Source organism: Aeromicrobium sp. A1-2, assembly GCF_003443875.1.
GTDB lineage: Bacteria > Actinomycetota > Actinomycetes > Propionibacteriales > Nocardioidaceae > Aeromicrobium.
The window spans coordinates 1,079,322-1,135,114 of sequence record NZ_CP027482.1; the positions used below are offsets into that span (position 1 = coordinate 1,079,322).

Sequence of the window (55,793 nt, forward strand, 5' to 3'; positions counted from 1 at the left end):
CGCCGGCCCATTTGTCGCCCAGGCCCTGGGATTGCTGCGCGACGGTGGCCGGTGGGTGGTCGCGGGGGCGCTCGGCGGGCACCTGCTCGAGCTCGACGTGCGCCGCCTCTACCTGGCCAGCGTCGCCCTGGTCGGCTCGACCATGCACACGCCCGCCCACTTCGAGACCCTGGTCGACCTGGCCCGGCGCGGCGATCTGCGCCCCGTGGTGGCTCGTACCTACGACCTCGCCGATCTGGCCGCCGCGCACGCCGACCTGGAGGGGCGAGGCCTCGTCGGCAAGCTGGTCGTCACACCCTGACCTCGGTCTCGCGCTGGGCGGCGCTCGTGCGCCGCACGAGTCGGCACTCGTACCTGGCCCTCATCACCAGAGGCGTTCGAGTTGGCTGACGGTTTGGTGCCTCAGGCTGCGCCGTCGTAGTCGAGGTCATGCCAGCGCGTTTCGTCGGCGGACAACTTCAGTGCGGTATCGATACCGATGTTGGCCGTTAGTTCTTCTGGGGAGTGAACGGAGAGGCCCATACCTATGAGGTGCGCGAGCCCTCGCCGAGCAGTTGAAGTGCTTTAGGGGTGCACTGGGTACGCAGGCAACGGAAAACGGCGACTGACAACGGAAGGCATCGAAAGACGTTTCCGCAGGTCAGTCGCCGTTTTCGACAACTACTGGCAGAGGGTGAAAACCCTCGGATCAGATGTCGTAATACAGCCGGAGTTCCAACGCAACGGCAGGTCGCTACAACGTTTCTGCAGGTCAGAGAGCTGCGAGGATGAGACGAGCTTAGCCGCTGGGCGTCAGATAGGTGTGGTTTAGGCCCCCCGCTGGGGGAAAACTGGGGGAACGGGCGCATGGCCAAGTCTCTGCTCAGTCGGGCAAAAATGTCCAGAGCCAACGCGCCGCAGTCGCTGATCGAGATGGTGTCGTACTCCCATCTCGTTCGACTATAAGCGTTGCGAGGTCCTAGAGGCCCGAGCGGCTGAGGCACCGCCGAGGAACGTGGGCACCGGAGTCTCCCTCTCGATCTATTCGAGACAGAGGCGTGTCCGTTCGACCCGCGAGGGTGAGAACGGACGCCGAGGTCGCTATCTCGACACCGACCGGGCGAGGAGGCCGATGGAGCAGTCGTCGTCCGTCGCCTCCCGAATCTGGTGGTCCATGATTCGTTTGAGCTTCTTCTTGTATGCAGGGTTGGCTACCGCATAGGTGGGCGCGTCAGCCACGAGCCGAAACAGTGTCTTGCACGCCCGGGCCAGCGTCTGGCGCTCGTAGTTGAACAGGCTGTCGGCAGTGCCGTCCGACATCAACACGAAGCCTGAATAGCCTTCGAGGTTGCCGCGAACAACTTGCATGGATGCTGCGGCGTCCCTCGATGTCACAAACGTGGTCACGTTGGCGAACTCGCCATTGTCAGGCGACGTGACGACTTCAAGTTCTCCGACACGTTCCGCTCCTATGACGCCATCGCCAATGTGGGCAGCAAAGAATGATTCGTCCGACAAAGCCACACATAGGAATGTCGAAGCTAGATCCTTCAGCTCGCAATCAAGTCGGGCGGCAACAACCCTCAACTGGTCGATGAGGTGTTCCAGGAGAGTGCTGCCATCGAGGATGTCAACCATCGTCTGGCCCGGACTGAGAAAGTCGAGAACGAAATTGCACCCCGCCGAAACCACTGTCTGAGCGCCATGTTCCGAGTATCGTGCTGAGCCCGCACCGTCGGCCAGGCAGAGGACCTGGACGCCGTGGCGGGCGTCGTAATTGAACCGATCCTGGCCCGGTTTGCCGTCGAGCACATGGCTCTTGCCACGCACCTGATAAGCAAACTCGCGCCACCTACTCATCATCAGTCTCAGCCTTGGAACATCTCTTTGTAGTTCTTGTACTTGTCGAGCTTGCTGGGGGTGACGTCCTGCTTGAGGGTCTCAACAGGCACCAACTCCTCGATGTCCTCTGGCTCGATCTCAGGGCCAGCCTCAGACCCCTCGGACGCCGACCGGGACATCGAATCCGAGAGAACCTTGAAGAACTCCTTGAACGACGAGAGGCCCTCCAGTTGCAGCGGAGGAATCTCAGGGCTGAAGTCGACGAGCGTCTCCCAGTCGAGCTCCCCGTCGACACCGTCACCGATTGCAATCGTGATGACGGTCAACTTCTTCTGGTCAGCCATCTCCTGAACTTGCTGGATGACTCGAGGCTCGTCCTTGACCCCGACGTTGGAGCCCCCGTCGGTCATCAGAACGAGTGTCGGGCGCGCAGCGCGCCGCCCGCCGGCGGCCGCCTTGTAGTAATTGCGCCTCTTTGCAAGCAACTCAAGAGCAGCATTTACTGCCCCGCTGATGTTCGTCCCGTCTCCCTTCAAATCCAGCTGGAAGTTCCGGTCGACCGAATCGATGCTGGCGAATGGTTGAACCACCTCGGCTGTGCCGCTGAACGCAATCAAGCACAAATCAGCGCCGTACCGAGTACGTGGGTCGGCTTCAATGTCGTCGTAGAACCTCTTGAGAGCTGCTTCAAGGTCGGGCTTCTTCGTGCCTTCGCTCATGGACCCGCTGCGGTCTACGCAGATGGCGATGGGGATGAGTTTCGACCGATTGTTCGCCATGTCCTCATCGAGGATTTTGGTGCGCGCCATCGGCTTTCCCTTCTCTAGTGACGATGTTTGTGCCCGGTCACGGGTTTCTAAACCATCTTGTGATCCTCTGGCCGAGGGACTCCGTCTGTGACGCTGAGGGGCGTCCTATGTCGGCCGGCTTCTTCGGCATTGAGGTTGTGCCTGACCTGGGCAGGGTTGCAGGCCGTGAGCTGCCAGGCGAGGAGACGCACCTAGGGTCGGAATGCTTATGTACCGGGCGGATAGCAATCCCGCGTTCATTGAGCCAATCGATCTCACCCAGAGTGATGTATGGCTTCCCACACCGCTCGCACAGTCGGGTGAGATCCAGTGAGTGCCGCCGAGCGCGCTCTGCGTCCTTGGCGGATTGCTCCGCCACCCGCCTGACTCGGTCTGCCTCCCGCTGGGCCCGATCGGCCGCTCGCTTGGCGCGATCGGCCTCTTCTACGTCGGCTCGGCGACAAGGCCAGCAGATTCCAGCTTCAAGTGTTTCGGGCTCCCGGGGTTCTCCACAGGTTTGGCAGTTCGGAAGACATTTATTGCAAGCCGACGGAGTTCTGAACTCCTTCGCCGGGCCCTCGCCAATGCTGTACTGCGCAATGAGCTTCGCTCCTGCACACTGGGGGCAATCCAGCAGTTCTGCACCGAGTTCAGCTTTTCGACGGATGGGGAAGATCTTTAGTGACTCTGGATCGACGCTACGGTCGCTGAGCGTAGTCTTGAACTTCTCAAACGCTTCGATCCATTCATCGACAGTTTTCCGGTGTCCGTTGCTATACCGATCGCCATCGCGGTGGAACGAGTGCCAGAAGTTCCCCTTCAGTTCCCGGGACAGGTGGCTCCAGACGTAGAGCCAACGCAAGGGCGGTTGAAGATCCCGTTCGGATTTGCCGTCGAATCCGTATGGGAACAACCCGGACTTGATGTTCTGGGTCGTGTCGTCCGAGCCGCTATTCTCGTAAGGGAAAGTACCGGTCATCATGATCATGAAAAGTAAGACCGCAATGGCGAAGTACTCGTGCTCTATCGACCGCAGTCCTTGAACGCCGCCTAGGATCTCTGGTGCAGTGAACTCGTCCCATCCCACGGGGCACGGGTAGCCCTCTACTTGGACCGAGTCGATGTCGATTATCCATGCGTCTTTCTGTTTTCCCAGCATGACGTTGTTCGGATTGATGTCGCCGATGAGAATGTTGAGATCGTGCAGCGCCTTGACCCGCTTGAGGAAGGACAGGCAGACGTCAACAAGGTCGCGGCGTGTCCAATCCGGATACAGACGATCAAGTTCTTGGGGGATGAAGATGGTGTCGTTGAGCACGTTGGCACCTTGGGCGCGGCGCATTGTAAAACCGACGAACTCGCCCTCGTAACTGACGGTCGACTCGGGAAAGCAGATGCCAGGTAGCCACACTTTGTGTTGAACCATGAGCTCAACCTTCTGCTTGCGGTGTGTGGTCAACTTGCCCTTCTTGAAGATCTTTGCGACAAGATGAGGCTCCCCGTCGACTTCGTAGACGCTTCCTTCCTTGCCCCTAGAGATACGTTCTCCGAGCACTAGGTTGCCGTTCGACCCGGGTCGTTGGAAACTTGCCTCATCGCCTTCGCCGGGGAAACTCTCTACTTGTATTGCCTGGTCAGGCGGCTTGATCGCGGCAGATGGCGCGAAGGGGTTTGCGGGCGGTTGACGCCTGCGATTCTGTGCCTTCTTCGCCGGAGTTGTCTGTTTGGATTGCGGACGCAGATCAAAGGCATCGGGCCACTCCTTGAGCGTAGAAGACAGCCGATCGTATTCATCGGCCTTGCCCGGCTTGTCGGCAAGAGTCCTTTTCTTGTTCATGCCCTTGCTAAACATGAACGCAGGATTCTCGACCTCTACGAGCCCATCGGCGGTTGCGACGCCGGCCAGGTGTGTCGTGTTCTCTTTCTGGCCGAGGAGCCGAACCTCAAGCTTCACGGTGATGTCGGCAGACAAGAACAGGACTTCCCAGTCCATCTCGGTTGCGATTTTGGCGATGGTGCTGAATTCGGGGTCAGCTCCAAAGTCTTTGATGCCTCCGAAGTCTGTCGTTGCGAGACCATCGCAGACGAGATCCTGAACTAAGTCCTTCGCGAGCTTCGCGCGTTTTGCCAACTCGGGGTCCCGCAGTGCGCGCCGATCGGACGTTTGGTTCGTCAACTCGTTGAGGACTGCCCTTGGGATGACCAATGGATTGCTCTCGAGCGCCTCCGCACAGTTCACGACCATCTGCGGCATGCCGCCTGCGTAACCCTCTCTATTTTCTAAGAGCGCCGAGGTGTCAACGACGATCCTGCGATTGCCTCGCAGGTACTCCGTTGGGTCGATAAGTGACACCGCGTACTCATCGCTGTCCTCTGTCATTCGATGCACGCTCAGTGCGAGTTTCCAGGCAATGGGGTAGCCCACGGCGCGTCTAGGACGTTCCCTCCTGCCGAGTCGTACTTGGGCGTATCGGATTTTGCATCAACGAGCGGCGTGGAGACTGGGGGTGCCTGCGGTTTTGGCGTCTTCATCGACTGGCGCGGCTTGTGGGACCCCAGCCCGCTCGCTTGCTCAGGTTGGTCTAATGGATCGCCACCGACCGCTTGGACCGCAGCCTTGATTTGGTCAATCAGGTCCTTCTTTTTGCTGTCGATGGCAACGCCCGTGTCTTCGCCGAGGATGTAGTCGCGGTATTCCTTGATGAGACTGCGAATGACGAGATGCTTGAAGTTCTCTTCGTCCTTGCGGTATAGGAAGTCGTTGAAGAAGGAGATGCTCACCGACAGATACTCATGGAACCTGTCGTCGTGCTCGAGGAGTGAGTTACGGATGGCGTTGTTCGCTTCCGTGGCGATTCGCGTCAAGTAGTCCCGAAGGCGTCCTAGTTGATGCTCGTAGTTTCCAACCACTCCAAGGACTTCGCGGATGTTCTCCACCCCGTGCTTGGGTGATCCCGGCTTCAGCTCAAAGTCCTCGCTCGGGTTAGCAAGTTCCTTGAGGTGATTAGAAATCTGCAAGAACACGTTGTTACGGAAGCTGAATTTCACGTCGCTCAGCAGTTCAAGGGCTGAATCCAAGTCATCGTCCTGAACCGTGCCGCCGAACTCAACCGCAATGCTGTGGATCACGACGTCAGGGTTTTCATCGGGGTTGACGTGGAGCTTTCTATGGAGCTCGCCTGTGTTGTCGAAGAAAATGCGAATAACGTCGTTCTTGAATTGCGTGACTTGATCGTCGTAGAACACGTCGAGCCCGCTGTATTGGGCGATGATCTCCCGGCGAAGCCGTTGAGTCTCGTTTCGATACCAGTTGTAGTAGTCCTTTTGTCCGCGTGCTCCGGCCTCCCACTGGTCGCGACCCATAAAGAATCCGTCCTGAATCCAGCCATCTGACCGCGAATGAATTCGTTCGACGTCCGCATCGAAGGCTGCGTACCAATCACTGTGCTCGTCGGCCTGGTCGTCCAGCTTCTTCTGGAAGGCGTTGTACTCATGGATGAGATCGCGGGCGATGCGGCTAATCTGCCGGAGGAGGAGAGCCTCCGGAATCGGGATCAGGCGGAGAAGTTCGGTTAGTGTGCGGTTCAACCCCTCCAGCGTCCCTGTTACGTCGGCTTCCCCGGCTTCGCTGGCCAGAGCGTAGGCGAAAACCTCTTGGTCCATCGTGGGCAACCGGTCGCTGACTCGTTGCAGGAGCGTGTCGAATAGTTCTGCCACTGATGTGTCGTCGATGGCCGTGTACTCGAGAACGTCGATGGGGTCGTAGCTAGCGCTATTGATTTTGCGCTCAAAATCATCCCTAAGAGTTTCTACAGTCTCGCTAAGACCTTCGGTGACGTTGATGCCGGCCGTGATCAAGTCGCCTCGACGTTTGATGCCAGGTTGAATGCGTCGGAGGTGATCGATGTTGCTAGCAATACCTTGCTTTGCGTATCCCTCTGCGTCGGTGGGTCGCATGATCGGGAAGATCTGGTCGACGCCGTCGTTGAGACCGTGCAGATGCATGTCGGCGACGGAAGCGCCGATCTCGCCCAATCCAGGCAGGTCAACGAGGCCAACCTTGACTCCCTCAAGCCCAGGGAAGGGGCAAAAGATCTTCACAGATTTGACCGCGATGTAGGAGCGGTTCGCTGGTGCTCCCGTGGCTTCCTCGGCGTCGAGGTCATCCTTGGTCGGGTAGGCGACGTAGCTGCGGAGGTCACCCAGGGGTACTTGTCTTACGGTGCCAGTGAGGAGCGACTCGTACGTGCTGAGGCTCTTCTGCGCGTCGAGGAGTCTGCCAAGGCTGTCAGTGCTGACAGAGTCGACGTTTGCCCCAAGAGTTTCGGGGAAGTCAGCCGAGCGCAGTCCGGCCAAGGTGTCTATCGATAAGGGAATGTCAACGTGTTTGTTGACAATCGCAAGAAGCGGCTGGACGTACTCAGTAATGAACGTCTTCTGGTCGCGGAAGTTCACCTCAGCGCTCTCGTCTGAACTGTTGAAGATTTCCGAACGCACCGCCGTCACCGGGAGGCCCTTGCCGGTGGGTATTTGCGTGTCGGTCAGGCCAGAGAACTTCTGTAGTGTTGAGGACTTGCCCACACGGGCTTCGCCGGAGACTCCGATGTTGACGGTCTCTCGGCTGAAGCGAACCCGAAGTGCATCCAACGTGCCCTCGCGAGCAGCGAACGAGACGAGTAGTCGGTTCAGGTCGTCGATTGCGCCGTCGATCCGGTGGAGGGCGTCCTGGTCCTTCTCGATCTCCTTGAGTTCAGCGAGCAGAGAAAGCAAGCGTTCGACGTCGCTCTTGCGGCGCGCTGCATCGTCGACCTCGCGCTGCACGGCGGGGAGAAGACTGCGGCGAGTGGCCAAGATGCCATCGACACGATCAACGAGCCCGCGCAACTGCTCGCTGTTGATACTCAAGATGCCTCCCGCTCAGAATGTGGAGGCAAGTCTGTCAGCGAGGTCCGACACCTTCTGGATCGAACCGGGACCAAGACGCCAAACCGCTGCACGCTCAAGGGCAAGAAATCGCGGCCGTCACGCGAGCAGCCGTTCGGTGCCATTTGATCGTCCTTCACTACCTGGGCCAGTCGGTCGGCGGATGGCATAGGAGTACGGCCCAACCGCGTCCCGAGTCTATCGATTTCGCGTGCGTATGGGAGGAGACTCGGAAAGATGGGAAGGTGCTCAGTTCCACGTACGTACGCATCGGAATTTTCGCCTGTCGCCTGCTCGGCGAGGGCGGCGTCGCGTCGGGCCCGCACCTCGTCGCGCAGCGCGTAGCCGGTGAAGGAAGTTCGCGCGATCGGCACGACGCGGCGCTTCTTGCCCTTGGGAAGGGTGAGGCGGGACGCCCGGCTGCCGGCGTTCGCGCCTGCGTCGACCTGGTAATCGATGTGGACATGGCAGAAGCTGTGGTCGGCACACCCGTCCAGATGGATGTCGTGAACGTCGAGCTGAAACTGCTCACCCCAGCGGGCGCCGACGTTTGCGGCGAACTCGACCGATAGGCGGCCCCAGGCGGGGAAGCATCGGTGCAGCCGGTTTCCCAGCCCGACGGCGAGATCGGCGCTGGGTGCGTCCTCGTTGCTGATGTAGTCCAGGCCGTCGCCGCTGCGGTGAACGCTGGTCTCCCTCAGCGGGCGAATGCGAGAAGGTTTGCTGGGTGCCGGCCGCACTCCGGCACGGGGCAATAGTTCGGCTTGCTCGGGGGAGAAGTACCGCTTTGGACTCTGGTAGCCCCAGTAGAGGAGGCCGCGGAGAGCAGTCGTGTTCGCCCGGACCATGTTGTCGGTGCCTCCCCGTGCTCGCATGCGGTCCAGGACCGAACGGGTGATGTCCATGGCTTGCAGGTGCTCGTCACCGGCGATGCTTCTGGCGAGGCTGCGACGGATTTGGTTCTTCTGTGCCTTCTGCCAGGTCCGCCGCTTCCTGTAGGGGCTTCGGCCCTCGGTGAGGAACTCCTCGACGATGTCCTGCAGCGTCACGACCGCGAACGGGCTCGCGGCCCGCGACAGGCGGACTGCCAGCTCTGTGGCCTTGGCGCGCGCCTCTTCGATCGATCGGCCAGCCGTGGTGTCTCCGCGGGAGCCGTCGGGCTCAATCCACTTGAGACGGTAATAGCCCTTCGCGCTCGGAGCGTAGATGGCGACGAGGCCGACAGTCTGGATCGGCGCGTTGCGCGAGCTCACGCTGTCACCGCCCTCTTCGTGCGGGGCTTGTAGGTGCTGGCTTTCACCTTCGTGTCGGCGGCGCGGATGGGCGACGGCGTGGGGCGCGCCGTCGGGTTCTTGCGACGACTCGGACGGCTGCGGTCGGCGACGGGTAGCGCGCTGAACCAGGCGAGGACCTCGTCCCGGAGCCAGAGGTTGCTCGAGAAGCCAGCCTTGGGCTTCGGGAAGGTGGTGCCGTAGGTGTGTTCGCGGGCGCGGTCGACGCTCAAGAGGAGGACGGTGGCGACGTGGTCGATGGTCCAGATGGGGGAGTTCAGGTCGATGTTCATGGACCGGACGGTGTGGATCAGCGCGGAGACGCCAATCGTGCACAACGAAACAGCCCCTGCTGGGGGATTCCCGGGGGAACCACCAACAGGGGCTGTGCGTCTGCGCAGGTCAGGGCAGGTTTCTGCCCCTTTGATCAGATGTCGTAATAGAGCTCGAACTCGTGCGGGTGCGGCCGCAGCTGCACGGGCAGGATCTCCTCGGTGCGCTTGTACTCGATCCAGGTCTCGATCAGGTCGGGCGTGAATACGTCACCGGCCGTCAGGAACTCGTGATCGGCCTCGAGCGCGTCGAGCACGTCGTTGAGGGAGGTCGGCACCATGTCGATGGCTTCGTACTCCTCGGGCGGCAGCTCGTAGATGTTCTTGTCGATCGGGGCAGGCGGCTCGATCTTGTTCTTGATGCCGTCGATGCCGGCCAGCAGCAACGCCGAGAAGGCGAGGTACGGGTTGGCCGACGGGTCGGGGCAACGGAACTCGATGCGCTTGGCCTTGGGGTTCGAGCCGGTGATCGGGATGCGGACGCAGGCCGAGCGGTTGCGGGCCGAGTACACGAGCGCGATGGGGGCCTCGAAGCCCGGCACCAGGCGGCGGTACGAGTTGACCGACGGGTTGGTGAAGGCCAGCAGCGACGGCGCGTGCTTGAGGATGCCACCGATGTAGTGACGCGCCATGTCGGACAGTCCACCGTAGCCGGTCTCGTCGTAGAACAGCGGCTTGCCGTCGTTCCAGATCGACTGGTGCACGTGCATGCCCGAACCGTTGTCACCGAAGATCGGCTTCGGCATGAACGTGACGGTCTTGTCGTTGGCCCACGCCGTGTTGCGCACGATGTACTTGAACTTCATGACGTCGTCCGCAGCCTTGAGCAGCGTGTCGAAGCGGTAGTTGATCTCGGCCTGACCGCCGGTGCCGACCTCGTGGTGTCCGCGCTCGAGCGTGAGCCCCGCGTCGGTGAGGTTGCTCATCATGTCGTTGCGGAGGTCCGCGGTGCGGTCCGTCGGTGCAACCGGGAAGTAGCCGCCCTTGTAGCGGACCTGGTAGCCACGGTTCTCGTCGACCGCGTCGCCGGTGGACCATGCGGCTTCGCTCGACTGGATCTCGTAGAACGACTTGTTGGCGGCGGTCCCGTAGTTGACCCGGTCGAAGATGTAGAACTCCGCCTCGGGCGCGAAGAAGGCAGTGTCACCGATGCCGGTGGTCGCGAGGTAGGCCTCGGCCTTGCGGGCGATGTTGCGCGGATCGCGGGAGTACGCCTCGCCGGTGATCGGGTCGTGCACGAAGAAGTCCATCGCGATGGTCTTGCGCGCCTTGAACGGATCGATGTACGCGGTCTTGACGTCCGGGAAGAGCACCATGTCGGACTGGTCAATGGTCTGGAATCCGCGGATCGAGGAGCCGTCGAAAGCCACTCCGCTCTCGACCATGGCGGCGTCGAACGTCGATGCCGGCAGGGTGACCTGCTGCTGGATGCCGGGCAAGTCGGTGAAACGGACGTCGAGGTACTCGACACCTTCGTCCTTGATGAACTTGAACAGCTCGTCGGCATTGCCGAACATGTGGCCTCCTCGGCCGCTCTGCGGCCTTAAGTTGTCGATGGCAGGTGAGTGCGTCGCTGCACCGTACGGCTGACGTTACGGTCGGGCAGTTTCCCGACCGTCACTGGTTTGTTTCAAGCATGTTACAAGTCTGCGTGTCGGGTCCGTGGGGCGCGTCGGTAGGCTCACCGCGTGCAGACCGTCTCCCTGGGCCGCCGATTCGGCGCGCTGTTCATTGACTGGATCATTGCGGTGCTCACCGCGGCCGCCATCACCGGCACGTCGTACGCCGGTTCCGGTGCGTCGGGCTCGTTCGTCCCGCTCGCGGCATTCTTCGTCGAGACGACCCTGTTGGTCGGCTTGCTGGGTACCACGATCGGCAAGCGGATCTTCGGCATGCGGGTCGAAGGGCCGGACGGGCGCAGCATCGGCCTGCTGCGGGCAGCGGTGCGTACTGCGCTGCTGTGCCTGGTGATTCCAGCCATCGTCATGACCGAGGACAAGCGTGGACTCCACGAGATCGCGTCGCGATCCCGTGTCACCCGGTTCTAGCGGGTGTCAGCCGCGCATGGCCTTGCGTGAGCCCTTCATGCTCGTCGGCACGGGGCCGCGAGGCATGGGAGCAGCCGGACGCGTCGCGTCGAGGGCCTTGAGCTTGTAGAGCACGCCAGTCATCTGCGCGGGCTTGATGTTCTTGGGAAGCTTCTGCATGTGCTTGACGAGCTTGGTGAGCTTGACCTGGCCCACTTCGTTGCCGACGATCACGTCGAGGACGGGGATCTCCTCACCAGCGATCCGCGCGTGCTTCTTCTTCTCCGCGATCAGCAGCTGGCGTACGCCATTGGGGTTGCCCTCGCCGACCAGCACGATGCCGGGACGACCGACGACGCGGTGCACGACGTCCTGGTTGCGGTTGAACGCGACGGCGGGCTTGAGCTCCCAGCCCTTGCGGAGCATCTGGAGCGCGCCCGCAGCGGCACCCTTCTGGCCCTCGACCTGCGCGTAGGCGGCCTTCTCGGCGCGCCGCCCAAAGACGATGAGCACACCTAGGATGCCGATCAGCAGGCTGAAGACGATTGTGATGATCAGCCCGAAAACTCCGGTGCCGAAAACGAAGTAGCCCAGCGCAGCCGCGACGCCGCCGGTCAGGAGGAAGGTCAGCAGCAGGATCAGACCGATGTTGCGGTCACTGCGCTTGGTGATCGTGTACGCCTGGCGCATCTGGCCCAGACGGCCCTTGGCGGGCGCGGGGGTGGCATTCGACATACGAGGCAGTCTACGTCGCTGTGCGCGTCGACATGCTCCCGCGTCCGGACTCGATGGCCTGCTTGTAGAGCGTGCCGGCTCGGTACGACGATCGGACCAGGGGGCCGGACATGACCCCGGCGAAGCCGATCTCGTCGGCCTCGGTCTTGAGCTCGACGAACTCTTCGGGCTTGACCCACCGCTCGACGGGGTGATGGCGCACCGACGGACGGAGGTACTGCGTGATCGTGATCAGGTCGCAACCCGCCTCGTGCAGGTCGTTCAGCGCCTGAGAGACCTCCTCGCGGGTCTCGCCCATGCCGAGGATCAGGTTGGACTTGGTCACCAGGCCGTAGTCGCGGGCCTGGGTGATGACGTCGAGCGACCGCTCGTAGCGGAACGCCGGCCGGATGCGCTTAAAGATGCGGGGCACGGTCTCCACGTTGTGCGCCAGGACCTCGGGACGCGAGTCGAAGACCTGGGTCAAGAGCTCGGGGATCCCGTTGAAGTCCGGGATCAGGTTCTCGACGCCCGTGCCGGGGTTGAGCTCATGGATCTTGCGCACGGTCTCGGCGTAGAGCCAGGCGCCGCCGTCGGGCACGTCGTCACGGGCGACACCCGTGATCGTGGCATATCGGAGCTCCATCTTCTGGACGCTCTCGGCGACGCGGCGGGGCTCGTCCCGGTCGATCGGATCGGGCTTGCCGGTATCGATCTGGCAGAAGTCGCACCGGCGCGTGCACTGCTCGCCACCGATCAGGAAGGTGGCCTCGCGGTCTTCCCAGCACTCGAAGATGTTGGGACAACCAGCTTCCTGACAGACCGTGTGCAGACCCTCACCCTTGACGAGCTTCATCAGCTCGTTGTACTCGGGACCCATCTTCGCCCGGGTCTTGATCCACGCGGGCTTCTTCTCGATGGGGGTCTCGGCATTGCGGACTTCCAGACGCAACATCTTGCGTCCCTCAGGTGCGATAGTCACAAAGTCACCCTACGCCTGTTGCCCAGACGCCAGACCAAGCACCAGTACGGCGGGATGGTCGGCCTGCTGGAGGTCCGGCCACGGCTCGTACGGCTGCCACATGAGCAGCTCCTGCAAGTGCGGGGCGACGGCCTCGGCTGCCGTCGCGACCGCGACCCGCCGGCCCAGCTCGGCGGTCAACGAGGTGACGCCTGCGTCGGCGATCCCGCACGGGACGAACCGTTCGTAGTAGCCCAGGTCGACATCGGCGTTGAGACTGAATCCGTGCATCGTGACACCGCGGGCAACCCGGATGCCGATCGCGCCGATCTTCCGCTCGATCCGGCCAGGTGCCTTGGGCAGCCACACGCCGGAACGGCCGGGCACGCGTCCGGTCTCGACCCCGAGGTCGTGGCACGCCCGGATCAGGGCTTCCTCGACGCGCCGGACGTAATCGACGACGAGCACGTGGGACGGCAGCTTGGTGATGGGGTAGCCGACGAGCTGGCCCGGGCCGTGGAACGTGATCTTGCCGCCGCGATCGACATCGACGACCGGGGTGCCGTCGAACGGGCGCTCGTGGCGCTCGGTGCGGCGTCCGGCGGTGTAGACGGCCGGGTGCTCGAGGAACATCGCGGTGTCGGGAATCTCGTCGGCGACACGCTGGGCATGCAGCCCGCGTTGGATCTCCCAGGCGTCGAGGTAGTCGATGGCTCCGTCGCCATACCAGTCTTCGATGATCTGCAGCGTCACGTATCCAGCCTAGCCTCCCTGTGGATGACCGGCGGCGCGCCTTCGGCAGCCGCGGCACAGTGGGCGGATGGACTGGTTGTGGGTGCTGATCGTCGCGCTGCGGTCGGTCTCGCCCGCACCGGCGGACCACTGGGCCTCGACTCTCGCCGTGCTCGACCACGAACGGGCCGCGGCCTTCGCGCGGGCCGATGCCAAGCTCCTGGACCGCGTCTACGTGCGGGGCAGCGAGGCCCGGAGAGTCGACGCCGCGATGATCGCCGACCACCGCCGCCGCGGCGCCAGGGTCGTCGGCGCCGAGCTACGGATCCTGTCGTGTCGCGTGCTGTCGGCCTCCGGCTCGCGGGTCAGGCTCGACGTCGTCGATCGGCTCGCGCCCGCACAGGTCGTCTGGGCCGATGGTTCGTCGACCGCGCTGCCCTACGACGAGCCGTCGCGACGGGTCATCACGCTCCTGCGCACCGCTGGGGGCTGGCGGGTCGCGACGGCCAGTCCTCGCCCAGTGACCCGTCGCTGAGTTCGCGGCTCACGTCGAGATGCCCGTGAGCCGGGGAGTCATCGCAGGGCGGCCTCGAGCGTCGAGCCGATGTCGGGCTCCGAGAAGGTGAATCCTGCGTCGGTCAGTGCCCGGGGCGCGATCCGCAGCGAACCGAGCAGGTCCGCAGAGATGCCGCCGAGTGCGAGCTTGAGTGCGAAGGCGGGTGCGGCGAGGAAGGTGGGGCGGTGCACGGCAGCGCCGAGCGCATCGGTGAACTCGGCGTTGGTGACGGCTGTAGGCGCCGCGAAGTTGAACGGTCCGCTCAGGTCGGGGGACTCGATCAGCATCTCAACTCCACGCACCCAGTCGTGCACCGAGATGAACGACATGTACTGGCGGCCGCTACCCAGCCGGGCACCCCCACCGAGCTTCCACACCGGGACCATCAGGCCGAGGATTCCCTCATTGCCGTCGAGCACGAGCGACGTGCGAACGAAGCACACGCGAGCGCCTGCCTCGATCGCCGGTGAAGCAGCGGCCTCCCACTGACGGACGACGTCAGGCAGGAAGCCTTCGCCGGCGCTGCTCGACTCGGTCAGGAGTTCGTCACCGCGGTCGGTCCCGTAGTAGGACATGCCGGACGCCGAGATCATGGCCGGTGGTGTCGGTGAAGCCGCGATGGCTTTGGCCAAGGTGCCGGTCGTCGTCGTGCGGGACGTCACGATCTCCTGCGCACGGGCGCGGGTGCGCGGCCACTTGGAGACCGAGGACCCCGAGAGATTGACCACGACATCGGCGCGGTCGATCACGATCTGATCGATCCGTCCGGTGCTGGGGTCCCACGTCGACGAGTCATCGGCGGGCTGGCCCGAGCGCACCAGGCGGGTGACCTGGTGGCCGCGGGCCCGAAGGTGAGCGGTCAGTGCCGTGCCGAGGAAACCGGACGCACCACCGATGACGATCTGCATTCGGTCAGGACCCGAGCTCACCCTCGAAGGAGCCACCCTCGAGACGGTCCTTGATCGCGGTCAGGAAACGGGCCGCGTCGGCACCATCGACGATGCGGTGGTCGTAGGTCAGCGCGAAGTAGACCATCTGACGGACTGCGATGCTCTCGCCGATGTGCGGATCGGTGATGACGACCGGCCGCTTGACGACCGCGCCGGTGCCGAGGATTGCGACCTGCGGCTGGTTGATGATCGGCGTGTCGAACAGGGCGCCACGGCTGCCGGTGTTGGTCAGCGTGAAGGTTCCGCCCGACAGCTCGTCCGGCAGGATCTTGTTGTTGCGGGTGCGGTCAGCGACATCGGCGATCTTGCGCGCGATTCCAGCGATGTTGAGATCGCCCGCGTCCCGGATGACCGGTACGAGCAGGCCCTTGGGCGTCTCGACTGCGACACCGAGGTGCTCGCCGGCCGGGTAGGTCACGGTGCCGGCCTCGAGGTCGAGCGAGGAGTTGACCTGCGGGTAGGTCTTGAGCGCCTCGATCGCGGCCTTGGCGAAGAACGGCAGGAACGAGAGCTTGACCCCCTCGCGCTCGAAGAACGCGTCCTTGGTCCGCGCCCGAAGACGGGCGATCTCGGTGACGTCGATCTCGACGACTGTCGTCAGCTGGGCCGAGACCTGCAGCGATTCGTGCATGCGGGTTGCGATGGTCCGGCGCAGACGGCTGAGCTTCTCGGTCTTGCCGCGCAACGGCGAGGGATCGAGATTGCCCGAGGCAGGCGCATCGGTCGCCGCCGCTGGCGCAGACTCTGCGGCCGGGGCGGACTTCTCCACGGCGTCGAGCACATCCTGCTTGCGGATCCGGCCACCGACACCGGTGCCGGTCACGGCAGCCAGGTCGACGTCGTGCTGCTTGGCGAGCTTGCGGACGATGGGCGTGACGTAGGTGTCGCCGCCGCCGTTGGACTCGGCCCGCGGTGCCGCAGGGGCAGGTGTTGCGGCGGGCTCGGGCTGGGCCTGCGACTCGGGCTGGGCCGGCTCGGGTGTTGGAACGGGTGCAGGCTCCGGGGTCACAGCTGGCTCCGGGGCGGCAGCGGGCTCGGGTGCAGGCTCAGGCTCGGCCTCCGGTGCGGGTGCCTCTTCGGGCTCCGCGGCAGGCTGGGCGTCGGCCGTACCGATGATGGCGAGCTCGGCGCCGACCTCGACGGTCTCGTCCTCGGCGACCTTGATCTCCAGCAGTTTGCCGGCGACGGGTGACGGGATCTCGGTGTCGACCTTGTCGGTCGAGATCTCCAGCAGCGGCTCGTCGACGGCGACGTCGTCACCGACCTGCTTGAGCCACTGGGTCACGGTGCCCTCGGTGACACTTTCGCCCAGTGCAGGCAGGGTCACCGCGGTGCCGCCGGACGTCGGCTTGGCCTCGGCCTGGGGTGCTGGTGCGTTCTCGGCGGCGGCCTGCTCGGCCTCCGCGCTGCCCTCCGGTGCGGGGGAGCGCTCCTCGGAAGCGCTCGATGCCACGGGCTGCTCTGCCGGGGTCTCGTCGGCAGGCGCCTGCTCGGCGGGTACCTCTTCTGAGACGTTCTCCTCCGAGACCGGCGCCTCGGCGGGGGCTGCGTCGCCATCGGCGCTCTCACCCTCGTCACCGATGATCGCGAGCACGGCGCCAACCTCGACCGTGTCGTCCTCGTTGGCCTTGATCTCGAGCAGGACTCCGGCGACGGGCGACGGGATCTCCGTGTCGACCTTGTCGGTGGAGATCTCGAGCAGTGGCTCGTCGACGGCGACTGTGTCACCGACCTGCTTGAGCCATTGCGTGACGGTGCCCTCGGTGACGCTTTCGCCGAGAGCGGGAAGTGTGACAGACGTGGCCATGATGTCCTCTGGTTCTCCGGGTCAGGCGTGTGAGTGGAGGGGCTTGCCGGCAAGTGCGAGTGCCGCTTCGCCGAGTGCTTCGTTCTGGGTGGGGTGCGCGTGGATGAACTGGGCGACGTCCTCGGGATAGGCCTCCCAGTTGACCATCAGCGATGCTTCGCCGACCTGCTCGCCGTAGCGGGAGCCGATCATGTGGACGCCGACAATCGGGCCGTCCTTCTGGCGCACGAGCTTGACGATGCCGGTGGTCTTGAGGATCTGCGACTTGCCGTTGCCGCCCAGGTTGTACTCCTGGATCTCGACGTTGTCGTCGCCGAACTTCTCACGTGCCTGCGGCTCGGTGATGCCGACCGAGGCGATCTCGGGCTCGCAGTAGGTGACGCGAGGGATGCCTGAGTCGATGACCGGCTGCGGGTTGAGTCCGGCGATCTCCTCGGCGACGAAGATGCCGTGGGCGAAGCCGCGGTGCGCGAGCTGAAGCCCGGGCACCAGGTCGCCGACGGCGAAGACGCCCTTGACGTTGGTCGCGAGCCGCTCATTGGTCGGCACCCAGCCACGATCGACCGTGACGCCGGCCTCCTCGTAGCCCAGGCCTGAGGAGTTGGGCCCACGGCCCACCGCCACCAGAACCAGGTCGGTCTCGATCGTGTCGCCGTTCTCCAGCGACACCGTGACGCCCTCGTCGGTCTGCTTGACCCCGGAGAACTTGATGCCGGTCTTGAAGTTGATCTTGCGCTTGCGGAACGCGCGCTCGAGCTGCTTGCTGAGCGCGGGATCCTCCAGCGGGACGAGCGTGGGGAGGGCCTCGATGATCGTGACGTCGGCCCCGAAGGACTTCCAGACCGACGCGAACTCCACGCCGATGACGCTGCCACCGATGATGACGACCTTTTCCGGCACCTCGCTCATCGTGAGCGCCTCGTCGCTGGTGATGACGCGTCCGCCGATCTCCAGCCCGGGCAGGGTGCGGGCGTAGGAGCCGCTCGCGAGCACGATGTTGGTGCCGGTGTAACGCTCGCCAGCCACCTCGATGGTGCCGCCGCCGTCAGGCGAGGTCTCGACGAGCTCGCCCTCGCCCTCGACCACGGTGATGCCACCGGCCTTGATCAGGCCCTGCAGACCCTTGTACATGCGGGCGACGACATCGTCCTTGTAGGCGTTGACACCATTCATGTCGATGCCCTCGAACGTCGACTTGACGCCGAACTGCTCGCTCTCGCGCGCCGTGTCCGCGACCTCGGCCGCGTGCAGCAGGGCCTTGGTCGGGATGCAGCCGTTGTGCAGGCACGTGCCGCCCAGCTTGCCCTTCTCGACCAGTGCCACGGTCTTGCCAAGCTGTACGGCGCGCAGTGCGCAGGCATAGCCTCCGCTGCCGCCGCCGAGAATCACAATGTCGAAGTTGTTGCCGGCGCCGTCCGCCACGGTGTCCTCCCAAGGATCGCTCTCGACCTCATCTTGTCACTCCGGACCATGAACCTGCCACCGGGGTTGATCGGGCGTGCCCGTCGATCGGGCACACTTGTGCCATGGGAATCTTCCGCGGCCGAAAGGTCAGGACCGCTGGTGGTGCTGTCGTCTCCGACCGCAACGCCGGCCGCGCCGATCTGGATGCGCTGCGCGCCTTCGCCGAGTCGCGCAAGGGGGTCGAGGCGTACATCGAGCCCAAGACGTCGGTGACCCAGACGACGTTGCTCCTGGTCGCGGGCGACGGCGAGTCGATCCGCCGCCGCGTGGCGTCACCGCAGGCGGCCCGCGACTTCTCTCGCAAGAAGCTCAACGTCCCGGTCTACGACGCCAACCTGGTCGGTGTCCCGACCCGCAAGCGCGAGTACGACCTGCGCAAGGCCAAGGGGGCGACGCCGCCGACCCGGACCACGGCCTCACCGCCGCCGAGACAGACTCCCAAGGAGCTTGCCGCGATCATGACCCTCGAGTCGATTGCCGGCGTCGAGCCGTTGCCGAGCGCGCCGTCGTTCGACCAGCTTATGAGGGTCTACAAGAAGGCGCGTTCGCGGTCGCACCCCGATCGCGTCGGCGGCGCGAGGGAACGATGGGACACCGTCGAAGAGGCCGCGCGGACCCTGGGCCTGCCGGACTGAGGTCCCCGACCCGTCCTAGTGCCAGCCGGTCGGATCGAGCCCGCCGGGCACCTCGGCCGCGGCGTCGTACGGCGTCCGAGTGAAGACGAACGACGCCAGCACGAGCCGGGTGGCATCTCCCGCGCTGTCGCGCTCTGCGACGAGTGGCTCACCGCGGTAGTAGCCGTCGAGGCCGGTCCAGCCGTCCACGTCCACGTCCGGGCCGAACCGGGCGCCGCGCCCCTCGCCGGGTGTGCCCAGCCGGAGCCGACCGTCCGACTCGAGCGTCAGCCGGAACTCGTACGTCCCCCAGAACCACGGCCCGACCAGGTCGAGTGCCGCGCTCTGGGCTCCGTCCGCGTGCCACGGGGCCGGGAGGGTCGGCTCGCGCTCGGCGAACAGGTCCAGCAGTTCGGAGGTCGCAGGGCCGAGGCCGCTCGTGGCGTTGGTCATCAGCACGACCCCGTCGCCCGTGGCGACGTCGACCCGCATGGTTGCGAGGAAACCGGGCATGGACCCGCCGTGCCCCGCGAACCTGCGGCCTGCCACGTTCCACGTCTGCCAGCCGAGCCCGTGCGCGCCGGTCCATGCGGCGTCAACCATGTCGTTGACAGCGATGGGGCGCAGCATCTCGGCGAGGGTGCGGGGGGCGAGGACGTCCTGGGTGTGCCCCGCGAGGAATGCCGCCCACACCGCCAGGTCCTGGACCGTCGACCACAGCTGGCCGGCCGGAGACATCGCGCCCGCATCGTGCTCAGGCTCGGCGTGCAGCAGATCTGCAAGCGGGTGCACCGCGAGCCCGGGTGCGGCTGGGGTCTCGGGGCGGAGAGTCGTGCGGGACATGCCCAGCGGCGCCAGGATCCCGATGCGGACGGCGTCCTGCCACGGCTGCTCGCGGAGCCTGGCGATGAGCTCGCCCAGCACCGCATAGCCGACGTTGGAGTAGTGGAACGTCGTGCCGGGCGTCGCGCGCAGGGCAGGAGCGCTGGCCACCAGGTCGGTCCATGAACCGCCCTGGCTCCGTTCCCACCACTGACCATCGGACTCGGCCTGCAGGCCGGACGTGTGGGTCAGCAGCTGAGCGATCGTGACCTGCGGGAACGGCACCTCGGGCAGGTGAGTCCCGATCGTGTCCCCGAGGTCGAGCCGGCCCTCGTCGCGCAACCGCATGACCTCGACGCCCACGAAGGTCTTGGAGATCGACCCGATCCGGTACTGGGTGTCGGTCGACGCGACCGGGCCATCGACCCGGCCGTCGATGGCTCCGATCGCCTCGGACCAGACGAGCTGGCCATCGCGCACGATGCCTGCGGTGATCGAAGGCAGGCGCTGCTTCGACTGCTCGACCGCGAGCCGGTGGGACAGGGCGCGGGCCGTGGAGTGGTCGATCGTCATCGAGTCGTGGACAACTCCGTCGCGAGCCTGACGAGCGTGCGTACGCCGACACCGGTGCCGCCGACCGGGGTGTAGTCCGTCGCGCCGCCCTCGTTGAACGACGGCCCGGCGATGTCGATGTGTGCCCACGAGATGTCGCCCACGAACTCGCGCAGGAACGCTGCTGCGAACAGGGCGCCGCCGTACGGCTTGGGATTGTGCTGACGGAGGTCGGCGATGCTCGAGGAGGTGACCTTGCCTTTCATCTCCTCGGTGATCGGGAGGCGCCACATCGACTCGCCCGCCACGCGCGAGGCGGCCAGGACGGTCTCACCGAGCTCGTCGTCGTTGCTCATGACGCCGCTGGTCAGCTCGCCGAGCGCCACGACGCAGGCTCCGGTCAGGGTTGCGACGTCGACGATGTGATCGGGCTTGGCCTCCGCGGCGAGCGCAAGGCCGTCGGCGAGGACCAGTCGACCCTCGGCGTCGGTGTTGTGCACCTCAACGGTTGCTCCACTGCGCATGTGGAGCACGTCGCCCGGACGGGTTGCGCCGCCGCTCGGCATGTTCTCGGCGAGGCAGGCGTACGCCGTGATCTTGATCGGCAGTCCGAGCCGGGCGATCGCGACGGTCGCCGCGACGACCGCGGCGGCTCCGGCCATGTCGAGCTTCATGGTCTGCATCGAGGCCCCGGGCTTGATCGAGAGTCCGCCCGAGTCGAAGGTGATGCCCTTGCCAACCAGCGCGAGGTGGGCGACAGCGTCGGCCGGCTCGTACGACAGAGTCACGAGTCGGGGTGGGCTGTCCGAGCCCTGACCCACGCCGAGGATCCCGCCGCACTTCTCCTTGGCAAGCCGCCTCTCGTCCCACACCGAGACCCTGACGTCGGTGCCGGCGTGCGCCGTGATGGCCTCGGCGAAGGCGCCGGGTCGCAGGTCGCCAGGAGGCGTGTTGACCCAGTCGCGGGCGACGTTGACCGCCTCTGCGACGGTGGCCGCGCGCTCGACTGCCTTGGTCGCGGTGGTCTGCCGGGCGAACGGGCTGAGGATCACGATCGACGTCAGGACCTTCTTCTTGGCATCCTTCTTGGCCGACTTGTAGGTCTCGAAGACGTATCCACCCAGCGCGACGCCCTCGGCGATTGCCTCGACCTCGTCGACACCGGCCGGGTGCAGGGCCAGCGCGATGCTGGTTGCGTTCTTGGCGGCGCGGACGCCTCGCGCGGCAGCCCGACGCAGGTCTTCGGCCGTGGGCGCCTCAGGCAGCGCGACGGCCACGACGGTGGACGCCTTGATGCCGTCCCCGCCCGGGAACGTCACGGTCTGCCCCTTCTCGCCGGTGAATCCCAGCAGGTCGAGGATGGCGGCGAACTCTCCCTTGTCCTCGTCGCCGCGGATCCCGAGGATCAGCGCGTCGGCTTGGGCAGTGGTCGGCTTGGCAGTGCTGAGGCTGACAGAAGGCGAAGGCATGTCTGTCACTCTATGGTCGCGAGCTCGTCGAGCGCGACCACCCTCTAGGTTGGCTGGTATGGACCTGTTGCATTCGCCATTGCACGACCGTCATGTCGCCCTGGGCGCCAAGCTCGCCGAGTTCGGGGGGTGGGAGATGCCCTTGGAGTACGCCGGCGGGAGAGTGCTCGCCGAGCACAAGGCAGTCCGAGAGGCGGTCGGCCTGTTCGACGTCAGCCACCTCGGCAAGGCGCTCGTGCGGGGATCCGGCGCTGCGGAGTTCGTCAACACGTGCTTCACCAACGACCTGGGACGCATCGATAGCGGCAAGGCCCAGTACACGTTGTGCTGTGACGAGGACGGCGGCACGGTCGACGATCTGATCGCCTACCTGCGCAGCGACTTCGAGGTCTTCCTGATCCCCAACGCTGCCAACACGGCCTCAGTGGTCGCACGACTCGAGGCGGCGGCGCCGACCGGCATCGAGGTCGTCGACCAGCACCGCGACTTCGCCGTGCTCGCGATCCAGGGCCCGTTCAGCGATGAGGTGCTGACCTCGCTCGACCTGCCCGTCGACCACGAGTACATGTCGTTCGCCGATGCGACCATCGCGGGCCACGACATCACGGTGTGCCGCACGGGCTACACGGGTGAGCGCGGCTACGAGCTGGTTGTTCCGTCTGCATCGGCCGGCGAGGTGTGGGACGCCGTCATTGCCGCGGGGCAGGCACACGGCATCCGGGCCTGCGGTCTCGGCGCGCGTGACACGTTGCGTACCGAGATGGGCTACCCGCTGCACGGGCACGAGCTGTCTGCCGAGATCAGCCCCGTCATGGCCCGGGCAGGTTGGGCGGTCGGCTGGAAGAAGCCGGCATTCTGGGGCAAGGCGGCGTTGGAGCGACAGCGCGAGGAGAAGGTCGTGCGTACGCTCCGCGGTCTCCTCTCGCAAGGGCGGGGCATCCCACGCCCGGGCATGAGAGTGCTCGATGCTGAAGGCAGGGAGCTTGGTGAGATCACCTCCGGCACGTTCTCGCCCACGCTGCGTCAGGGGATCGCCTTGGCGCTGCTCGAGCGGTCGGTCGAGGATGGCGCGACCGTCGTGGTGGACGTCCGTGGCCGCTCGGAGGCGTTCACCGTCACCAAGCCGCCCTTCGTGCAGCCGTCCACCAAGTCCAGCTAGCCCGCGCGGCGGACTCGCTAGGGTGGTGCGCCACACCCGTTCGACCACAGGAGCAGTGCGATGAGCTGGACATGGACGTTGGAGACCTCACTGGGTGAAGTCACCGGGCGCTCGGAGGTCTTCGAGAGTCGTGGAGACGCCGAGTCGTGGGTCGGCGAGGCGTTCGGAGAACTGCTCGAACAGGGCGTCGACCAGGTACGGCTGTTCGACGGTGAGACCCAGATCTACGGGCCGATGTCACTCCACGCCGAAAACAACTGACCCACGGGCTCAAGGACCCGGGCTCGTCCTAGTAGCGGCTGGCCAGTGCCTCGCCGCGCTTGAGCTGCGGCTTCGGCAGGCGGAACCTGCGCAGCTGCGTGCTGCGCAGCACGGTGTACGCGATCGAGCCGCCGATCTCGTCAGGATCGAATCGCGCCTTGAGCTGCTTGCGCAGCCCGCGCACCAGGATGATCTCGTCGAGCACAGTCCCGATGATCACGAACGGGTAGAGCACGAATGTCGCAGCCGCGCTCCACTGGGCGCCGGCGCCGACGATGCTCAGCAGCAGGATCAGGACCAGGAAGATCAGCAGGAACTCGGCGAAGTTCCAGCGGCGGTCGACATAGTCACGGCAGAACTTGCGTACCGGACCGCGCTCGCGAGCCGGGAGGAACTTCTCGTCGCCGGTCTTGAGCGCTTCGCGCTGCTTAAGCCGCAGCTCCTCGCGGGCCGCGCGCTCGCGCTTGACCTGGTCCTTGCGGGACACCGGAACCTTCATCTGCTTCTTGCGGGCCGCCTCGGCCTGCTTGCGACTGGGCGTCGCGCGCCCTTTGCCTGACTCCGTCTCGTCTACCACCCGGGTCACCCTACCCGTAGGCTGGAGAGCATGAACGAGCGTCTGCGAGCGGGTCACGATACGGGAGTCGTGCTGCCGTCTCGGTGCTGTCGATTGGTCACGCAGGTGACCCGATGAGCCTGGGCAGCCGCATCGCGACGATCTTCCGGTCCTGGCGATTCAGGGGCGACGACGTCGATGGTCTGAAGGACCGGCTCGACGAGACGTACCGGACCCAGACCGCACTCCTTCGTCAGGTACGCCGCGGGGTCGCCGATGTTGCAACGAGCCGCAAGCGGGTCGAGCTCCAGCTCGTGGCCCTGACCCAGCAGTCCGCACAGCTCGACGACGAAGCGCGTCAGGCGGTCGCCCGGGGTGACGACGACGGCGCACGCTCGGTGCTGACCCGCAAGGTCGCTATCGAAAAGGCTGCGCAGGACCTCACCGCACGGCACGCCGATCTCAAGTCCGAGGAGAACAACCTGACGGCAACTGCGCTCAAGGTTGAGCGCGACGTCGAGGCATTCCGCGTCCGCAAGGACACCCTGGCGGCCCGGCACACCGCAGCCGCAGCCCGTGCGGAGATCAACAGTGCGACCTCGGGCATCAACTCGTCGGTCAGCGACGTGGGCCAGGCCATGGCGTCCGCGGAGCGGCGCACGCGTGAGCTCGAGGCGACCGCTGATGCCGTCGACGAGCTCGTGGCCGACGGGATCGTGGGCCGGCCGGGGGAGAGCGCCGACGCTGCGCTCGGTCGGCAGTTCGACGCGGCACTGGACGATGCCGAGGTCGATCGCCAGCTCGAGCAGATTTCAGGTCACGGGAAGGACGACGATGGCACGGACACGCTTCCGAAGTGACCGCGGTCTGACGCTGCGGATGGGCGGCGTCGGCCTGGGCCTGGGCCTCCTCTACGTTGCGTTCGGTGCAGTGCTGCTGACCGCCACTCCGCTGGGCGGATTCGGCATCGTGATCGTGCTCGCGATGGCTTGGGGCCAGTGGTACTTCTCAGACTCCCTGGCGCTGAAGTCGATGGGTGCCAAGATCGTCCAACCCGAGCAGGCACCTGAGCTGCACGCCATGATCGACCGGCTCTGCGCGCTCGCCGACATGCCCAAGCCACGGGTCGCCGTAGCGGTGACCGACATGCCCAATGCCTTCGCGACCGGTCGCTCGCCCCGACACTCCGCAGTGTGCGTCACGACCGGCATCATGCAGCGACTCGACGCCGACGAGCTCGAGGGCGTGCTGGCGCACGAGCTCTCGCACGTGGCCAACCGTGACGTCACCGTCATGACCGTCGCGTCCTCGCTGGGGTTGCTCGCGGGTTTCATCACGCGGTGGGGCATGTATGCCGGCAACATCTTCGGCGGGCGGAACAACAGGAACAACGGCGCGGTGTTTCTCGTGGTGTTCCTGGTCAGCATGGCGGTGTACTTCCTGAGCTTCATCCTGACCCGCTCGCTGTCGCGCTATCGCGAGCTGAGCGCCGACCGCAGCGGGGCGTACCTGACCGGTCGGCCGTCGAAGCTGTCCTCTGCGCTGGTCAAGATCTCCGGCGACATGGCACGGATCCCCAACAGCGACCTGCGCGAGGGCCAGGCGATCAGCGCCTTCTTCTTCGCCCCGGCAATCAACCGGCAGTCCATCGGCGCACTGTTCTCCACGCACCCGCCTCTCCAGCAGCGGCTCGACCAGCTCGCGCAGGTCAGCGCCGAGCTCTCGGAGCGCTAAGTGGGCATCTTCGACTCGCTGCTGGGCCGCAGCAAGCCGCCACCGGCCGACCTTGACGTCCTGTTTGCCGTGCCACAGGCCGCGCTGTCCCTGCAGACCGAAGGATTCACCACCTCCGGCTCGGGCTCGGTCTGCTTCCGTGACGTCGAGGGCAAGGCGGACGACGCTGTGATGGCCGAGGCGGAGCAGCTCATCCTGGCCGGGACAGGGGCGACGGTCGCCCGCAGCGAGGACCGGTTCGGATTCCACTGGCTCACGGTGGCACGTGCTGATCACGACGTGTCGGGCCTCGTGACCGACCTGCACGCCGTCAACAGCTCGCTGGTGGACGCGGGTTTCGGCTCTGCGTTGCTGTGCTCGACGATCGGTTTCGCCACCCCCGACGGCATGCCGCTCGGCCTGGTCTACCTCTACAAGCGCGGCACGTTCTACCCGTTCGCGCCGCTGGCGGGGGACAAGCGCGACAACGCGCTGGAGCTGCAGGTCAGGGGAGTCGTCGGCGAAGACGTGCCGGTCGAGCCAGATCTCACCAAGTGGCTCGCGATCTGGGGAGCACCGGGGTTGACCTAGGAGACGTCGTGGGCGCCGTCGCGATAGGTTGGCCAAGTGACGTTCGCCGCGCTGTCCCGTGACCAGATCCAAGCTCTGCTCGACGAGCAGACCGCCGCCTACCGCACATTGCAGAAGTCGGGTCTCAAGCTCGACCTGACCCGCGGCAAGCCCTCGCCGGAGCAGCTCGACCTGTCGAACGACCTGCTGTCGTTGCCCGGTCAGGACTTCACCGACGCGGCCGGGACGGACACCCGAAATTACGGGGGGCTCACGGGTCTGGCTGAGCTCCGTGAGATCTTCGCGCCAATCATGCAGGTTCCCGTCGCCCAGGTCGTCGCCGGTGACAACGCGAGCCTCGCGATGATGCACGACAACTTGGTCTTCGCGCTGTTCCACGGCGTGGCGGACTCCGAGCAGCCCTGGGGAGTCGAGGAAGCGGTCAAGTTCATCTGCCCCGTTCCCGGCTACGACCGACACTTCGCCCTGTTGGAGGAGTACGGCATCGAGATGCTCCCGGTCGATCTGCTCGACGACGGGCCCGACGTCGACGCCGTGCGTGAGCTGGTCAAGGATCCCGCAGTCAAGGGCATGTGGCTCGTTCCGACGTACTCCAACCCGACCGGGTCGGTCGTGAGCGAGGCGGTTGCCGCCGAGCTCGCCGCGATGGAGACCGCAGCGCCGGACTTCCGGATCTTCTGGGACAACGCCTACGCGGTGCACCACCTGACCGAGCAGCAGACCAAGACCGCCGACATCCTGGGCTTGTGCTCGGCGTCGGGGCACCCCAACCGGGCCGTGATCTTCGCATCGACCTCCAAGATCACCTTCGCCGGCTCCGGTGTCTGCTTCCTGGGCAGCTCCCCGGACAACATCGCGTGGTACCTCGGCCATCTCGGCAAGCGCACGATCGGCCCGGACAAGGTCAATCAGCTCCGCCACGCCCGGCACCTAGGTGACGTCGACGGGGTTCACGCCCTGATGGACCGTCACCGCGCGATCCTCGCTCCGAAATTCCAGGCCGTCGTTGACATCCTGAAGGCCCGACTCGGCGAGCACGCCGTCGCGAGCTGGACCGAGCCCAAGGGTGGCTACTTCGTGAGCCTGGACGTCCTCGACGGCACCGCCACGCGCGTCATCCAGCTGGCTCGTGAGGCCGGGGTAGCCATGACGCCGGCCGGAGCCGCGTTCCCATATGGCGACGACCCGCGCGACCGCAACATCCGGATCGCTCCGTCCTACCCGTCCCCGGACGAGCTGGCGGCCGCGATCGACGTGCTGGCGACCTGCGTGCTCATCGCCACAGCCGAGCAAGCCCTCGCCCAGTAGCCACCGGCTCAGCGGGGACGTGAGCGTGCGGGGGGTGAGGGGATGAGAATCCTGGTCGCGCCGGACGCCTTCGGCGGCACGCTGTCCGCGCCCGAGGCGGTCAAGGCCATCATCGAGGGCTGGCACCGGCATGCTCCGGGCGATGTGCTGACCGCTGCCGCGATGGCCGACGGCGGTCCGGGATTCGTCGATGTCCTGCACCAGGGCATCGGCGGCGCGCTGGCCGCCGTGACGGTACGTGGCCCGGTCGGCCTCGAGGTGCCGGTCACGCTCCTGCACGCCGACGGCACGGCATATGTCGAGAGCGCCCAGGCGTGCGGACTCCACCTCGTCGACCCGCCGGACCCGACCCACTCATCGACGTATGGCGTGGGCCAGGCCGTCGACGCTGCCGTCGCGGCGGGCGCCACGCGCATCGTCGTCGGACTCGGCGGCAGCGCGACCAACGACGGGGGAGCAGGGCTGCTTGCGGCCCTCGGCGCCACCGCGGACGTGCCGCTCGACGCCGGTCCGTCAGGACTGTCCGGCATCACCGAGATCGATCTCTCAGCGGCGCAGGGTCGTCTCGCGGACATCGAGCTGGTCATTGCCGCCGACGTCGACCTCGGCCTGCTGGGCATGTTCGGCGCGACCAAGACCTTCGGCCCGCAGAAAGGGCTGTCCGACGAGCAGATCATTGCCGTGGACGGGGTGCTCGACCGATATGTCGTCGCGTGCTGTGGCCCGACCCCTGCCGAGCGACGCATCGCGGACGCCAAGGGCGCGGGCGCCGCCGGTGGCCTGGGCTTCGCCCTGATGCTGCTCGGCGGGCACGTCGTGTCGGGCATCGATCTGGTGGCCGAGGCCGTGGGTCTCACGACGCAGGCTGCCGAGCACGACCTGGTCGTGACCGGTGAAGGCACCTACGACTTCTCCTCGCGCGCCGGCAAGGTCGCCTTCGGCGTGGCGACGGTCGCCGCCGCGGCGGCTCGCCCGTGCATCGTCCTGGCCGGACAGGTCAGTGTCGGTTCCCGGGAGATGCGGGCGATGGGCATCGAGAGCGCGTACGCCGTGGCCGATGTCGTCGGTCTCGAGTCGTCGATGCGCGAGCCCTTCGCTGGGCTCGCGACGCTGGCCGAGCGCGTTGCCCGCACGTGGTCGCCCCGCGCCGTGGAGTGACGGCGTACGATGGAATGGAATCGCCACGGTCCCTGTTGACATCGTGACGAGACCACGGACCAGATTGCTGCACCGAATTTTGGGGAGGACCCACATGACGATCGAGACTGAACAGTCCACCGTCGAGACCGCACCTGCCACGGAAGTGACCCTCAGCGAGGGCGCCGCCGAGAAGGTGAGCAGCCTGCTCGCGCAGGAAGGTCGCGATGACCTCTCGCTCCGCATCGCGGTGCAGCCCGGCGGTTGTTCCGGACTGCGTTACCAGCTCTTCTTCGACGAGCGTTCGCTCGACGGCGACCAGATCTTCGAGTTCGGTGGCGTCAAGGTCGTTGTCGACCGGATGAGCCTCCCGTACCTCGGCGGCGCGACGATCGACTTCGTCGACACGATCGAGAAGCAGGGCTTCACGATCGACAACCCCATGGCCACCGGCTCGTGCGCCTGCGGTGACTCGTTCCACTGACGCACTGAGAGTTACTTCATACGACGGCCTCCCGCATTGCGGGAGGCCGTTGTCTATGGTGTTGGGGTGCACCTCGCCATCACCGGATCAATCGCCACTGACCACCTCATGACCTTCCCGGGCAAGTTCGCCGATTCACTCGTGCCGGACCAGCTCGACAAGATCTCGCTGTCCTTCCTCGTGGAGGACCTCGACGTACGTCGCGGGGGGTGTGCCGCGAACATCACCTACGCGCTGGCCAAGCTGGGCCACCGCGCGCTGCTCGTCGGCGCTGTCGGCCGCGACTTCGAGGCCGAGTACCGCGGCTGGCTCGACGCGGCGGGTGTTGACACCTCCGGCGTCCTGGTCTCGGAGACCCGGCACACCGCGCGCTTCGTCTGCACGACCGACACCGACATGGCACAGATCGCCACCTTCTACGCCGGTGCGATGTCCGAGTCACGCGATATCGATCTGCTAGCCGCCGGTGACGGCTTCGACCTCGTCCTGGTCGGCCCCGACGACCCCGAGGGCATGCTGCGGCACACCAACACGTGCCGCGAGCACGGCATCCCGTTTGCGGCCGACGTCTCGCAGCAGCTGGCCTGGGCCGAGGGCGACGTCATCCGAGAGCTGATCGACGGCGCGACCTACCTGTTCAGCAATGACTACGAGGCTGCGCTGATCGAGCAGAAGACCGGCTGGTCCTCCGCAGACGTCCAGGCGCACGTCGTGACCCGCATCGTGACCCGCGGCAAGGACGGCGTCACGGTCTATCCGGCCGACGGCGACTCGATCCATGTCGACGCGATCGAGGGCATCGTCGCGGTCGACCCGACCGGCGTCGGTGACAGCTTCCGCGCCGGATTCCTCGCCGGCGTCGCAGCGGGTCTGGACTTCGAACGATCCGCACAGATCGGCTGCACGATCGCGGCCAGCGTCGTCGAGACGGTTGGCACCCAGGAGTACCAGCTGGACCGCGACGGCTTCCTCAAGCGCATCGGTTCGGCGTACGGCGAGACTGCTCGTAGCGAGATCGACGCCGCGCTCTCCCTGACGTGACAGACCACTTCCCTCGTCCTGCACAACACAGGCTGACCTCAGCGCAACCACCCGGTCGCGCTGAAGTAAGGTGCTCTCGTGTCATCACGTGACAAACATGGTCCAGAAAGGCGCCCCGTGGCCCGGATGAAGTTGGCGGTTCTCGCCGTTGCCGCCGTCGCATTGAGCGGCTGTTCCCCGATCGACGATTCGGACATCAAGCGGCTTGCGCTGCCTGTCGCCGGAAGCGATCGCTCTCAGTCGATGTGGGACCTGTGGTTGGGTGCCTGGATCGCCGCACTCGCCATCTTCCTGCTGGTCTTCGGCCTGATCGTCTACGCGATGATCCGCTACCGCCGGCGCAGCGACGACGAGGTCCCGGTCCAGACCCGCTACAACCTGCCTATCGAGGCGCTCTACACGTTCGCCCCGGTCATCATCGTTGCGGTCTTCTTCTTCCACGCCGTGACGTCGCAGAACGACATGCTGCGCGACGTGGAGAACCCCGACCATGTCGTCGAGGTCGTCGGCAGCAAGTGGCAGTGGGCGTTCAACTACATCGACGAGCCCGCAACGCAGGGTGACGACGTCTTCGACATCGGCACGACCGAGGACCCGACCGAGTTGTGGCTTCCGGTCAACGAGTCCGTGCGTTTCCGTCTGCGGTCACCTGATGTCATCCACTCGTTCTGGGTCCCGGAGTTCTACTTCAAGATGGACGTCATCCCGGGCCAGAAGAATCACTTCGACATGACACCGACCCGGGAAGGCGTCTTCACCGGGCGCTGCGCCGAGTTGTGTGGCCTCTACCACTCGCGGATGATCTTCAAGGTCCACGTGGTGTCCAAGGCCGAGTACGACGCACACCTGGTCGAGCTCAAGGACAGCGGCGAGATCGGGGCCCCCCAGGGCGCGAAGGAAGCCAGGACCATTGCCGGGCTCAACGAGAACGAGAGTGAGGACTAGGTCTGATGGCCACCACCACCGCAGCATTCGAGACACCGCGCGAGACGACGCGCGAGCGCACTCTCGGGCAGAAGGTCGTCACAGTCCTGACGACAACCGATCACAAGGTGATCGGCAACATGTACCTGATCACCTCGTTCGCCTTCTTCATCATCGGAGGCATCCTGGCGCTGCTGATCCGCGCCGAGCTCGCTCAGCCGGGCACGCAGCTGGTCGATGACGAGACGTACAACCAGCTCTTCACGATGCACGGCACGATCATGTTGCTGATGTTCGCCACGCCGCTGTTCTTCGGCTTCGCGAACGCCATCATGCCGCTGCAGATCGGTGCGCCTGACGTGTCGTTCCCGCGGCTCAACATGTTCAGCTACTGGCTCTACCTGTTCGGCTCGACGATCGTGGTGTCGGGCTTCTTCGTGCCCGGTGGCGCGGCGAGCTTCGGCTGGTTCGCCTACGCACCGCTGAGCGATGCGGTCAACTCGCCGGGTATCGGTGGAGACCTGTGGGTCATGGGCCTGTGGATGTCCGGCCTCGGCACGATCCTGGGTGCAGTCAACTTCATCACCACGATCTTCACGATGCGCGCGCCCGGCATGACGATGTTCCGCATGCCGATCTTTGTGTGGAACACCTTGATCACCAGCATGCTCGTGATCATCGCGTTCCCGATCTTCGCGGCTGCGTTGCTAGCCCTCGAGGCCGACCGCCGACTCGGTGCCCATGTTTTCGACGCCGCCAACGGTGGGCCGATCCTGTGGCAGCACCTGTTCTGGTTCTTCGGTCACCCAGAGGTCTACATCATCGCGTTGCCGTTCTTCGGCATCGTCAGCGAGATCCTTCCGGTCTTCTCCCGCAAGCCGATCTTCGGCTACATGGGTCTGGTCGGCGCGACCCTGATGATCGCCGCCCTGTCGGTGGCGGTGTGGGCCCACCACATGTTCGTGACCGGTTCGGTCGACCTGGCGTTCTTCTCCTTCATGTCGTTCCTGATCGCGGTGCCTACCGGAGTCAAGTTCTTCAACTGGATCGGCACGTTGTGGGGCGGATCTCTGTCCTTCGACACGCCGCTGATCTTCTCGCTGGGCTTCCTCACGACCTTCCTGTTCGGCGGTCTCACCGGCGTGATCCTGGCGGCTCCGACCTTGGACTTCCAGGTTTCCGACACGTACTTCGTCGTGGCGCACTTCCACTACGTCGTGTTCGGCACCGTGGTGTTCGCGATGTTCGCCGGTTTCTACTACTGGTGGCCCAAGCTCACCGGTCGCATGCTCGACGAGAAGCTCGGCAAGATTCACTTCTGGCTTCTGTTCATCGGCTTCCACCTGACGTTCCTGGTGCAGCACTGGCTGGGCGTCGAGGGCTTCCCGCGTCGCTACGCTGACTATGGCCCCAACGACGGATTCACCACGCTCAACGAGATCTCGTCGATCGGCGCGTTCCTGCTGGGCGCCTCAACGTTGCCGTTCTTCTACAACGTGTGGAAGTCCCGCAAGTCCCCGCTCGTGGGGCTGGACGACCCCTGGGGCTGGGGCCGCTCGCTGGAGTGGGCCACGTCCTCACCCCCGCCGCGCCACAACTTCGAGTCACTGCCGCGCATCCGTTCCGAGAGCCCAGCTTTCGACCTCCACCACCCGGAGATCGCAGCACTCGAGCTGGCGCACAATCCGGGGGAGTCGTCGGCCCTGGCCGATGCTCCGGACGTCAGCGGCAAGAATTCCCAGGCCAACGGCCGGGCGAACGACGACACGGAAGGTCGCTGAGCCATGAAGGCCGAGTACTGGACAATCATCTCGACCGGGATCTTCTTCGCCTTGGTTGCGCCGATCTACTGGGTGCTCACCAAGGACCCCACCGGCACCACGGCTCTGGCGATGACGTTCCTGCTGACCGCGCTGCTGGGCTTCTACCTCGGTGTCGTCGCCAAGCAGATCCCCGATCGTCCTGAGGACCGCAGCGACGGTGAGATCGCCGATGGTGCGGGTGAACAGGGCTTCTTCCCCCCGTACAGCTGGTGGCCGCTCTGCGCCGCGGCTGCGGTCGGCGTTGTCGTGCTGGGTGTCGTGATCGGTTGGTGGCTGTTCATCATCGGAGCAGGCCTGGTCGGCCTCACCGTGATCGGTTGGGTGTTCGAGTACTACCGCGGCATCCACGCGCACTGATTGGCCGTGCCCTCCACGGATTCTGGAAGCGTCACACCGACCCTTTAGGATGACGTGGTGAGGGAACTTCGTCTGTCTGCCCTGGTCGCGTGTGCGGCGATCTTCGTGGTGTCTGCGTGCACCGCCGACGGCGTGACCGATGCGCTGAGCCCCGAGCCGGCCAAGGATCCTGCGGTCCTGACCGCGAACGTCAAGGCCAAGGCCAGCGACGTGCCGGTCAGCACAGTCGTATCGGTCAAGGTCGAGCACGGCGATGTCACGAGCGGCAAGCTGGTCACCAAGGACGGCAAGTCGAAGGTGCCAGGCCGGGTCGCGGGTGACTCGTGGACCGCGAGCGAGCGGCTCGAGCCGGACACTGCCTACTCCCTCGAGGTCAGCGCACGCGGCGAGGACGGCGAGCGCCAGCAGCTCTCCCGCAGCTTCAGCACGCAGGCGCTCACACTGGCCCAGCAGACCTATCCTGCGGTCGCCCCGTTGCAGGGTGAGACGGTCGGAGTGGGCATGCCGGTCATCGTGACGTTCGACGTGCCCGTCGAGAACAAGGCGCTGTTCGAGCGCAACATGCAGGTGCAGTCGACCCCGGCCGTCGACGAGGGCTCGTGGACGTGGTTCAACTCCCGCGAGGCCCACTACCGTCCGCGCGACTACTGGCCGGCGCACGCCAAGGTCGAGGTCAATCTTCAGCTCAACGGCCTCCCGGCTGGCGGCGGAATCTTCGGCCAGCAAGACCAGACGATCGACTTCGCGGTCGGCAGCGAGCGGATCACCGTGGTCGACGTCGCCAAGCACCAGCTCAAGTACTCCGTCGACGGCAAGGTCGTCAAGAAGATCCCGGTGACGACGGGGGACAGCAGCCACGCGACGCGCAGCGGCACCAAGATCATCATGGAGAAGTTTTCGTCGGTCGACATGGATGCCGCCACGACGGGCGTCGACTCCGAGGACCCCGGCTACTACAACATCAAGGACGTCCGCTGGGCGATGCGGGTGACCAACTCCGGGGAGTTCCTGCATGCAGCGCCGTGGTCGGTCGGCTCGCAGGGCTCGGCCAACGTCAGTCACGGCTGCACCGGCATGAGCACCGCCAACGCCCACTGGCTCTACACGCACTCGCGGCGCGGCGACGTCATCAGCTTCATCAACAGCCCGCGTGAGCTCGAGGACCGCAACGGCTGGACCGACTGGAACGTGAAGTGGTCGACCTGGGAAGCCGGCTCGGCGCTCACGTCCTGATCGCCTACTCGGCCCGACCGAGCCCTACGGGATGGCGGCCGCGGTCTGGCACAGCGCGCTCTGGCTGTCAGCGCTCCGGCCCACGGGCGTGAGCGGTGAAAACCTGAAGCGGCTGCCCTCGCGCTACGGATAGCAGCTCGCCTGCGCCTGTGCGGGACCGCCTGGTCGTGGACTGTCGGACGGACACAGGCGAGTACGTCGTCCTGGCAGGACGACCGAGCCCCCGCCAGCAGTGCTGACGGGGGCTCGGTGTCGAACGATCAGTGGACGCGGGGGATACCGGTCTCCGACACGCCCTGGAAGTCGTCGCCGAGCTCCACCGGATGACCGTCGTGGTCCCTGAGATGCTCGTCGGCGTGGTGCACGTCTTCCACGGTTGGCTTGTCGATCGCGCCGTCGTAGTAGAACGCTCGCGCCTTGGCCCGGAGCCGGTCCATGCGACCGTTCGGCGCCGCAACACCATTGTGGTCAGTCTCGGCCGGAGCCTCGAGCACGGGTCGGCGATCGTGGGCCGTCAGCGAGTACTGCGACGCGACCGGCAGGGGAGCGTGGCGCTCGGAGAAGCCGCCATCAGGCGACCGTTCCAGCACGCCGGTCTCGTAGCCGTGCAGGATGCGGTTGGCATCCGCTCGCTGCAGTCCGATGCAGATCCGCTTGGTCACCATGAACGCAATGACCGGCAGGATGAACAGACCGAACCGCAGGAACCAGGTGATCGCGTAGATGTCCATGTGGAACTGGGTCGCGATGATGTCGTTGCCGCCGGCGATCCACAGGACTGCGTAAGCCGTCATGCCGGCAACACCGAGACCGGTGCGGACCGGGGCATTGCGCGGGCGCTCCAGCAGGTGGTGTTCACGCTTGTCGCCGGTCATGAACCGCTCGATGAACGGCCAGGCACCCAGCACCACGAACAACGTTGTCATGGCGCCGGCAGCCGGGATCAGGACGTTCCAGCTCCAGGTGTAGTTGAGGAACGTGGTCTCGAAGTTCGGCATAAGACGCACCGCACCCTCGGAGAAGCCCATGTACCAGTCCGGCTGGGATCCGGCCGTGACCTCGGACGGGTTGTAGGGGCCGTAGACCCACACCGGGTTGATCTGGATCAGCGCACCCATCAGCGCGGTGAAGCCGAACACGACGAAGAAGAATCCGCCGGCCTTGGCCGCGTACACCGGGAGCATCGGATAGCCGACGACGTTCTCCTCGGTGCGTCCGGGTCCGGCCCACTGCGTGTGCTTGTGGAAGACCAGGAGCAGCATGTGGGCGCCGATCAGGCCCAGCAGCAGCGCCGGGATCAGCAGGATGTGTGCCATGTAGAGGCGGGGGACGATCACGTCTCCGGGGAACTCGCCCCCGAACACGAAGTACTCCAGGTACGAGCCCACGATCGGGATCGAACGGAGCAGACCGTCGACGAAGCGAAGACCGGTGCCCGACAGCAGGTCATCGGGGAGCGAGTAGCCCGCGAAGCCTTCGACCAGGCCCATCGACAGCAGACCGACACCGATCAGCCAGTTGATCTCACGCGGCTTGCGGTATGCGCCGGTGAAGAACACCCGGAGCATGTGCAGGATCATGGCGGCCACGAACAGTGCTGCGGCCCAGTGGTGGATCTGCCGGATCAGCAGCCCGCCGCGGATGTCGAACGAGATGCGCAGCGTCGATTCGAACGCCTGTGACATCTCGACACCGTTGAGCGGCGTGTAGGAGCCGTTGTAGCGGACCTCGCCCATGCTGGGCACGAACCAGAACGTCAGGAAGACGCCGGTCAGGAGCAGGACGACGAAGCTCCACAGCGCGATCTCGCCGAGCATGAAGGACCAGTGCTCGGGAAAGACCTTGCGGAGGTTCTTCTTGGCGATCGTGGCCAGGCTCAGCCGGTCGTCGAGCCACTCGACGGGGCCGGATGCCTTCTTGCCCAGACCGGTCTCCTGGATGGGCGTGTACTCATCCGTACTCATGACTTATTGTCCAACTTCTTCTGGTCGCGCGCCAGTTCGGGATAGCTCGGAGCGACGATCTCGGGGAAGTCGCTCACGGCGACGATGTAGCCCTCGGAGTCCAGCGCGAGGGGCAGCTGGGGGAGCGGCCGATGCGCCGGGCCGAACGTCACGCGGCCGTTGTCGGCCAGGTCGAACGTCGACTGGTGGCACGGGCACAGCACGTGGTGGGTCTGCTGCTCGTACAGGCTGATCGGGCAACCGACGTGGGTGCAGATCTTGGAGTAGCACAGGATGCCGTCGATGCCCCAGTTCTCGCGGCCCTTCGACGGCGTGACGTCCTCGGGTCGCATGCGAACGACGATGACGGCAGCCTTGGACTTGGCCTGCAGGAGCTCGGTGCCGTGCAGGAGCGGCTCGCCCTCCTCGTCGGTCTCGTACATGATCGCCGGCTCGGCGTTGACGAGCTGACCGACCTGCAGGTCCGAAGGCTTGATCGGGGTGCCGGAGACGTCGTTGACGACTCGCATGCCCTTCTTCCACACCGTCTCGCGCTGCTCGCCGTCGGGCAGCGGGCCCAGGTCGCGGAGCATGATGATCGCCGGCAGGCCCAGGAAGCCGAGAGCGCCGAAGAGGCTGTTGCGGATCATCGGGCGGCGGCCGAAGCCGGACTCGGAGATTCCCGCATTGAGGTCTTCGAGGACCGCAGCGCGGTCTTCCTGCGACGAGGCCGAGGGATGACGCATCTCGACCATCTCGTGGTCACCCATGAGCTTCTTGGCCCACTGGATGATCCCGACGCCCATCAGCAGCATTGCGCCGCCGAGGGTCGAGCCGAGGGCGAAGTTCATGGCTGACCAGCCCAAGAACACCTGGTCCTTGTCGATCATGATGTAGGCGACGCAGAATCCGACCAGCAGCAGCATTGCCACGGTGAACATGGCGGAGATCTGCCGTTCGGCACGGCGCTCCTGCGCGGGGTCGACGTCGGTCGGGCGGTACTGGTGCTCCGGGAGGCCCGGGTCCTTGACCGGCTCTGCGTCAGGCAGGCGATCCAGCTCGTCTGTCATTTCTTCTTCACCCTCGCTCCGTGTGCACCGATCCAGATGGCAGCGAGCACAAGTCCGCCCATGCCGATGATCCAGGTGAACATGCCGTCGACGACGGGGCCGAGGCCGCCGCCGCCCACTCCGCCGTAGTTCGGCTGGCTCTGGATCGCCTTGACGTACGCAATGACGTTGCTCTTGTCCTCAGGCGTGATGACCTCGTCGGAGAAGACCGGCATCTGCTGAGGCCCGGTGATCATGGCCTCGGCGATGTGTTTGGTGCTGACACCCTTGAGTGTCGGGGCGTACTTGCCGCCCGGCATCGCGCCGCCGGCACCGACGGAGTTGTGGCATGCCGTGCAGTTGGTGCGGAAGAACTCGCCGCCCTCGGAGATCTGCTCGGCGGTCTTGCCTGAGATGTCGGTGTACTCCTTGCCCGGGATGACCGGGCCGGGGGCCAGCGACGCGATGTAGGCAGCGAGCTGCTTGGTCTCCTCGGCGTCATACTCGGGCGCCTTGCGCGGGGCCTGCGGGGCGCTCCTGGCCATCGGCATGCGGCCGGTGCCCACCTGGAAGTCGACAGCAGCGGCGCCGACACCGACCAGCGTCGGGCCGTAGTTGCCGCCGCGCTTGGTCTCGATGCCGCCGGCGTTCTTGCCGTGACAGCTTGCGCAGCCGATGAGGAACAGTTGGCGGCCGGCTTCAACATCCTGTGAGGATGCCGTCTCGGCAATTGCGGGCTTTGGCGCGAACGCCGTGTAAGCCCCTCCGACGACGACAAGTCCCATGAGGAGGACGACAAGACCGGCGAGTGGATGCCGGCGTCTGGTGGACAGTTTCCGCACCGAAAACCTCATTCCTGAAAGTAGTACAAGTCTAGCCGCGAGTACCGCGGTGAACCGAGTGGGGGGAGCGTTACTTGATGAGGTAGATCGTCGCGAACAGACCGACCCAGACGATGTCCACGAAGTGCCAGTAGTACGACACGACGATCGCGGAGATTGCCTGCTCATGCGTGAACTTGCGGGCGGCGAACGTGCGCCCGATCACCAGGAGGAACGCGATCAGACCCCCGATGACGTGCAGACCGTGGAATCCGGTCGCAAGGTAGAACAGGCTGCCGTAGGGCGAGCTGGAGATCGTGACGTGCTCGGTGACCAACGCGGCGTACTCGGTGGCCTGGCCGGCGATGAAGATCGCGCCCATGAAGTAGGTCAGGATGAACCACTCGCGCATGCCCCACAGCTTGATCTGGCTGAGCTTGCCACTGCGGCCGGGCTTGCCCCGCTCTGCGGCGAAGACGCCGAACTGGCAGGTCACCGACGACAGCACGAGGATCGTGGTGTTGATCGTGGCAAATGGGATGTTGAGCAGTGCGGTCTCTTGTGACCACAGCTCGGGGGAGATGTTGCGGATCGTGAAGTACGCCGCGAACAAACCCGCGAAGAACATCAGCTCACTGGATAGCCACACGATGGTGCCCACCGTCACCATCGACGGGCGGCCTTCTTGGCCATGGAGTCGGGAAGCAGGAATCACGGATGTAGTCGCCACGCGATCATTATGTACGATCAAGTTGTGAGTGAGCACAAGCCCCTGCGTGTCCTGGTCTACAGCGACGATCGCGACGTCCGCGCAGCAGTGCTGTCGGCGCTGGGATCCCGGCCGCATCCGGACCTTCCGTCCTTCGAATACATCGAGTGCGCGACCGAGCCGGTGGTGTTCCAGCACCTCGACGCGGGCGACATCGACCTGGTCGTCCTCGACGGCGAGGCGACGCCGGCCGGTGGTCTGGGCATGGCCCGACAGATGAAGGACGAGATCTTCCAGGCCCCTCCGGTGCTGGTGCTGACCGGGCGCCCGGAGGACGCGTGGCTGGCCACCTGGTCGCGTGCCGAGGCAGCGCTCCCGCACCCGATCGAGCCGATCCGTCTGGCCGAGGTCGTCATCGACCTGGCCCGCGGCGTGCTCCAGCCCGGCTGACCGGCACCCGGTGACCCGAACCTGGCCGGATGTCCTCTCAGCGCTCGTCGCGAGGGAGGACCTGGACGCGGCCGCAACGACATGGGCCATGGAGGAGATCCTCTCCGGCAATGCCACGCCGACCCAGATCGCCGGTTTCGCGATCGGCTTGCGCAGCAAGGGCGAGACCTTGGCCGAGGTGCAGGGCCTGGTCGACTCGATGTACCACCATGCGACGCCGCTCCAGATCGATGGTCGGGTCGTCGACATCGTGGGCACGGGTGGCGACCGGGCCCGGACGGTCAACATCTCCACGATGTCCGCCGTCGTCATCGCGGGTGCGGGCATCCAGGTCGTCAAGCACGGCAATCGGGCGGCCTCCAGCGCGAGCGGCTCGGCCGACGTCCTCGAGCAACTGGGTGTGCGACTCGATGTACCGGCTACCCGGATCACCGAGGTTCTGCACGCGACCGGGATCACGTTCTGCTTTGCGCCGGTTTTCCACTCCTCGTTCCGGTTCACGGCCGTTCCGCGGCGTGAACTCGGGATCCCGACGGTCTTCAACTTCCTCGGTCCCCTGACGAATCCGGCGCGACCGGCCGCGATGGCGGTCGGCGTTGCCGATGCGCGGATGGCGCCGATCATGGCCGGCGTGCTGGCCGCGCGCGGTGCAGATGCTTTCGTCTTCCGCGGCGAGGACGGCCTCGACGAGATCACCACCACGACGGCGACCCACGTGTGGGTCGCGGACGGTGACTCCGGACTGGTGTCGGAGGACTCGATCGATCCGCGGGCGCTCGGCTTTGAGCTCACGCCCGGCTCCGAGCTCACGGGTGGCGATGCCGCGTTCAACGCCAAGGTCTTCGAACGCGTGCTGGGCGGTGAGCAGTCGTCGGTGCGCACTGCGGTGCTGCTGAACGCTGGCGCCGGCATCGCTGCGCACGAGGCATCCGGCGGAGACCTCGAAGGTCGGTTGCGCGCCGGGATCGAGCGCGCGAAGGAGTCGATCGACTCCGGATCGGCCACTCGGGTGCTGGAAGCCTGGGCGGCAACCACCCAGACCTTGGTCTAGGACCTACAGCCCGATCGAGAAGGCGTCCTCCAAGTCGTGCTGGCTGAACGTCTGGAAAGCGATCTGCGTCTGGGTCGAGACCACGCCGGCTACCTTGTTGAGCTGATCGGCGACGACGCGTGCGATGTCGTCGTTCTCGCGTACTCGCACCATGGCAACGAGGTCGAGGTCGCCGGTGACCGAGTACACCTCGCTGACGCCGGGGATCGCGGCGATCTGCTCGGCAACCTCCGAGAGGCGGGAGACATCGGCCTGGATGAAGACTATGGCGGTGATCATGTCCTCAGGCTAGGGCATCTGAGCGGTCTAGCCCGGGCGCTGCAGGTCATCCCAGGAGGTGCTGGCGTCTTCGAACGGTGACAGGTGTCGGGCCGCTCCTCCGAACGGCGCGTGCCACGCCCCGCGGACCATGCGCAGACCGGGGGAGTCGAGCCAGCGCAGCAGCGTCTCTGTCTCCTCGGCGGTGGCCGCCGGGATGGGACCGAAGCCCGGCTCGACCGTCTCAGCCGTTGCGAGAAGCGCATCGACCCAGCCGATCGGATGCGTTCCGCGCGGCATCACGCCCGCCGCAGCGAGCCGGCCGAACCGGATGACGTGGATCTCCCAGCCCTCCGGGTGGGGAGCGGCGGCGACGAGCTCGCCGCTGCCGGTCAGCTCCCGGAGCCGCTGTGTGCGTACGACAGCGCGCAGGAAGCCGGTCAGTCGGTCACGCCAGATCGCTGCGTCCTCGAACCGCTCGGTGCGGGCGAGGTCGAGCATGCGCGTCCGCACGGCGGTCACGAGCTCCTCGGGGTCTCCGGTCATGGCGCTGCGCACCCGTGAAACCTCGACGGCGTAGGTCTCCGGGTTCGTCGACCCGTCGCACGGTGACAGGCAGTGGCCCATCTCGGCGAGGGCGCACGTGGTCTGCCGGGGCTTCTTGCCCATCTTGGTGGTGCACTGCCGGATCCGGAAAGCGTCGTGCAGGGCCGTGAGGGCGCCCTCCGCGGCGGCACGGCCTCGGAACGGCCCGATGTAGTCGGCGTCGTCGTCCAGGATTGTGCGAACGATCGACAGCCGCGGCCACGGCTCGCGGGTCAGCTTGAGCCAGCTCAGCCGCTCGGGGAACGGGGACCGCCGGTTGTAGGGCGGGCGATGCCTGCCGATCAAGCGCAGCTCGCGGACCTGCGCCTCCAGGGCCGTGGCACACACGATGCCCTCGATGCGTTGTGCCAGCATCACCATCTCGCCCATGCGAGTGCGGGTCTCGGCCTTGGTGAAGTAGGACCGGGTCCGCGCCCGCAGGTTGCGGGAGGTGCCGACGTAGAGGATCTCGTCCGCGCGGTCGCGGAACAGGTAGACGCCGGGTGCCTGCGGCAGGTGCTCGGCGAGGTGGCGCTTCTTGCGCTGCTCGGGCTTGACCTTGCTGGTGTAGGTCGCGACCTCCTCGAGGGTCGTGACGCCCAGCGGTCCGAGCCGCTCGAACAGTGCATGCAGGACGTCGACCGTGGCGCGCGCGTCGGAGAGCGCCCGGTGGTTGGGTGTCGTCGTGGCGCCGAATCGCGCCGCGAGGGTCGACAGCTTGCAGTTGGGAACCTCCTCGCGAGACAGCACTCGTCGCGCCAGCGTCGCGGTGTCGAGCGTCTCGAAGCCCGGCCACGGGATCGAGAGCTCCCGGCTGTAGTGCTTGAGGAAGCCGACGTCGAACGGCGCGTTGTGGGCGACCAGGACCGTGCCGCGTGCGAACTCCAGGAAGCTCGGGAGCACCTCCGCGATCCGGGGAGCGCCGATCACCATCTGATTGGTGATGCCGGTCAGCACCGTGATGAAGGCCGGGATCGCACCGTCGGGGTTGACCAGCGTCTGGAACTCCGCGATGACTTCACCGCCGCGGATCTTGACCGCCCCGATCTCGGTGATCTGCGAGCCCTTGGCAGCGGAGCCGCCGGTGGTCTCGAGGTCGACGACGCAGAACGTCGTGTCGGCCAACGGACGGCCGAGCTCGTCGAACGATCCCTGGACGGCCACCATGTGGATCACCGTAGGTGGGTCCACCGACAGAGCCGTGCAACCGCGATGTGCGGCGTTTTTGTCCGGGCCGGCTCCTAGCGTGGCCGATGTCCCCGAACGACGGGGCATTCGTCAACACAGGAGGTGCAGCCATGACAGAGTCCACTCCCACCGACTCGGTGGTCGTCGATTGCGACCGCTGTCTGGTCCGCGGGCCCCGTGCGTGCGGTGACTGCATCGTGACGGTACTGCTGGGGGCTCCGCCTGCCGGCATCGAGCTCGATCCGGACGAGATGGCGGCCCTCGGGGTCCTCGCCCAGGCGGGGCTGACGCCTCCGCTACGTCTCGTGACACCCGTCACTGGTCCCGAGACACAGGCCGGATGAAGTTGAACTGACCCGCGCCTGCCCATACAGTGGTTGATTGTGTGTCCGGTGAACGCCGTCCCTCCAGGCCGGCGTCGGGTGCACCGCTGAATTGCCGCAGTCATGGGGAAGATGTCTGGGGCGAACCGGGGAACCACGTGTGTGGGGTGAATCGGACTGCGTTCGCGCGGACCGTAGGGCGACCTTGGCCCGAACCCGTCAGCTCACCCGGTAGGCGCTCGAGGATGTAGGAGTACTGCGTGCGCTTGCCCGCTACCCGAAAACGTCGACACGGAATCGCCGCTGCCGCGGCACTGGCCCTGATCGGTGGACTCTTCGTCCTCCCGTCAGCCGGCGCGGATCCTGCCGTTACCCCCAAGGACGTGGAGAACGCCTTCCACAAGGCCGAGGCGATGAACGAGCAGGTCAACCAACTCGGCGTCGAGGTCGAGCAGACCCAGGCCGAGATCGACGACATCAGCGACGACATCGCCCGCGACCTCAAGGTCTACAACCGGCAGAAGGCCGAGCTCGGCGCCGCGATCGTCCAGCAGCAGATGGATGCACCCCTCGGGCCCAGCATCAGCCTGTTGAGCAGCGATGACCCCGATCAGTTCCTCGCTGGCCTCGGTGCGGTGCAGGCGCTCAACAGCACCCGAGCCGACGCGCTCGAGCAGTTCGGCGAGACGAGCAAGGAGCTCAAGAACCGTCGCGCGCAGCTCGAGGATCGCAAGGCCGACCTCGCTGCAGCGACGAAGGAAGCCGACACCAAGCGTGCCGCCATCCAGGCGAAGTATCAGGAAGCCAAGGCCGAACTGGCTCGGCTCACCGCCGCCCAGCAGGCCACGTTCAACACAAGCGACACGACGGTCGACTTCAAGGTTGAGGCCTCCGGTCGCGCCAAGCAGGCCGTCGCTTTCGCGCTCGCTCAGCTCGGCGAGCCGTACCGATACGGCGGCGCCGGCCCCAACTCGTGGGACTGCTCCGGTTTGATGCAGAAGGCTTGGGCCGCCGCTGGCGTCTCGATCCCGCGTGTCGTGGGGCCGCAGATGAGCGCGGCCAAGCGGATCCCGATGAGCCAGTTGGCGCCGGGTGACCTGGTCGCCTACAGCAACATGCAGCACATCGGGATGTACCTCGGCAACGGTCGCGTCGTGCACGCGCCCCGCCCGGGCAAGAGCGTCGAGATCACCGGACTCGGTGGATTCAGCGTCGGCGGGCGGGTTGGCTGACTCAGGCCGAAGACCCGGCCCCAATACGGTCGCGGTCCTTGTCCTGATAGCCCTGTGCCTCGGTCTGCTGCTCTGGCAGCGACCGTGGCAGGGGGCGGGCGATCCCGTCCCAGAGATCCCCGCTGATGCATCCTCAGCGCTGACGGCGCAGTTCCGAGCCCTCTCCCAAGCCGAGTCCGAGGCGTCGTTCACGGCGGCTGCAGGCACCTCGGATGCCGCCAAGGTCTTCGCTCAGAGGGCCTGGCAGGCGCGGACCGAGCTCGGCGCGACCGCGGTCGCCTTCCGCTACGTCATGGGGGGCGAGGTCGCCGACCGGTCCGACGGCTCGGCCTCCGCCGATGTCGAGGTGACCTGGAGCGCCGGCGCCGAAGCCGGACTCGACGTATCGACGACACGCACCTCGTCGGTCGCCTTCCGAGTCGCCCCACAAGGTGACGGTGGCTTCTCGATCGTCTCGGCGACGCCCCGCTCCGGTCCGTTGCCGCTCTGGTTGGCGGGGGCCGTCAAGATCGAGCGCCCCGACGGAGCGGTCGTGATCCGGGTTGATGGCGGCGACCCCGAGCTGCCAGTCGAGTCGATGGCGACGGCAGCCCGCGACGCGGTGCTCCGTGTCCTGCCGGGCACGAAGGGTGAGGTCACGGTCATCTCACCCCATTCCCAGAAGCAGATGGCGCAGCTGGTCGGGCAGCCGGTCAAGGAGATCACCCAGATCGCCGCTGTCACGACCCGCCTCGACGGCCGCTCCGGGAGTGCTGATGACATCGTGGTCGTGCTCAACCCCACGGTCTTCTCGACGATGGACCGGCGTGCGGCACAAGTCGTCCTGAGCCACGAGGCGACCCACCTGCTGACCGAGGCCGTCGGCACCCGCGCCGAGAGCTGGGTCGTGGAGGGCTTCGCCGACTTCGTCGCGTTGCGTGACGACTCGGCGTCGCTTGCGATCAGCGCGGGTCAGATCCTGGCCGAGGTCAAGGCCGACGGCGCGCCTGGGCGGCTCCCCACAGCGGCCGACTTCGACTCCGGCAAGCACGGGCTGGGCGCAGTGTACGAATCGGCCTGGATGGCATTCCGGCTGCTGGGGGAGCGCTACGGCGATGCCGCCGTCGTGGGCTTCTACCAAGCGGTTCTGAGCGATATGCCGCTCGACTCGGCTGTCGACAAGGCTTTCGGGATCACCGTCGGGCAACTGACGACCCAGTGGCGGGCCTATCTGGCGAAGAGCGCCTCGATCGTGTCGTGATAGTCGCGCAGCACTGAGTTGCGCTTGACCTTGAACGACGGCGTCAGATAGCCGTTGTCCTCGGTCCAGTCCTCGGGAAGAATCACGAACTTGCGGACCGACTCGGCCTGGGAGACCTGTGTGTTGGCCTCGTCGACGGCCTTCTGGATCTCGGTCCTGAGGGCCGGGTCGTCGAGGTCGCCGTCCCACGCCTCGGTGTCGACCGTGACGAGTGCCGCGATGAAGGGCTTGCCGTCGCCCACCACGAGGCACTGGCTCACGTACGAGCTGGCACGCACACGATCCTCGAGCACCGCGGGGGCGACGTTCTTGCCGCCAGCCGTCACGATGATCTCTTTCTTGCGGCCAGTGATGCGGACGAATCCGTCGTCATCGACCTCGCCGAGGTCGCCGGTGGAGAACCAACCTTCGGCGTCGATGGACTCGGCGGTCGCCGCATCGTTGTGCCAGTAGCCGGTGAAGACCTGGGGGCCCCGGAAGGCGAGCTCGCCGTCCGCGCGGACGCGCACCTCGGTGCCGGGAAGCGGCTTGCCGACCGTGCCGATCCGCTGCTCGCTGGGGGTGTTGACGCACAGTGCCGCAGTGGTCTCGGTCAGGCCGTAGCCCTCCAGGACCGTGACGCCGATCCCGCGGTAGAAGTGGGCCAACCGGTCGCCCAGGGGCGCCCCTCCTGAGATGGCCCACTCGGCGTGACCGCCCAGGGCATCGCGCAGCCTGCCGTAGACGAGCTTGTCGAACAGCGCGTGTCGGGTCCGCAGCGCCAGTCCGACCCGCTTGCCGTCGAGGGCCTTGCTGTACGAGATCGCGGTCTGCGCGGCCCGGTCGAAGATCTTGCCCTTGCCATCGGCGTACGCCTTGCTGCTGGCGGTGTTGAACACCTTCTCGAAGACGCGGGGGACTGCGAGCACGAAGGTGGGCTCGAACGTCCCGAGGTGCGTCACCAGATCCTTGACGTCGGCGGTGTGTCCGAGCTTGGTGCCTGAGCGGATTGCGCCGACCTGGATGATGCGCGCGAACACGTGCGCCAAGGGCAGGAACAACAGCGTCGAGGCGCCCTCCCGGGTGAACAGCTCGGGCAGCTCATCGATTGCGGCACCCAGCTCGTAGCGGAATGCGCCGTGGGTGAGCTTGCAACCCTTGGGTCGCCCCGTGGTCCCGGACGTGTAGATCAGCGTCGCGAGGGAGTCGCTGGTGAGCGCGGCTCGGCGTGCCTCGAGATCTTCGTCGCTGACGTCGGCGCCACGAGCGGTGATCTGCTCGACGGCACCGGAGTCGAAGGTCCAGACCTCGGTGAGGTCGGGCGCCGTGCTCCGTGCCTCCGTGACCCGGGCCAGGTGCGCGTCGGTCTCGACGATCGCCGCCACGGCTCCGGAGTCAGCCAGGATCCACGCGATCTGCGCGGTCGACGACGTCTCGTAGATCGGCACGGTCGCGGCCCCGGCCCACCAGATCGCGTAGTCGGCGACCGTCCACTCGTACCGCGTCTTGGACAGCAGAGCCACGCGGTCGCCGGCAGAGACTCCCGCTGCGACGAGGCCCTTGGCCATCGCGAGGACGTCGTGGTGGAACGTCGTCAGCGTGACGTCCTCCCAAGCCCCGTTGACGACCCGCGCCAACGCGATGTCGTCGGCGTGCTGCGGGAGCCGGTCGAGGATGTCGAGGGAGAGATTGCCCGGTTCGGGTGAATGTGCCTGTGTCACGTACGGCAGGCTACTCGCCCAGAGCCCCTCGGGCCGAATGGGCCCGCGTTGTCCGGGCACGATCGGATCGCGGTTCGCGCGGCTTCGCCGTCACCTCCCGGGGAGTGCTGCTGCGGGCCGGACCACTAGCATGGGGTCATACATTGGGCGGGACTAGGAGGGGTGATGGCGCGAACCACGAGCGACATAGTCATTGATGCTCCAGCCGATCGCATCATGGCCGTGATTGCGGACTTCGCCGCCTATCCGGGGTGGGCGACCGGGGTCAAGACCGCCGACGTCGTGGCGGCCGGGGCAGATGGCCGGGCCGACCAGGTGCACTTCGTCCTCGACGCCGCTCCCATCCGCGACGAGTACGACCTGGGCTACATCTGGAACGGCGACAACTCGGTCTCATGGAGCCTCGTAGAGAAGGGCAAAATGCTGACCTCGATGGATGGCGCATACGTCCTCGAACCGGTCGACGGCTCCCAGACCCGGGTGACCTACCAGCTTGCGGTCGACGTCTCTGTGCCGCTGCTCGGAATGCTGAAGCGCAAGGCTGAGAAGGTCATCATTGACACTGCGCTCAAGGGGTTGAAGAAACAGGTCGAAGCCCTGTGACCGAGCCCAGCTCGAGCACCGAGCCGGTCGGCTCGATCGCCGAGGAGGCGTTCAAGTTGTTCAGGGCCATGACCGCGTCACCCCAACCAGACGCCGGCACCAGCGACGGGGGCCACGTGTGCACCGCGACGTGGTGCCCGGTCTGCCAGGTTGTCGGCTTCGTGCACGACAACCCGGACGCCTTGGCGAAGGTCTCCGAGTCCGCCGCAGTGCTGACCCGCTCGCTCCGCGAGCTCATCGACACTGCTCTGAATCCTCGGGACCAGACATGACACAAGCAGTAGGCGTCGACATCGGGGGGACCAAGATCGCGGCCGGCCTGGTCTCCGATGCCGGCCAGATCCTCGATTCTGTGGCCGAGCCCACCCCCGACGACTCGACCAAGATCCCAGCGATCGTCGCCGATCTCGTTGACCGGTTGGTCGGCGATCAACCGGTCGCCGGTGTCGGCATCGGAGCAGCCGGGTTCGTCGGCGAGGATCGCGCGACGGTGCGGTTCGCGCCCAACATCGACTGGCGGGAGGAGCCGCTCGCTGAGCGCGTGCGGTCGCTCGTCGACCTCCCTGTGGTCGTCGAGAACGACGCGAACGCGGCGGCATGGGGTGAATTCCGTTTCGGTGCCGGCGAGGACACTGACGACCTGTTGCTCGTCACGATCGGCACCGGCATCGGCGGCGGTGTCGTTCACCATGGACAACTGTTCCGCGGGGGCTTCGGTGTCGCGGCCGAGATCGGCCACATGCGGTTGGTCCCGAACGGCATCCTGTGCGGCTGTGGCCAGCATGGTTGCTTCGAGCAGTACGCCAGCGGGCGGGCGTTGGTCCGCGACGCACGTGAGCGGGTCGCCAACGGCGGCGAGGGCACCGCCGCGATCGCGGCGTTGGCTGACGGCGACTCGGGCCGCATCACCGGGCCTGCGATCACCAGGCTGGCGCAGGGCGGAGATCCTCTCGCACTCGAACTGCTTGCCGACGTCGGACGCTGGATCGGCGAGGGCATCGCGGTGCTGACCACGATCCTGGACCCCAGCGTCATCGCGATCGGCGGCGGTGTCGCTGCCGCTGGCGACTTGCTGCTCGTCTCGGTCATCGAGGCCTTCGAGATCCACCTGCCTGCACGCGCCCACCGGCCAGAGGCTGCGGTACGGCTGGCGGCGCTCGGCAACGACGCGGGGATCATCGGCGCTGCCGATCTCGCCAGGCTGGAGTCGAACTGATGGCCGACAAGCTGGCCGTCGGCATCGACATCGGTGGCACCAAGATCGCGGCAGGAGTCGTCGACGAAGACGGCCACATCCTGGCTCGGCTCAAGCGAGAGACTCCGACGACCGAGCCGCTCGAGGTCATCGACGCGATCGCGGACATCACCGAGGAGTTCCGCCGCGAGCACCACATCCGGGCCATCGGGGTCGGTGCGGCCGGATTCGTCGACGCGACTCAGTCGACGGTCCTGTTCGCACCGCACCTGGCCTGGCGCCACGAGCCGCTGCGCGACTCCGTCGCCAGACGCACCGGGCTCCCCGTGCTGGTCGACAACGACGCGAATGCGGCGGGCTGGGCCGAGTGGCGCTTCGGCGCCGCCCAGAACGAGGCGGACCTGGTGCTCATCACCCTCGGCACCGGCATCGGTGGCGCCATCGTGATCGACGGCCAGCCGTACCGTGGTCAGTTCGGCATCGCGGGGGAGTTCGGCCACATGCAGGTCGTGCCGAACGGCAACCAGTGCGAGTGCGGCAACCTCGGTTGCTGGGAGCAGTACGCAAGCGGCCGCGTGCTGACCCGTCGGGCCCGTGCCGCAGCGACCGAGGGCACGACGTTCGGCAAGCTGCTGCTGTCGGAGTCCGGTGGGGACGTCAGCAATATCGAGGGCCATCTCGTCACCAAGCACGCGCAGGCTGGCAACGAGGAGGCAGTCGAGTGGATCGCCGAGGTCGGTGACTGGCTCGGTGTCGGCATCGCCAATCTCGCGGCGGCTCTTGATCCCGGCATGTTCGTCATCGGTGGCGGGGTCAGCGACGCTGGCGAGCTCCTGGTCGGGCCCGCCCGTGCGGCATTCAGCAGGACCTTGACGGGTCGCGGCTACCGCGCCGAGGCGCGGATCGTGCGTGCGCACCTGGGGCCCGAGGCGGGTCTCATCGGTGCGGCGGACATGGCACGACTCACAGCACGGCGCCGTCGTCCGGCCAATCCTTCCGCGAGGGCCCGTGTTCGGGCAACTGCAAGATCAGGTAGATCGCCGCTGCGACGAAAGTGAGGGCGACGCCGGCAACGATCGAGCGGTCGAGATAGACGCCCGACACCGTGGCTAGGAACAACGCCAGCGGGGCTCCCAGCACGCCGCCCCACGCCAGCATGATGTTCCGTCGTCGGGGGATCAGCGGCGTCGGCTCGACCTGTCGGTAGAACGGCTCCTGGACCTCGACGTCCTCGTCGGTCAGTGGCGTCCAGGTGGGCTCGCGCGCCTCGGCCGGCGCCTCCTCGACCTCGTCCTCGAAGGACAGGTCGAGCTCGAGGCCCTCGACGATCCGGTCGAAGTCATCGCGCTCAGTCATCTGGAGTGCCCACGTGCTCGGCGACGAACGTCGCGGTGCGGTCGAAGATCAGCTGAGCGTCGTTGTCGATCGTCGCGACGTGATAGCTCTCGTGCAGTGGGACCAGCTCGGAGACCTTCGATGACACGCCGGCCCGGATCAGTTCGACCGAGGAGGGATCCAGGACGTGGTCGTCGTCGGACTTGAACACCAGCAACGGCTGGGTCACGGCGGCCAGGTCGGCGCGGGTCGCTTTCCACATCTTGAGCTGCGAGGCGAGCGCCCTGAGCGGCGTCTTGTCGTAGCCGACCTCGTCCTGGCCGGGCAGCTTGATGTCGTTGCCGATGCCGGGCATCGCGGGAACGAGCCACTGGAGGACAGGGACCAGCTTGATGTCGAACCGGGCGACGTTGACCGCGGGGTTCACCAGCACGACAGCGTCGACGTCGGCGGACCGCTGCTCCGCGAGACGGAGCGCCAGACACCCACCCATCGACAGGCCGGCGACGACGACGTGGTCACAGCACGCGCGCAGATCTGTCAGGGCCGCATCGACCTCGCCGTACCAGTCATCCCACCGTGTCTTGTTCATGTCCTTCCACGTCGTGCCGTGACCCGGCAGACGGGGGACTCGAACCGTGTGTCCAAGGCCCGCGAGGTGCTTGCCCCACGGGGTCATCGAGGCCGGTGACCCGGTGAAACCGTGGCTCAGCAGGAATCCGGTGCGGCCGCCGTCAGCCGAGAACGGCTCGGCGCCCGGAACAAGTGTGGGCGAGGTCGTCGAGGTCATGGCCCCATCTTCCCCCATGCCTGTTCACATCGGGCTGCATCATGCGAAAGGCACGCGGTTCAGGATAGTGTCCTGTCCGTGTTCTATTGGTTCCTGAAGTTCCTCGCACTGGGTCCCGTGCTCAAGCTGATCTTCAGGCCGTGGGCCGCGGGCACGGAGAACGTGCCCAAGGAAGGCCCCGTCATTCTGGCGAGCAACCATTTGTCCTACAGCGACTGGTTGTTCATGCCCCTGGTGATCCCGCGGCGGGTGACGTTCGTGGCCAAGGCAGAGTACTTCGAGGGCGCCGGCGTCAAGGGCTGGTTGCAGAAGAAGTTCTTCTCCGGGTCCGGTCAGGTGCCGATCGACCGCACGAGCGGGTCGGCGGCCGCTGGAGCCATCAAGACCCAGCTGAGACTGCTTTCCGAGGGCGAGGTCTGCGGGATCTACCCAGAAGGGACCCGTTCGCACGACGGACGGCTCTACCGGGGCCGGACCGGCGTCGCCCGACTCGCCCTCGAGGCCGGCGTGCCGGTCATCCCGCTGGCGGTCATCGGCACCGACGTCGTGGCCCCGCCGGGCAAGGTGTTCGGCAAGTTCGCCCGCCCGGGTGTTCGGTTCGGCAAGCCGTTGGACTTCAGCCGCTACGAGGGCATGCAGGACGATCGCTACATCCTGCGGGCCATCACCGACGAGATCATGTACGAGATCATGACGCTGTCGGACCAGGAGTACGTCGATCTCTACGCACAGGACTCCAAGAAGCGTGACGCCAAGGCGGCGGCTCAGGCCGAGGCCGACGAGGTGTGGGAAGAGATTCGACCCGACTGACCGTATGTCGGTTTCTCGGTCACCGAAGGTGTGGGGAACAACCCAGGGAAGGGAGTGCGACATGAAGGTCGGCATGCTCACCGGGGGAGGCGACTGCCCCGGGCTCAACGCAGTCATCCGTGGCGCTGTGCGCAAGGGCGTCGCATCGTACGGTCATGAGTTCGTCGGATTCCGCGACGGCTGGCGAGGGCCACTGGAGAACGACACGATGCAGCTCGGCATCGCCGAGGTCCGTGGCATCCTGCCGCGTGGCGGCACGATCCTCGGCTCGTCGCGCACCAATCCGTTCGCGATCGACAACGGTGTCGAGCGGATCAAGGACAGCCTCGCAGCGAATGGCTGTGACGCGTTGATCGCGATCGGCGGCGAGGACACTCTCGGCGTAGCGACCAAGCTCGCCGACCTCGGCGTCAACGTCGTCGGGGTGCCCAAGACGATCGACAACGACCTGTCCGGGACTGACTTCACCTTCGGCTTCGACACCGCCGTCAACATCGCGACCGAAGCGATCGACCGGCTCCACACGACTGCCGAGTCCCACCACCGCGTGCTGGTCGTCGAGGTCATGGGTCGGCACGCAGGGTGGATCGCCCTGCACAGCGGCCTTGCCGGTGGCGCGAACATCATCCTGATCCCCGAGCGACCGTTCGACATCGAGAAGGTGTGTGCACAGGTCGAGAGCCGCTTCGCGACGCACTACTCGCCGATCATCGTGGTGTCGGAGGGGGCCGTGCCGGCAGAGGGCGGCAGCATGTCGCTGGTCAGCGGTGAGAAGGACGCCTTCGGGCACGTGCGCCTCGGCGGCATCGGCGATCGCCTGGCGCAGGAGATCGAACAGCGGACCGGCAAGGAGGCCAGGGCCGTCGTGCTCGGGCACGTGCAGAGGGGCGGCTCACCGAGCGCCTTCGACCGCTGGCTCGCGACGCGCTTCGGCCTTCACGCAATCACCGCAGTGCACGAGGGCGACTTCGGGAAGATGGTCTCCCTGCGCGGCACCGAGATCGCCCGCGTCCCTCTGGCGGAGGGCACCGCAGTGCTCAAGACCGTGCGGCCCGAGCTCTACGAAGAGGCCGAAGTCCTCTTCGGGTGAGGCCGGGGCCGTCTTCCGACGGGCTGGATCGGGCCATCGACCATACGCTCGACAGATGCCATCAATCCGACCCGTCGAGAACGTCTGGGACTACCCGCGGCCACCGTCGATCGAGCCGAGCGACGAGCACATCGTCGTGGCACTGGGTGGCACGACGATCGCAGACACGACCACGTCCTACCGGATCTGCGAGACGAGCCACCCGCCGACGTACTACCTGCCGATCGACTCGTTCGTCAATGGCGTCCTGCGCCCCATCGACGGCAGCACCTGGTGCGAGTGGAAGGGTGCCGCGACCTACTTCGATGTCGTGACCGAGGAGCGGACGATTCCAGCCGGGGCATGGACCTACCGCACCCCCAACCCTGGTTACAAGGATCTCGTCGACCACGTCGCGATCTACCCCGGCAAGGTCGACGCCTGCACGATCGACGATGAGACGGTGCAGGCGCAGGAGGGTGACTTCTACGGAGGGTGGATCACGTCCCGTGTCGAGGGTCCGTTCAAAGGGGCGCCGGGGACGCTTGGCTGGTAGGGCGCGCGGCTCCTTCGTCGCCGCTCCAGCGGCTCGTTCCTCGCCGCTGCCGGGCTTCGCCCGGGCGCCTGCCTCGCTTCGCTCGGCCCTTGGGTGGGGTTCTTCGGCTCGCCGCTGCGGCTTCGCTGCTCGCTTCGCTCCGGCCGCTGCCTTCGCCTGCCTCGCTTCGCTCGGCCCTTGGGTGGGGTTCTTCGGCTCGCCGCTGCCGGGCTTCGCCCGGGCGCCTGCCTCGCTTCGCTCGGCCCTTGGGTGGGGTTCTTCGGCTCGCCGCTGCCGGGCTCCGCCCGGGCGCCTGCCTCGCTTCGCTCGGCCCTTGGGTGGGGTTCTTCGGCTCGCCGCCCGGGCGCCTGCCTCGCTTCGCTCGGCCTTGTGGCTCGCTTTGCCTGGCCTTGGGTGGCGTATCGGCTGACGGGCCGTGGCGGGGTGCGGCGCGCGACGCGCGTATCCTTGTGCGGTGAGTATTCCCAGCCTTGACGACCTCCATGCGATGGGCGCTGCCCAGCAGCCCACCTATGTCGATCCTGCTGCCCGTGACGCCGCGGTGCAGAAGCTGCGGAAGATGCCCCCGCTGGTATTTGCCGGCGAGTGCGACGCGTTGCGCGACCGGCTCGCCGAGGTCTCCCGCGGGGAGGCATTCCTCCTCCAGGGCGGCGACTGCGCGGAGACCTTCGAGGGTGTGACGGCCGAGAACGTCCGCAACAAGCTTCGGGTCCTGCTGTCGATGGCGGTCGTGCTGACGTACGCCGCCAGCGTTCCGATCGTCAAGGTCGGCCGCCTCGCCGGGCAGTACGCCAAGCCCCGCTCCAGCGACACCGAGACTCGCGACGGCGTGACCCTGCCGGCCTACCGAGGCGACGCGGTCAACGGGTTCGAGTTCGACCCGGCCACGCGAGCCCACGACCCGCAGCGGCTGGTCGACGTCTACAACGCGTCCGCGTCGACGTTGAACCTCGCGCGCGCATTCACGACCGGCGGCTATGCCGACCTGCGCCAGATGCACGCGTGGAATACCGACTTCGTCAAGAGCAGCCCGGTCGGCGAGCGTTACGAGCGCATCGGCGCCGAGATCGACCGCGCACTGGCGTTCATGGACGCGATCGGGGTCGATCCAGACGAGTTCCACACCGTTGACTTCTTTTCGTCGCACGAAGCGTTGATCCTGGAGTACGAGCACTCCCTGACCCGCATCGACCAGCGAACCGAACGGCCCTACGACGTGTCGAGCCACTTCGTGTGGATCGGTGAGCGCACCCGCCAGATCGACGGAGCCCACGTCGAGCTCCTGAGCCGGATCGCCAACCCGATCGGCGTCAAGCTCGGCCCGACCAGCACCGCCGACGATGCGATCGCGCTGTACGAGAAGCTCAACCCCGAGCGCATCCCGGGCAAGATCACCTTCATCACCCGCTTCGGTGCCAGCAAGATCCGCGACGGACTGCCCAACCTGGTTGAGAAGGTCACGGCGGCTGGCATCGAGGTCGCGTGGGTGTGCGATCCGATGCATGGCAACACCTTCGAGACAAGCAACGGCTACAAGACTCGCGAGTTCGACGACGTCATCGACGAGGTGCGCGGCTTCTTTGAAGTCCACCGGGCGCTCGGAACCTGGCCCGGCGGCGTGCACGTCGAGCTGACGGGCGACGACGTCACGGAGTGTGTTGGCGGCGGCGCCAAACTGTCCGCCGAGGACCTGACCCACCGCTACGAGACCCTGTGCGATCCGCGGCTCAACCGGGCGCAGAGCCTTGAGCTCGCCTTCCTCGTGGCTGAAATGCTCTCTGGTCGTAGCTAGGTGACGTCGCCTCGCAACGTGGCCGGTCGCGAGGACTGCTGGAGTGCTTTCTGGAGACGAGAGCCCGGAGTTCGGAGTGGGTCAGACCGCTTGCCGAGGTGCTTCGATCTGTCGTTGCGCAACAGTCCAGGCGGTGCGTCGTGACGGTGCCCCCGGGTTGTCGCTCATGACCGGGCTCACGTACGACGAGGTGGGGGCGACGGCCGAGGCCGTGCTTCCCGCGGGCTACCACCACCTGCGGGCGTCCCGCTCGCTCGGACAGGTCGATCTGGACGATGTTGCCGAGATCCTCATGACCTGGCGGGTGCAATCGCGATCGGGTGTGTGGCAGGTCGACGGTCCGCGACGGGTGGTGCTGGACGCCGAGGTGACGTTCCGGTTCCTCGGCCAGAAGATCCCGTGCCGCGTCGTCGAGGTCGTCGAGGAGCGTGACCTGCGCGGATTCGCGTACGGGACCTTGCCCGGTCACCCCGAGTCGGGTGAGGAACGCTTCGAGGCGAGGCGTGATCCAACGACAGGGGAGATCACCGCGACCATCACGGCATTTTCCAATCCCGCGACCTGGCCGACCAGGATCGCCGGGCCCGCCGGAAGGCTGCTGCAGCGGACCATGACCCGCCGCTACCTCGCTGCCATGATCCCCTAGGCCTCGGGCTGGACCCGCAGGGTGAGCAGCACCGTGGCGAGCGAGTCGTACTGGCCGC

Annotated in this window: 57 protein-coding genes and 1 riboswitch (2 of these 58 cut by a window edge); of the genes, 31 read left to right on the forward strand and 26 right to left on the reverse strand. The window is 66.2% G+C overall.

Annotated features, from left to right (window positions below):
- Nucleotides 1-301: the end of a zinc-binding dehydrogenase gene (locus C6I20_RS05320; protein WP_216822994.1), read on the forward strand. It extends 767 nt beyond the left edge of the window; only the last 301 of its 1,068 coding nucleotides appear in the window; its start codon lies off the left edge, out of view; the stop codon is at nt 299-301.
- A gap of 779 nt (nt 302-1,080) precedes the next feature.
- Here the strand turns inward: C6I20_RS05320 and C6I20_RS05325 are convergent.
- The 7 genes from C6I20_RS05325 to glnA form a co-directional block, all read right to left on the reverse strand.
- Nucleotides 1,081-1,842, reverse strand: a complete 762-nt coding sequence (locus C6I20_RS05325; RefSeq protein ID WP_118395009.1) for a PP2C family serine/threonine-protein phosphatase — start codon at nt 1,840-1,842, stop codon at nt 1,081-1,083.
- 5 nt (nt 1,843-1,847) lie between these two features.
- Nucleotides 1,848-2,630: a VWA domain-containing protein gene (locus C6I20_RS05330; RefSeq protein ID WP_118395010.1), complete on the reverse strand. Its 783-nt coding sequence runs from the start codon at nt 2,628-2,630 to the stop codon at nt 1,848-1,850.
- Nucleotides 2,631-2,667: 37 nt separating this feature from the next.
- On the reverse strand, nt 2,668-4,989 hold the full coding sequence (locus tag C6I20_RS05335) for a hypothetical protein (protein ID WP_118395011.1): 2,322 nt from the start codon (nt 4,987-4,989) through the stop codon (nt 2,668-2,670).
- A gap of 11 nt (nt 4,990-5,000) precedes the next feature.
- Entirely contained in the window at nt 5,001-7,514 is a 2,514-nt protein-coding gene (locus tag C6I20_RS05340; protein ID WP_118395012.1) for a hypothetical protein, read from the reverse strand.
- Nucleotides 7,511-8,785 (reverse strand): hypothetical protein, encoded by a 1,275-nt coding sequence (locus tag C6I20_RS05345; protein ID WP_118395013.1) that lies wholly within the window; start codon nt 8,783-8,785, stop codon nt 7,511-7,513. The genes C6I20_RS05340 and C6I20_RS05345 overlap by 4 nt, the downstream gene beginning before the upstream one ends.
- On the reverse strand, nt 8,782-9,096 hold the full coding sequence (locus tag C6I20_RS05350) for a hypothetical protein (protein WP_118395014.1): 315 nt from the start codon (nt 9,094-9,096) through the stop codon (nt 8,782-8,784). Before C6I20_RS05350 ends, C6I20_RS05345 begins: the two co-directional genes overlap by 4 nt.
- 134 nt (nt 9,097-9,230) lie before the next feature.
- Nucleotides 9,231-10,652, reverse strand: a complete 1,422-nt coding sequence (glnA, locus tag C6I20_RS05355; RefSeq protein ID WP_118395015.1) for a type I glutamate--ammonia ligase — start codon at nt 10,650-10,652, stop codon at nt 9,231-9,233.
- Nucleotides 10,653-10,823: 171 nt separating this feature from the next.
- On the opposite strand from glnA, the gene C6I20_RS05360 reads away from it, so the two are divergent.
- A complete protein-coding gene (locus tag C6I20_RS05360) occupies nt 10,824-11,183 on the forward strand; it encodes an RDD family protein (RefSeq protein WP_118395016.1) in 360 nt (119 codons plus the stop codon).
- A gap of 6 nt (nt 11,184-11,189) precedes the next feature.
- Here C6I20_RS05360 and C6I20_RS05365 read toward each other — a convergent pair whose 3' ends face one another.
- The 3 genes from C6I20_RS05365 to lipB are packed head-to-tail and all read right to left on the reverse strand — an operon-like array spanning nt 11,190 to nt 13,590.
- Nucleotides 11,190-11,897 (reverse strand): DUF4191 domain-containing protein, encoded by a 708-nt coding sequence (locus C6I20_RS05365; RefSeq protein ID WP_118395017.1) that lies wholly within the window; start codon nt 11,895-11,897, stop codon nt 11,190-11,192.
- A gap of 10 nt (nt 11,898-11,907) precedes the next feature.
- The gene (gene lipA / locus C6I20_RS05370) at nt 11,908-12,831 is read right to left on the reverse strand and encodes a lipoyl synthase (RefSeq protein WP_216823063.1); all 924 of its coding nucleotides are present in this window, start codon (nt 12,829-12,831) and stop codon (nt 11,908-11,910) included.
- 36 nt (nt 12,832-12,867) lie between these two features.
- Nucleotides 12,868-13,590: a lipoyl(octanoyl) transferase LipB gene (lipB, locus tag C6I20_RS05375; RefSeq protein ID WP_118395019.1), complete on the reverse strand. Its 723-nt coding sequence runs from the start codon at nt 13,588-13,590 to the stop codon at nt 12,868-12,870.
- 67 nt (nt 13,591-13,657) lie between these two features.
- On the opposite strand from lipB, the gene C6I20_RS05380 reads away from it, so the two are divergent.
- Nucleotides 13,658-14,104: a hypothetical protein gene (locus C6I20_RS05380; RefSeq protein WP_162891142.1), complete on the forward strand. Its 447-nt coding sequence runs from the start codon at nt 13,658-13,660 to the stop codon at nt 14,102-14,104.
- Between the two features lie 38 nt (nt 14,105-14,142).
- Here C6I20_RS05380 and C6I20_RS05385 read toward each other — a convergent pair whose 3' ends face one another.
- From C6I20_RS05385 to lpdA, 3 genes are read right to left on the reverse strand one after another with little or no spacing between them, the layout of a single operon-like run.
- Nucleotides 14,143-15,033, reverse strand: coding sequence for a TIGR01777 family oxidoreductase (locus C6I20_RS05385; RefSeq protein ID WP_118395021.1), 891 nt, complete (start codon nt 15,031-15,033; stop codon nt 14,143-14,145).
- Between the two features lie 4 nt (nt 15,034-15,037).
- Nucleotides 15,038-16,882, reverse strand: a complete 1,845-nt coding sequence (gene sucB, locus C6I20_RS05390) for a 2-oxoglutarate dehydrogenase, E2 component, dihydrolipoamide succinyltransferase (RefSeq protein ID WP_118395022.1) — start codon at nt 16,880-16,882, stop codon at nt 15,038-15,040.
- Nucleotides 16,883-16,903: 21 nt separating this feature from the next.
- Nucleotides 16,904-18,304: a dihydrolipoyl dehydrogenase gene (gene lpdA / locus C6I20_RS05395; protein WP_118395023.1), complete on the reverse strand. Its 1,401-nt coding sequence runs from the start codon at nt 18,302-18,304 to the stop codon at nt 16,904-16,906.
- A 104-nt stretch (nt 18,305-18,408) separates the two neighbouring features.
- Between lpdA and C6I20_RS17325 the strand changes: the two genes are divergently transcribed.
- Complete coding sequence (locus tag C6I20_RS17325; RefSeq protein ID WP_216822995.1) at nt 18,409-18,981, forward strand: hypothetical protein; 573 nt, start codon at nt 18,409-18,411, stop codon at nt 18,979-18,981.
- Between the two features lie 15 nt (nt 18,982-18,996).
- Here C6I20_RS17325 and C6I20_RS05405 read toward each other — a convergent pair whose 3' ends face one another.
- Together C6I20_RS05405 and C6I20_RS05410 are read right to left on the reverse strand one after the other, a co-directional pair.
- Nucleotides 18,997-20,355, reverse strand: coding sequence for a serine hydrolase (locus tag C6I20_RS05405; protein WP_118395024.1), 1,359 nt, complete (start codon nt 20,353-20,355; stop codon nt 18,997-18,999).
- Nucleotides 20,352-21,803 carry a leucyl aminopeptidase gene (locus C6I20_RS05410; RefSeq protein ID WP_118395025.1) on the reverse strand — a complete coding sequence of 484 codons (1,452 nt, stop codon included), beginning with the start codon at nt 21,801-21,803 and terminating at the stop codon, nt 20,352-20,354. The genes C6I20_RS05405 and C6I20_RS05410 overlap by 4 nt, the downstream gene beginning before the upstream one ends.
- Before the next feature lie 58 nt (nt 21,804-21,861).
- On the opposite strand from C6I20_RS05410, the gene gcvT reads away from it, so the two are divergent.
- Both gcvT and C6I20_RS05420 read left to right on the forward strand, forming a co-directional pair.
- A complete protein-coding gene (gene gcvT / locus C6I20_RS05415; RefSeq protein ID WP_254052259.1) occupies nt 21,862-22,962 on the forward strand; it encodes a glycine cleavage system aminomethyltransferase GcvT in 1,101 nt (366 codons plus the stop codon).
- 60 nt (nt 22,963-23,022) lie between these two features.
- Entirely contained in the window at nt 23,023-23,223 is a 201-nt protein-coding gene (locus tag C6I20_RS05420; protein WP_118395027.1) for a hypothetical protein, read from the forward strand.
- A 28-nt stretch (nt 23,224-23,251) separates the two neighbouring features.
- Here the strand turns inward: C6I20_RS05420 and C6I20_RS05425 are convergent, their stop codons facing one another.
- Nucleotides 23,252-23,800, reverse strand: coding sequence for a DUF3043 domain-containing protein (locus tag C6I20_RS05425; protein WP_162891143.1), 549 nt, complete (start codon nt 23,798-23,800; stop codon nt 23,252-23,254).
- Nucleotides 23,801-23,913: 113 nt separating this feature from the next.
- Between C6I20_RS05425 and C6I20_RS05430 the strand changes: the two genes are divergently transcribed.
- The 11 genes from C6I20_RS05430 (at nt 23,914) to C6I20_RS05480 (ending at nt 34,390) form a co-directional block, all read left to right on the forward strand.
- Nucleotides 23,914-24,639: a PspA/IM30 family protein gene (locus C6I20_RS05430; protein ID WP_162891144.1), complete on the forward strand. Its 726-nt coding sequence runs from the start codon at nt 23,914-23,916 to the stop codon at nt 24,637-24,639.
- Entirely contained in the window at nt 24,614-25,513 is a 900-nt protein-coding gene (gene htpX, locus C6I20_RS05435; RefSeq protein ID WP_118395030.1) for a zinc metalloprotease HtpX, read from the forward strand. Before C6I20_RS05430 ends, htpX begins: the two co-directional genes overlap by 26 nt.
- Nucleotides 25,514-26,083, forward strand: coding sequence for a hypothetical protein (locus C6I20_RS05440; RefSeq protein WP_118395031.1), 570 nt, complete (start codon nt 25,514-25,516; stop codon nt 26,081-26,083).
- A 36-nt stretch (nt 26,084-26,119) separates the two neighbouring features.
- Nucleotides 26,120-27,391 carry an aminotransferase class I/II-fold pyridoxal phosphate-dependent enzyme gene (locus C6I20_RS05445; protein WP_118395032.1) on the forward strand — a complete coding sequence of 424 codons (1,272 nt, stop codon included), beginning with the start codon at nt 26,120-26,122 and terminating at the stop codon, nt 27,389-27,391.
- 42 nt (nt 27,392-27,433) lie between these two features.
- Nucleotides 27,434-28,549, forward strand: a complete 1,116-nt coding sequence (locus tag C6I20_RS05450) for a glycerate kinase (protein ID WP_118395033.1) — start codon at nt 27,434-27,436, stop codon at nt 28,547-28,549.
- A gap of 94 nt (nt 28,550-28,643) precedes the next feature.
- On the forward strand, nt 28,644-29,012 hold the full coding sequence (locus C6I20_RS05455; RefSeq protein ID WP_118395034.1) for an iron-sulfur cluster assembly accessory protein: 369 nt from the start codon (nt 28,644-28,646) through the stop codon (nt 29,010-29,012).
- A gap of 66 nt (nt 29,013-29,078) precedes the next feature.
- Nucleotides 29,079-30,053: a carbohydrate kinase family protein gene (locus C6I20_RS05460; protein ID WP_162891145.1), complete on the forward strand. Its 975-nt coding sequence runs from the start codon at nt 29,079-29,081 to the stop codon at nt 30,051-30,053.
- Nucleotides 30,054-30,179: 126 nt separating this feature from the next.
- Nucleotides 30,180-30,998: a cytochrome c oxidase subunit II gene (coxB, locus tag C6I20_RS05465; protein WP_118395035.1), complete on the forward strand. Its 819-nt coding sequence runs from the start codon at nt 30,180-30,182 to the stop codon at nt 30,996-30,998.
- 5 nt (nt 30,999-31,003) lie between these two features.
- Nucleotides 31,004-32,758, forward strand: a complete 1,755-nt coding sequence (gene ctaD, locus C6I20_RS05470; RefSeq protein ID WP_118395036.1) for a cytochrome c oxidase subunit I — start codon at nt 31,004-31,006, stop codon at nt 32,756-32,758.
- Nucleotides 32,759-32,761: 3 nt separating this feature from the next.
- Nucleotides 32,762-33,157 (forward strand): cytochrome c oxidase subunit 4, encoded by a 396-nt coding sequence (locus C6I20_RS05475; protein ID WP_118395037.1) that lies wholly within the window; start codon nt 32,762-32,764, stop codon nt 33,155-33,157.
- Nucleotides 33,158-33,214: 57 nt separating this feature from the next.
- Nucleotides 33,215-34,390, forward strand: coding sequence for an Ig-like domain-containing protein (locus C6I20_RS05480; protein ID WP_118395038.1), 1,176 nt, complete (start codon nt 33,215-33,217; stop codon nt 34,388-34,390).
- Nucleotides 34,391-34,650: 260 nt separating this feature from the next.
- On the opposite strand, the gene C6I20_RS05485 is transcribed toward C6I20_RS05480, so the two are convergent.
- The 4 genes from C6I20_RS05485 to C6I20_RS05500 form a co-directional block, all read right to left on the reverse strand.
- On the reverse strand, nt 34,651-36,354 hold the full coding sequence (locus tag C6I20_RS05485; RefSeq protein ID WP_118395039.1) for a cytochrome bc complex cytochrome b subunit: 1,704 nt from the start codon (nt 36,352-36,354) through the stop codon (nt 34,651-34,653).
- A complete protein-coding gene (locus C6I20_RS05490) occupies nt 36,351-37,403 on the reverse strand; it encodes a ubiquinol-cytochrome c reductase iron-sulfur subunit (protein WP_118395040.1) in 1,053 nt (350 codons plus the stop codon). Before C6I20_RS05490 ends, C6I20_RS05485 begins: the two co-directional genes overlap by 4 nt.
- Nucleotides 37,400-38,224 carry a c-type cytochrome gene (locus C6I20_RS05495; protein ID WP_118395041.1) on the reverse strand — a complete coding sequence of 275 codons (825 nt, stop codon included), beginning with the start codon at nt 38,222-38,224 and terminating at the stop codon, nt 37,400-37,402. Before C6I20_RS05495 ends, C6I20_RS05490 begins: the two co-directional genes overlap by 4 nt.
- 70 nt (nt 38,225-38,294) lie before the next feature.
- Complete coding sequence (locus tag C6I20_RS05500) at nt 38,295-38,864, reverse strand: heme-copper oxidase subunit III (protein WP_216823065.1); 570 nt, start codon at nt 38,862-38,864, stop codon at nt 38,295-38,297.
- Nucleotides 38,865-38,957: 93 nt separating this feature from the next.
- Here C6I20_RS05500 and C6I20_RS05505 point away from each other — a divergent pair, with 93 nt between their 5' ends.
- Nucleotides 38,958-39,362 carry a response regulator transcription factor gene (locus C6I20_RS05505; protein ID WP_118395043.1) on the forward strand — a complete coding sequence of 135 codons (405 nt, stop codon included), beginning with the start codon at nt 38,958-38,960 and terminating at the stop codon, nt 39,360-39,362.
- Between the two features lie 10 nt (nt 39,363-39,372).
- Entirely contained in the window at nt 39,373-40,413 is a 1,041-nt protein-coding gene (trpD, locus tag C6I20_RS05510) for an anthranilate phosphoribosyltransferase (protein WP_118395044.1), read from the forward strand.
- Nucleotides 40,414-40,416: 3 nt separating this feature from the next.
- On the opposite strand, the gene C6I20_RS05515 is transcribed toward trpD, so the two are convergent.
- Together C6I20_RS05515 and C6I20_RS05520 are read right to left on the reverse strand one after the other, a co-directional pair.
- Nucleotides 40,417-40,692: an Lrp/AsnC family transcriptional regulator gene (locus C6I20_RS05515; RefSeq protein ID WP_118395045.1), complete on the reverse strand. Its 276-nt coding sequence runs from the start codon at nt 40,690-40,692 to the stop codon at nt 40,417-40,419.
- Nucleotides 40,693-40,719: 27 nt separating this feature from the next.
- Nucleotides 40,720-42,423 carry a DEDD exonuclease domain-containing protein gene (locus tag C6I20_RS05520; RefSeq protein ID WP_118398621.1) on the reverse strand — a complete coding sequence of 568 codons (1,704 nt, stop codon included), beginning with the start codon at nt 42,421-42,423 and terminating at the stop codon, nt 40,720-40,722.
- A 131-nt stretch (nt 42,424-42,554) separates the two neighbouring features.
- Here C6I20_RS05520 and C6I20_RS05525 point away from each other — a divergent pair, with 131 nt between their 5' ends.
- The 3 genes from C6I20_RS05525 (at nt 42,555) to C6I20_RS05535 (ending at nt 45,239) form a co-directional block, all read left to right on the forward strand.
- Complete coding sequence (locus tag C6I20_RS05525; RefSeq protein ID WP_118395046.1) at nt 42,555-42,788, forward strand: hypothetical protein; 234 nt, start codon at nt 42,555-42,557, stop codon at nt 42,786-42,788.
- Nucleotides 42,789-42,862: 74 nt separating this feature from the next.
- A riboswitch (cyclic di-AMP (ydaO/yuaA leader) is annotated at nt 42,863-43,020 on the forward strand.
- Nucleotides 43,021-43,027: 7 nt separating this feature from the next.
- Nucleotides 43,028-43,999 carry a C40 family peptidase gene (locus C6I20_RS05530; protein ID WP_162891146.1) on the forward strand — a complete coding sequence of 324 codons (972 nt, stop codon included), beginning with the start codon at nt 43,028-43,030 and terminating at the stop codon, nt 43,997-43,999.
- The gene (locus C6I20_RS05535) at nt 43,992-45,239 is read left to right on the forward strand and encodes a hypothetical protein (RefSeq protein ID WP_162891147.1); all 1,248 of its coding nucleotides are present in this window, start codon (nt 43,992-43,994) and stop codon (nt 45,237-45,239) included. The genes C6I20_RS05530 and C6I20_RS05535 overlap by 8 nt, the downstream gene beginning before the upstream one ends.
- Here C6I20_RS05535 and C6I20_RS05540 read toward each other — a convergent pair.
- Entirely contained in the window at nt 45,206-46,939 is a 1,734-nt protein-coding gene (locus C6I20_RS05540; protein ID WP_254052260.1) for a long-chain fatty acid--CoA ligase, read from the reverse strand. The two genes, C6I20_RS05535 and C6I20_RS05540, sit on opposite strands and share 34 nt — an antisense overlap.
- 165 nt (nt 46,940-47,104) lie before the next feature.
- On the opposite strand from C6I20_RS05540, the gene C6I20_RS05545 reads away from it, so the two are divergent.
- Genes C6I20_RS05545 through C6I20_RS05560 form a run of 4 tightly spaced genes read left to right on the forward strand, consistent with a single transcriptional unit; the run spans nt 47,105 to nt 49,795 of the window.
- Nucleotides 47,105-47,542, forward strand: a complete 438-nt coding sequence (locus tag C6I20_RS05545) for an SRPBCC family protein (RefSeq protein WP_118395049.1) — start codon at nt 47,105-47,107, stop codon at nt 47,540-47,542.
- On the forward strand, nt 47,539-47,814 hold the full coding sequence (locus C6I20_RS05550) for a hypothetical protein (protein WP_118395050.1): 276 nt from the start codon (nt 47,539-47,541) through the stop codon (nt 47,812-47,814). Before C6I20_RS05545 ends, C6I20_RS05550 begins: the two co-directional genes overlap by 4 nt.
- Nucleotides 47,811-48,758 (forward strand): ROK family glucokinase, encoded by a 948-nt coding sequence (locus tag C6I20_RS05555; RefSeq protein WP_118395051.1) that lies wholly within the window; start codon nt 47,811-47,813, stop codon nt 48,756-48,758. The genes C6I20_RS05550 and C6I20_RS05555 overlap by 4 nt, the downstream gene beginning before the upstream one ends.
- Nucleotides 48,758-49,795, forward strand: a complete 1,038-nt coding sequence (locus tag C6I20_RS05560; RefSeq protein WP_118395052.1) for an ROK family glucokinase — start codon at nt 48,758-48,760, stop codon at nt 49,793-49,795. The genes C6I20_RS05555 and C6I20_RS05560 overlap by 1 nt, the downstream gene beginning before the upstream one ends.
- Here the strand turns inward: C6I20_RS05560 and C6I20_RS05565 are convergent.
- Complete coding sequence (locus C6I20_RS05565) at nt 49,701-50,093, reverse strand: hypothetical protein (RefSeq protein ID WP_118395053.1); 393 nt, start codon at nt 50,091-50,093, stop codon at nt 49,701-49,703. The two genes, C6I20_RS05560 and C6I20_RS05565, sit on opposite strands and share 95 nt — an antisense overlap.
- A complete protein-coding gene (locus tag C6I20_RS05570) occupies nt 50,086-50,862 on the reverse strand; it encodes a carboxylesterase (protein WP_118395054.1) in 777 nt (258 codons plus the stop codon). The genes C6I20_RS05565 and C6I20_RS05570 overlap by 8 nt, the downstream gene beginning before the upstream one ends.
- 78 nt (nt 50,863-50,940) lie before the next feature.
- On the opposite strand from C6I20_RS05570, the gene C6I20_RS05575 reads away from it, so the two are divergent.
- The 5 genes from C6I20_RS05575 to C6I20_RS05595 all read left to right on the forward strand — a co-directional run bounded on the left by C6I20_RS05575 (nt 50,941) and on the right by C6I20_RS05595 (nt 55,735).
- Nucleotides 50,941-51,672, forward strand: coding sequence for a 1-acyl-sn-glycerol-3-phosphate acyltransferase (locus tag C6I20_RS05575; RefSeq protein WP_118395055.1), 732 nt, complete (start codon nt 50,941-50,943; stop codon nt 51,670-51,672).
- Nucleotides 51,673-51,733: 61 nt separating this feature from the next.
- The gene (locus tag C6I20_RS05580) at nt 51,734-52,762 is read left to right on the forward strand and encodes a 6-phosphofructokinase (RefSeq protein ID WP_118395056.1); all 1,029 of its coding nucleotides are present in this window, start codon (nt 51,734-51,736) and stop codon (nt 52,760-52,762) included.
- A 55-nt stretch (nt 52,763-52,817) separates the two neighbouring features.
- Nucleotides 52,818-53,297, forward strand: coding sequence for a DUF427 domain-containing protein (locus C6I20_RS05585; protein WP_118395057.1), 480 nt, complete (start codon nt 52,818-52,820; stop codon nt 53,295-53,297).
- A gap of 454 nt (nt 53,298-53,751) precedes the next feature.
- Entirely contained in the window at nt 53,752-55,089 is a 1,338-nt protein-coding gene (locus C6I20_RS05590; protein ID WP_371682660.1) for a class II 3-deoxy-7-phosphoheptulonate synthase, read from the forward strand.
- Between the two features lie 166 nt (nt 55,090-55,255).
- Nucleotides 55,256-55,735 carry a DUF1990 family protein gene (locus tag C6I20_RS05595; protein WP_118395059.1) on the forward strand — a complete coding sequence of 160 codons (480 nt, stop codon included), beginning with the start codon at nt 55,256-55,258 and terminating at the stop codon, nt 55,733-55,735.
- Here C6I20_RS05595 and C6I20_RS05600 read toward each other — a convergent pair.
- Nucleotides 55,732-55,793, reverse strand: the 3' portion of a protein-coding gene (locus C6I20_RS05600; RefSeq protein ID WP_118395060.1) for a carboxymuconolactone decarboxylase family protein. The gene runs 469 nt beyond the window's last position; 62 of the gene's 531 nt are visible here — the last part of the coding sequence; its start codon lies off the right edge, out of view; its stop codon occupies nt 55,732-55,734. The genes C6I20_RS05595 and C6I20_RS05600 overlap by 4 nt on opposite strands.

Coding starts and splice junctions, on each gene's coding strand:
- C6I20_RS05455 (WP_118395034.1), top strand. CDS start 28,644: ATGACGATCGAGACTGAACAGTCCACCGTCGAGACCGCACCTGCCACG.
- C6I20_RS05410 (WP_118395025.1), bottom strand. CDS start 21,803: ATGCCTTCGCCTTCTGTCAGCCTCAGCACTGCCAAGCCGACCACTGCC.
- C6I20_RS05365 (WP_118395017.1), bottom strand. CDS start 11,897: ATGTCGAATGCCACCCCCGCGCCCGCCAAGGGCCGTCTGGGCCAGATG.
- ctaD (WP_118395036.1), top strand. CDS start 31,004: ATGGCCACCACCACCGCAGCATTCGAGACACCGCGCGAGACGACGCGC.
- C6I20_RS05555 (WP_118395051.1), top strand. CDS start 47,811: ATGACACAAGCAGTAGGCGTCGACATCGGGGGGACCAAGATCGCGGCC.
- glnA (WP_118395015.1), bottom strand. CDS start 10,652: ATGTTCGGCAATGCCGACGAGCTGTTCAAGTTCATCAAGGACGAAGGT.
- C6I20_RS05335 (WP_118395011.1), bottom strand. CDS start 4,989: ATGACAGAGGACAGCGATGAGTACGCGGTGTCACTTATCGACCCAACG.
- sucB (WP_118395022.1), bottom strand. CDS start 16,882: ATGGCCACGTCTGTCACACTTCCCGCTCTCGGCGAAAGCGTCACCGAG.
- C6I20_RS05380 (WP_162891142.1), top strand. CDS start 13,658: ATGGACTGGTTGTGGGTGCTGATCGTCGCGCTGCGGTCGGTCTCGCCC.
- C6I20_RS05430 (WP_162891144.1), top strand. CDS start 23,914: ATGAGCCTGGGCAGCCGCATCGCGACGATCTTCCGGTCCTGGCGATTC.
- C6I20_RS05515 (WP_118395045.1), bottom strand. CDS start 40,692: ATGATCACCGCCATAGTCTTCATCCAGGCCGATGTCTCCCGCCTCTCG.
- C6I20_RS05490 (WP_118395040.1), bottom strand. CDS start 37,403: ATGACAGACGAGCTGGATCGCCTGCCTGACGCAGAGCCGGTCAAGGAC.
- C6I20_RS05385 (WP_118395021.1), bottom strand. CDS start 15,033: ATGCAGATCGTCATCGGTGGTGCGTCCGGTTTCCTCGGCACGGCACTG.
- C6I20_RS05475 (WP_118395037.1), top strand. CDS start 32,762: ATGAAGGCCGAGTACTGGACAATCATCTCGACCGGGATCTTCTTCGCC.
- coxB (WP_118395035.1), top strand. CDS start 30,180: ATGAAGTTGGCGGTTCTCGCCGTTGCCGCCGTCGCATTGAGCGGCTGT.
- C6I20_RS05350 (WP_118395014.1), bottom strand. CDS start 9,096: ATGAACATCGACCTGAACTCCCCCATCTGGACCATCGACCACGTCGCC.
- C6I20_RS05450 (WP_118395033.1), top strand. CDS start 27,434: ATGAGAATCCTGGTCGCGCCGGACGCCTTCGGCGGCACGCTGTCCGCG.
- C6I20_RS17325 (WP_216822995.1), top strand. CDS start 18,409: ATGGGAATCTTCCGCGGCCGAAAGGTCAGGACCGCTGGTGGTGCTGTC.
- lipA (WP_216823063.1), bottom strand. CDS start 12,831: ATGTTGCGTCTGGAAGTCCGCAATGCCGAGACCCCCATCGAGAAGAAG.
- C6I20_RS05545 (WP_118395049.1), top strand. CDS start 47,105: ATGGCGCGAACCACGAGCGACATAGTCATTGATGCTCCAGCCGATCGC.
- C6I20_RS05330 (WP_118395010.1), bottom strand. CDS start 2,630: ATGGCGCGCACCAAAATCCTCGATGAGGACATGGCGAACAATCGGTCG.
- C6I20_RS05565 (WP_118395053.1), bottom strand. CDS start 50,093: ATGACTGAGCGCGATGACTTCGACCGGATCGTCGAGGGCCTCGAGCTC.
- C6I20_RS05485 (WP_118395039.1), bottom strand. CDS start 36,354: ATGAGTACGGATGAGTACACGCCCATCCAGGAGACCGGTCTGGGCAAG.
- C6I20_RS05595 (WP_118395059.1), top strand. CDS start 55,256: ATGACCGGGCTCACGTACGACGAGGTGGGGGCGACGGCCGAGGCCGTG.
- htpX (WP_118395030.1), top strand. CDS start 24,614: ATGGCACGGACACGCTTCCGAAGTGACCGCGGTCTGACGCTGCGGATG.
- gcvT (WP_254052259.1), top strand. CDS start 21,862: ATGGACCTGTTGCATTCGCCATTGCACGACCGTCATGTCGCCCTGGGC.
- C6I20_RS05325 (WP_118395009.1), bottom strand. CDS start 1,842: ATGATGAGTAGGTGGCGCGAGTTTGCTTATCAGGTGCGTGGCAAGAGC.
- C6I20_RS05585 (WP_118395057.1), top strand. CDS start 52,818: ATGCCATCAATCCGACCCGTCGAGAACGTCTGGGACTACCCGCGGCCA.
- C6I20_RS05420 (WP_118395027.1), top strand. CDS start 23,023: ATGAGCTGGACATGGACGTTGGAGACCTCACTGGGTGAAGTCACCGGG.
- C6I20_RS05580 (WP_118395056.1), top strand. CDS start 51,734: ATGAAGGTCGGCATGCTCACCGGGGGAGGCGACTGCCCCGGGCTCAAC.
- C6I20_RS05525 (WP_118395046.1), top strand. CDS start 42,555: ATGACAGAGTCCACTCCCACCGACTCGGTGGTCGTCGATTGCGACCGC.
- C6I20_RS05560 (WP_118395052.1), top strand. CDS start 48,758: ATGGCCGACAAGCTGGCCGTCGGCATCGACATCGGTGGCACCAAGATC.
- C6I20_RS05520 (WP_118398621.1), bottom strand. CDS start 42,423: ATGGTGGCCGTCCAGGGATCGTTCGACGAGCTCGGCCGTCCGTTGGCC.
- C6I20_RS05405 (WP_118395024.1), bottom strand. CDS start 20,355: ATGACGATCGACCACTCCACGGCCCGCGCCCTGTCCCACCGGCTCGCG.
- C6I20_RS05570 (WP_118395054.1), bottom strand. CDS start 50,862: ATGACCTCGACGACCTCGCCCACACTTGTTCCGGGCGCCGAGCCGTTC.